This is a genomic window from Petrotoga mobilis SJ95 (genome assembly GCF_000018605.1).
GTDB classification, from domain to species: Bacteria; Thermotogota; Thermotogae; order Petrotogales; family Petrotogaceae; genus Petrotoga; species Petrotoga mobilis.
Genome location: NC_010003.1, coordinates 1,568,257 through 1,625,927, shown reverse-complemented (window position 1 = coordinate 1,625,927; position 57,671 = coordinate 1,568,257). Strand labels below are relative to the sequence as shown.

53 protein-coding genes, 1 tRNA gene and 1 other RNA gene (1 of these 55 running past the window's edge) are annotated in these 57,671 nt (G+C 34.3%); 21 read left to right on the top strand and 34 right to left on the bottom strand.

Annotation, left to right across the window (positions count from 1 at the left end; all coding sequences use genetic code 11):
* Positions 1 to 669 carry the end of a methyl-accepting chemotaxis protein gene (locus PMOB_RS07740; protein ID WP_012209309.1) on the top strand. The gene continues 1,620 nt to the left of window position 1, outside the view, so the window shows 669 of its 2,289 coding nt (coding positions 1,621-2,289); the start codon falls outside the window, past its left edge; the stop codon is at positions 667 to 669.
* A 108-nt stretch (positions 670 to 777) separates the two neighbouring features.
* Here PMOB_RS07740 and uvrB read toward each other — a convergent pair whose 3' ends face one another.
* The 14 genes from uvrB to PMOB_RS07675 all read right to left on the bottom strand — a co-directional run bounded on the left by uvrB (position 778) and on the right by PMOB_RS07675 (position 14,105).
* Positions 778 to 2,754 (bottom strand): excinuclease ABC subunit UvrB, encoded by a 1,977-nt coding sequence (gene uvrB, locus PMOB_RS07735; protein ID WP_012209308.1) that lies wholly within the window; start codon positions 2,752 to 2,754, stop codon positions 778 to 780.
* Positions 2,755 to 2,798: 44 nt separating this feature from the next.
* Complete coding sequence (locus tag PMOB_RS07730) at positions 2,799 to 4,022, bottom strand: hypothetical protein (RefSeq protein ID WP_041534119.1); 1,224 nt, start codon at positions 4,020 to 4,022, stop codon at positions 2,799 to 2,801.
* 24 nt (positions 4,023 to 4,046) lie between these two features.
* Positions 4,047 to 4,853 carry an ATP-binding cassette domain-containing protein gene (locus tag PMOB_RS07725; RefSeq protein ID WP_012209306.1) on the bottom strand — a complete coding sequence of 269 codons (807 nt, stop codon included), beginning with the start codon at positions 4,851 to 4,853 and terminating at the stop codon, positions 4,047 to 4,049.
* The gene (locus PMOB_RS07720; RefSeq protein ID WP_012209305.1) at positions 4,844 to 5,596 is read right to left on the bottom strand and encodes an energy-coupling factor ABC transporter ATP-binding protein; all 753 of its coding nucleotides are present in this window, start codon (positions 5,594 to 5,596) and stop codon (positions 4,844 to 4,846) included. The genes PMOB_RS07725 and PMOB_RS07720 overlap by 10 nt, the downstream gene beginning before the upstream one ends.
* Position 5,597: 1 nt before the next feature.
* Positions 5,598 to 6,275: a class I SAM-dependent methyltransferase gene (locus tag PMOB_RS07715; protein WP_012209304.1), complete on the bottom strand. Its 678-nt coding sequence runs from the start codon at positions 6,273 to 6,275 to the stop codon at positions 5,598 to 5,600.
* A 99-nt stretch (positions 6,276 to 6,374) separates the two neighbouring features.
* Positions 6,375 to 6,474: signal recognition particle sRNA small type (gene ffs, locus PMOB_RS10090), an RNA gene on the bottom strand.
* A gap of 76 nt (positions 6,475 to 6,550) precedes the next feature.
* Entirely contained in the window at positions 6,551 to 7,375 is an 825-nt protein-coding gene (locus PMOB_RS07710) for an aldo/keto reductase (RefSeq protein ID WP_012209303.1), read from the bottom strand.
* 3 nt (positions 7,376 to 7,378) lie between these two features.
* Positions 7,379 to 7,969, bottom strand: coding sequence for a thymidine kinase (locus tag PMOB_RS07705; RefSeq protein WP_012209302.1), 591 nt, complete (start codon positions 7,967 to 7,969; stop codon positions 7,379 to 7,381).
* Between the two features lie 31 nt (positions 7,970 to 8,000).
* Complete coding sequence (locus PMOB_RS07700) at positions 8,001 to 8,696, bottom strand: hypothetical protein (RefSeq protein ID WP_012209301.1); 696 nt, start codon at positions 8,694 to 8,696, stop codon at positions 8,001 to 8,003.
* Between the two features lie 214 nt (positions 8,697 to 8,910).
* A complete protein-coding gene (locus tag PMOB_RS07695; protein WP_012209300.1) occupies positions 8,911 to 9,873 on the bottom strand; it encodes a hypothetical protein in 963 nt (320 codons plus the stop codon).
* Positions 9,874 to 10,093: 220 nt separating this feature from the next.
* Positions 10,094 to 11,815 (bottom strand): ATP-dependent nuclease, encoded by a 1,722-nt coding sequence (locus PMOB_RS07690; protein ID WP_012209299.1) that lies wholly within the window; start codon positions 11,813 to 11,815, stop codon positions 10,094 to 10,096.
* 126 nt (positions 11,816 to 11,941) lie between these two features.
* Complete coding sequence (locus PMOB_RS07685; RefSeq protein ID WP_049755301.1) at positions 11,942 to 12,268, bottom strand: hypothetical protein; 327 nt, start codon at positions 12,266 to 12,268, stop codon at positions 11,942 to 11,944.
* Positions 12,269 to 12,329: 61 nt separating this feature from the next.
* Positions 12,330 to 12,893 carry an HNH endonuclease gene (locus tag PMOB_RS07680; protein WP_012209297.1) on the bottom strand — a complete coding sequence of 188 codons (564 nt, stop codon included), beginning with the start codon at positions 12,891 to 12,893 and terminating at the stop codon, positions 12,330 to 12,332.
* Positions 12,894 to 13,058: 165 nt separating this feature from the next.
* Positions 13,059 to 14,105: a dipeptidase gene (locus PMOB_RS07675; protein ID WP_012209296.1), complete on the bottom strand. Its 1,047-nt coding sequence runs from the start codon at positions 14,103 to 14,105 to the stop codon at positions 13,059 to 13,061.
* Between the two features lie 179 nt (positions 14,106 to 14,284).
* Here PMOB_RS07675 and PMOB_RS07670 point away from each other — a divergent pair, with 179 nt between their 5' ends.
* The 6 genes from PMOB_RS07670 to PMOB_RS07645 all read left to right on the top strand — a co-directional run bounded on the left by PMOB_RS07670 (position 14,285) and on the right by PMOB_RS07645 (position 21,673).
* Positions 14,285 to 15,025 carry a LacI family DNA-binding transcriptional regulator gene (locus PMOB_RS07670; RefSeq protein ID WP_331270673.1) on the top strand — a complete coding sequence of 247 codons (741 nt, stop codon included), beginning with the start codon at positions 14,285 to 14,287 and terminating at the stop codon, positions 15,023 to 15,025.
* Positions 15,026 to 15,037: 12 nt separating this feature from the next.
* Positions 15,038 to 16,303 carry an ABC transporter substrate-binding protein gene (locus PMOB_RS07665; protein ID WP_012209294.1) on the top strand — a complete coding sequence of 422 codons (1,266 nt, stop codon included), beginning with the start codon at positions 15,038 to 15,040 and terminating at the stop codon, positions 16,301 to 16,303.
* A 92-nt stretch (positions 16,304 to 16,395) separates the two neighbouring features.
* Positions 16,396 to 17,265, top strand: a complete 870-nt coding sequence (locus PMOB_RS07660; protein ID WP_012209293.1) for a carbohydrate ABC transporter permease — start codon at positions 16,396 to 16,398, stop codon at positions 17,263 to 17,265.
* Positions 17,262 to 18,095 carry a carbohydrate ABC transporter permease gene (locus PMOB_RS07655; protein WP_012209292.1) on the top strand — a complete coding sequence of 278 codons (834 nt, stop codon included), beginning with the start codon at positions 17,262 to 17,264 and terminating at the stop codon, positions 18,093 to 18,095. The genes PMOB_RS07660 and PMOB_RS07655 overlap by 4 nt, the downstream gene beginning before the upstream one ends.
* Positions 18,096 to 18,109: 14 nt before the next feature.
* Positions 18,110 to 20,803: a glycoside hydrolase family 38 N-terminal domain-containing protein gene (locus PMOB_RS07650; RefSeq protein ID WP_012209291.1), complete on the top strand. Its 2,694-nt coding sequence runs from the start codon at positions 18,110 to 18,112 to the stop codon at positions 20,801 to 20,803.
* Between the two features lie 39 nt (positions 20,804 to 20,842).
* Entirely contained in the window at positions 20,843 to 21,673 is an 831-nt protein-coding gene (locus PMOB_RS07645) for a carbon-nitrogen hydrolase family protein (RefSeq protein WP_012209290.1), read from the top strand.
* A gap of 48 nt (positions 21,674 to 21,721) precedes the next feature.
* On the opposite strand, the gene fliS is transcribed toward PMOB_RS07645, so the two are convergent.
* The gene (fliS, locus tag PMOB_RS07640; protein WP_012209289.1) at positions 21,722 to 22,159 is read right to left on the bottom strand and encodes a flagellar export chaperone FliS; all 438 of its coding nucleotides are present in this window, start codon (positions 22,157 to 22,159) and stop codon (positions 21,722 to 21,724) included.
* A 5-nt stretch (positions 22,160 to 22,164) separates the two neighbouring features.
* The gene (locus PMOB_RS07635) at positions 22,165 to 22,779 is read right to left on the bottom strand and encodes a hypothetical protein (protein WP_012209288.1); all 615 of its coding nucleotides are present in this window, start codon (positions 22,777 to 22,779) and stop codon (positions 22,165 to 22,167) included.
* Between the two features lie 257 nt (positions 22,780 to 23,036).
* On the opposite strand from PMOB_RS07635, the gene PMOB_RS07630 reads away from it, so the two are divergent.
* The 9 genes from PMOB_RS07630 (at position 23,037) to PMOB_RS07590 (ending at position 34,210) form a co-directional block, all read left to right on the top strand.
* Positions 23,037 to 24,278, top strand: coding sequence for an aminopeptidase P family protein (locus tag PMOB_RS07630; protein WP_012209287.1), 1,242 nt, complete (start codon positions 23,037 to 23,039; stop codon positions 24,276 to 24,278).
* Positions 24,278 to 24,769 carry a crossover junction endodeoxyribonuclease RuvC gene (ruvC, locus tag PMOB_RS07625; RefSeq protein ID WP_012209286.1) on the top strand — a complete coding sequence of 164 codons (492 nt, stop codon included), beginning with the start codon at positions 24,278 to 24,280 and terminating at the stop codon, positions 24,767 to 24,769. The genes PMOB_RS07630 and ruvC overlap by 1 nt, the downstream gene beginning before the upstream one ends.
* On the top strand, positions 24,756 to 28,922 hold the full coding sequence (locus PMOB_RS07620; protein WP_012209285.1) for a PolC-type DNA polymerase III: 4,167 nt from the start codon (positions 24,756 to 24,758) through the stop codon (positions 28,920 to 28,922). The genes ruvC and PMOB_RS07620 overlap by 14 nt, the downstream gene beginning before the upstream one ends.
* 5 nt (positions 28,923 to 28,927) lie before the next feature.
* Positions 28,928 to 29,998 carry a hypothetical protein gene (locus tag PMOB_RS07615; RefSeq protein ID WP_012209284.1) on the top strand — a complete coding sequence of 357 codons (1,071 nt, stop codon included), beginning with the start codon at positions 28,928 to 28,930 and terminating at the stop codon, positions 29,996 to 29,998.
* A gap of 134 nt (positions 29,999 to 30,132) precedes the next feature.
* Positions 30,133 to 30,744, top strand: coding sequence for a serine O-acetyltransferase EpsC (epsC, locus tag PMOB_RS11050; protein ID WP_012209283.1), 612 nt, complete (start codon positions 30,133 to 30,135; stop codon positions 30,742 to 30,744).
* 86 nt (positions 30,745 to 30,830) lie between these two features.
* Positions 30,831 to 31,721, top strand: coding sequence for a cysteine synthase A (cysK, locus tag PMOB_RS07605; protein WP_012209282.1), 891 nt, complete (start codon positions 30,831 to 30,833; stop codon positions 31,719 to 31,721).
* A 79-nt stretch (positions 31,722 to 31,800) separates the two neighbouring features.
* Positions 31,801 to 33,030: an ATP-dependent Clp protease ATP-binding subunit ClpX gene (gene clpX / locus PMOB_RS07600; protein ID WP_012209281.1), complete on the top strand. Its 1,230-nt coding sequence runs from the start codon at positions 31,801 to 31,803 to the stop codon at positions 33,028 to 33,030.
* Positions 33,027 to 34,040 carry a tRNA (adenosine(37)-N6)-threonylcarbamoyltransferase complex transferase subunit TsaD gene (gene tsaD, locus PMOB_RS07595; RefSeq protein ID WP_012209280.1) on the top strand — a complete coding sequence of 338 codons (1,014 nt, stop codon included), beginning with the start codon at positions 33,027 to 33,029 and terminating at the stop codon, positions 34,038 to 34,040. The genes clpX and tsaD overlap by 4 nt, the downstream gene beginning before the upstream one ends.
* A gap of 79 nt (positions 34,041 to 34,119) precedes the next feature.
* Positions 34,120 to 34,210: transfer RNA gene (locus tag PMOB_RS07590), tRNA-Ser, on the top strand.
* A 50-nt stretch (positions 34,211 to 34,260) separates the two neighbouring features.
* Here the strand turns inward: PMOB_RS07590 and PMOB_RS07585 are convergent.
* The 9 genes from PMOB_RS07585 to PMOB_RS07545 all read right to left on the bottom strand — a co-directional run bounded on the left by PMOB_RS07585 (position 34,261) and on the right by PMOB_RS07545 (position 42,214).
* Positions 34,261 to 34,803 carry a 2-oxoacid:acceptor oxidoreductase family protein gene (locus PMOB_RS07585; protein ID WP_012209279.1) on the bottom strand — a complete coding sequence of 181 codons (543 nt, stop codon included), beginning with the start codon at positions 34,801 to 34,803 and terminating at the stop codon, positions 34,261 to 34,263.
* Between the two features lie 61 nt (positions 34,804 to 34,864).
* Positions 34,865 to 35,620 carry a thiamine pyrophosphate-dependent enzyme gene (locus tag PMOB_RS07580; RefSeq protein ID WP_012209278.1) on the bottom strand — a complete coding sequence of 252 codons (756 nt, stop codon included), beginning with the start codon at positions 35,618 to 35,620 and terminating at the stop codon, positions 34,865 to 34,867.
* 15 nt (positions 35,621 to 35,635) lie between these two features.
* Positions 35,636 to 36,700, bottom strand: a complete 1,065-nt coding sequence (locus PMOB_RS07575; protein WP_012209277.1) for a 3-methyl-2-oxobutanoate dehydrogenase subunit VorB — start codon at positions 36,698 to 36,700, stop codon at positions 35,636 to 35,638.
* 5 nt (positions 36,701 to 36,705) lie between these two features.
* Positions 36,706 to 36,939, bottom strand: coding sequence for a 4Fe-4S dicluster domain-containing protein (locus tag PMOB_RS07570; RefSeq protein ID WP_012209276.1), 234 nt, complete (start codon positions 36,937 to 36,939; stop codon positions 36,706 to 36,708).
* Between the two features lie 235 nt (positions 36,940 to 37,174).
* Entirely contained in the window at positions 37,175 to 37,855 is a 681-nt protein-coding gene (locus PMOB_RS07565) for a P-loop NTPase family protein (protein WP_012209275.1), read from the bottom strand.
* A 17-nt stretch (positions 37,856 to 37,872) separates the two neighbouring features.
* The gene (gene buk, locus PMOB_RS07560; protein WP_012209274.1) at positions 37,873 to 38,940 is read right to left on the bottom strand and encodes a butyrate kinase; all 1,068 of its coding nucleotides are present in this window, start codon (positions 38,938 to 38,940) and stop codon (positions 37,873 to 37,875) included.
* 20 nt (positions 38,941 to 38,960) lie between these two features.
* The gene (locus PMOB_RS07555) at positions 38,961 to 39,863 is read right to left on the bottom strand and encodes a bifunctional enoyl-CoA hydratase/phosphate acetyltransferase (RefSeq protein ID WP_012209273.1); all 903 of its coding nucleotides are present in this window, start codon (positions 39,861 to 39,863) and stop codon (positions 38,961 to 38,963) included.
* Entirely contained in the window at positions 39,860 to 40,948 is a 1,089-nt protein-coding gene (gene buk, locus PMOB_RS07550) for a butyrate kinase (protein ID WP_012209272.1), read from the bottom strand. Before buk (PMOB_RS07550) ends, PMOB_RS07555 begins: the two co-directional genes overlap by 4 nt.
* A gap of 24 nt (positions 40,949 to 40,972) precedes the next feature.
* Entirely contained in the window at positions 40,973 to 42,214 is a 1,242-nt protein-coding gene (locus PMOB_RS07545; RefSeq protein ID WP_012209271.1) for an aminotransferase-like domain-containing protein, read from the bottom strand.
* 282 nt (positions 42,215 to 42,496) lie between these two features.
* Between PMOB_RS07545 and glyA the strand changes: the two genes are divergently transcribed.
* Positions 42,497 to 43,768, top strand: a complete 1,272-nt coding sequence (gene glyA, locus PMOB_RS07540) for a serine hydroxymethyltransferase (RefSeq protein ID WP_012209270.1) — start codon at positions 42,497 to 42,499, stop codon at positions 43,766 to 43,768.
* A gap of 29 nt (positions 43,769 to 43,797) precedes the next feature.
* Here glyA and PMOB_RS07535 read toward each other — a convergent pair whose 3' ends face one another.
* The 9 genes from PMOB_RS07535 to amrA all read right to left on the bottom strand — a co-directional run bounded on the left by PMOB_RS07535 (position 43,798) and on the right by amrA (position 51,420).
* Positions 43,798 to 45,024, bottom strand: coding sequence for an adenosylhomocysteinase (locus PMOB_RS07535; RefSeq protein WP_012209269.1), 1,227 nt, complete (start codon positions 45,022 to 45,024; stop codon positions 43,798 to 43,800).
* A 457-nt stretch (positions 45,025 to 45,481) separates the two neighbouring features.
* Positions 45,482 to 46,708 (bottom strand): tetratricopeptide repeat protein, encoded by a 1,227-nt coding sequence (locus PMOB_RS07530; protein ID WP_012209268.1) that lies wholly within the window; start codon positions 46,706 to 46,708, stop codon positions 45,482 to 45,484.
* The gene (gene radC / locus PMOB_RS07525; protein ID WP_012209267.1) at positions 46,701 to 47,369 is read right to left on the bottom strand and encodes a RadC family protein; all 669 of its coding nucleotides are present in this window, start codon (positions 47,367 to 47,369) and stop codon (positions 46,701 to 46,703) included. Before radC ends, PMOB_RS07530 begins: the two co-directional genes overlap by 8 nt.
* A 52-nt stretch (positions 47,370 to 47,421) precedes the next feature.
* The gene (locus PMOB_RS07520; RefSeq protein ID WP_012209266.1) at positions 47,422 to 47,994 is read right to left on the bottom strand and encodes a Maf family protein; all 573 of its coding nucleotides are present in this window, start codon (positions 47,992 to 47,994) and stop codon (positions 47,422 to 47,424) included.
* Positions 47,975 to 48,496, bottom strand: coding sequence for a Gx transporter family protein (locus PMOB_RS07515; protein ID WP_012209265.1), 522 nt, complete (start codon positions 48,494 to 48,496; stop codon positions 47,975 to 47,977). Before PMOB_RS07515 ends, PMOB_RS07520 begins: the two co-directional genes overlap by 20 nt.
* A complete protein-coding gene (locus tag PMOB_RS07510; protein ID WP_012209264.1) occupies positions 48,490 to 48,864 on the bottom strand; it encodes a NusG domain II-containing protein in 375 nt (124 codons plus the stop codon). The genes PMOB_RS07515 and PMOB_RS07510 overlap by 7 nt, the downstream gene beginning before the upstream one ends.
* 6 nt (positions 48,865 to 48,870) lie before the next feature.
* A complete protein-coding gene (locus PMOB_RS07505; protein ID WP_012209263.1) occupies positions 48,871 to 49,908 on the bottom strand; it encodes an FAD:protein FMN transferase in 1,038 nt (345 codons plus the stop codon).
* Complete coding sequence (gene amrS, locus PMOB_RS07500; RefSeq protein ID WP_012209262.1) at positions 49,881 to 50,879, bottom strand: AmmeMemoRadiSam system radical SAM enzyme; 999 nt, start codon at positions 50,877 to 50,879, stop codon at positions 49,881 to 49,883. The genes PMOB_RS07505 and amrS overlap by 28 nt, the downstream gene beginning before the upstream one ends.
* A gap of 19 nt (positions 50,880 to 50,898) precedes the next feature.
* Positions 50,899 to 51,420 carry an AmmeMemoRadiSam system protein A gene (gene amrA, locus PMOB_RS07495; protein WP_012209261.1) on the bottom strand — a complete coding sequence of 174 codons (522 nt, stop codon included), beginning with the start codon at positions 51,418 to 51,420 and terminating at the stop codon, positions 50,899 to 50,901.
* Positions 51,421 to 51,580: 160 nt separating this feature from the next.
* Here amrA and PMOB_RS07490 point away from each other — a divergent pair, with 160 nt between their 5' ends.
* The 4 genes from PMOB_RS07490 to ruvA all read left to right on the top strand — a co-directional run bounded on the left by PMOB_RS07490 (position 51,581) and on the right by ruvA (position 57,632).
* Positions 51,581 to 53,023 (top strand): MFS transporter, encoded by a 1,443-nt coding sequence (locus tag PMOB_RS07490; protein WP_012209260.1) that lies wholly within the window; start codon positions 51,581 to 51,583, stop codon positions 53,021 to 53,023.
* Between the two features lie 70 nt (positions 53,024 to 53,093).
* On the top strand, positions 53,094 to 55,718 hold the full coding sequence (locus PMOB_RS07485) for a valine--tRNA ligase (RefSeq protein ID WP_012209259.1): 2,625 nt from the start codon (positions 53,094 to 53,096) through the stop codon (positions 55,716 to 55,718).
* Complete coding sequence (locus PMOB_RS07480; RefSeq protein ID WP_012209258.1) at positions 55,719 to 57,035, top strand: bifunctional folylpolyglutamate synthase/dihydrofolate synthase; 1,317 nt, start codon at positions 55,719 to 55,721, stop codon at positions 57,033 to 57,035.
* A gap of 24 nt (positions 57,036 to 57,059) precedes the next feature.
* A complete protein-coding gene (gene ruvA / locus PMOB_RS07475; protein WP_012209257.1) occupies positions 57,060 to 57,632 on the top strand; it encodes a Holliday junction branch migration protein RuvA in 573 nt (190 codons plus the stop codon).
* The last annotated feature ends 39 nt before the right edge of the window (positions 57,633 to 57,671 follow it).

Below are 57,671 nucleotides of genomic sequence, written 5' to 3'. Positions count from 1 at the left end.
TCGAATAAAGAAACATCAAATCTCATAGAAAAAACTGAGGATGAATCTCAAAATGTATTGGGACAGTTTGAAGAGATGAATTCAAGAATATCCGAAATGAACGAAATAATTGAAAATTTCTCTGCCAATACTGAAGAAACAACTGCTACAGCGGAAGAAATAAGTTCAAACATGAATTCTGTTTCAAAAATGGTCGATCAAATAAGAAATAGTGTTGAAGGTATTACTAAAGATACGGATATTCTATCCAAAGATAGTGAAAATTTAGTTAATGTTTCAGAGCATGTTTTTACTGGACTTAATGCACTTATAGAAACTGTATCAACTTTTAGTTTATACAATAACGAGGAGAAAATAAAAGAGTTTGAAAAAGCTATAAAAGCTCATCAAAATTGGGTTGATTTATTTGAAAAGAAGTTAAAGGATCCTAATATTGATTTAGAAATTAATCCAGATAGATGTAGTTTCGGTATTTTTTCAAAAACAATTCAGATCGAAAAAGAGCTAGCTGATGATTGGGCACAGGTCTTAAGATTACATGCACAATTGCACAAAAAAACTGAAGAACTTGGAACAAGAGAAGATAAACAAGCTTTGCTTTCTGAAGTAAAAAAGATTTCAAGTGAATTGAAAAAGGGTCTAAAAAATATGATAAATAAACTGCAATAAAAATAAAAAGGTAGCTGTATGTGAAATACCGAGCAGCGCATATTATACTATGGGAAGGAGAAAGATAATTAAGTTATCTATCTCCTTCCCATATTTTGTTTTTTATAGTCAATTTTGTTTGATGTTGTATTTTCTTTTTATCCTTTTGATCTCGTCTCGGTATCTTGCTGCTTCTTCGTATTTTAATTCGGAGGCTGCTTCGTACATTTTTTCTTCAAGCATAGCCAAGTAATCATCCGGAGAGAGGTTCTCCTCTACAGCGAATATATAATCTTCTTCTTTTACCTCGTTATCTTTGAATGGTGCAAACATGTCTTCTGGTAATTTTTTAATGATACTTTTTGGAGTGATGTTGTTATCTATATTGTATTGAATCTGTATTTCTCTTCTTCTGTTTGTTTCATCGATGGCAGTTTTCATCGCCTCCGTTATTCGGTCGGCGTACAGTAATACCTTACCTTGAACGTTTCTTGCAGCTCTACCAATCGTTTGAATCAACGTTGTTTCAGACCTTAAAAATCCTTCTCTATCTGCATCCATTATGGCAACAAGAGAAACTTCCGGTAAATCTAACCCTTCTCTAAGTAAGTTTACACCAACAACTACTTCAATTTCGCCGTTTCTTATTTTTTTTATTACCTCTGACCTTTCAATTGTATCGAGTTCAGAGTGTAGATACAATGATTTAATGCCCATTAGGTTTAAATGATCTGAGAGGATTTCGGCATCTTTCTTTGTTAAAACCACCGCTAGAGCTCTTTCTCCTCTTTCTACAACCTCTTTTACTTCGGATATGAAATCGTCCACTTGACCTTCCGTAGATTTTACTTCAACCTTTGGGTCCACAAGTCCTGTAGGTCTAATAATCTGTTCAACTATTTGGTCTGATACTTCCATTTCAAATGGCCCTGGGGTAGCTGATACAAAGATAATTTGATTGGTTTTTTCTAAAAATTCTTCGAATCTTAAAGGTCTGTTATCTAAGGCTGATGGTAATCTAAACCCGTAATCAACTAAATTTTTCTTCCTCGCGTAATCCCCTCTGAACATTGCCCTTAACTGTGGTACCGCTATGTGAGATTCGTCAATAAAAGTAACAAAATCTTCATCGAAGTAATCCAAAAGTGTCCATGGAGAGTCTCCAGGATTCCTACCATCGAAATACCTTGAATAATTTTCTATCCCTTTACAGTATCCCAATGTTTGAAGGAATTCTAAATCTTGTTTTACCCTTTGCTCTATTCGTTGAGCTTCTAAAAGTTTACCTTCCCTTTTGAAATATTCTATTTGGGTTTGCAGATCGGCATTTATTCTTTCAATAGCTGAAAAAATCTTTTCCTGACTGGTTACAAATTCTTTCGCTGGATAAATAGTAATTTTATCAAATTCTTCTATTATGGTTCTGTTGAATACGTCAAGTGCTTCGATCTTTTCGACTTCGTTATCGAAAAAAGTTACCCTTATTCCAAAATCTTCGTAAGGAGGGAATATCTCTAAAACATCACCCTTCCATCTGAACGTTCCACCGAGATAATCTTTTTCTTGCCTTGTGTATTGCATTTTACCAAGTTTAATTAAGATTTCTCTTCTAGAATACTCTTCATTCACTCTCAGATAAAGGTTTATGTTTGAAAAGTCATCGGGATTGCCCGAGGCATAGATAGCTGAGACGCTTGAAACTACAATTACGTCTCTCCTTGTTAAAACTGATTTTAACGTTGAGAGCCTCATTTTAACTAAAATATCGTTTATGTCTGCATTTTTTTCTATGTATATGTCTCGAGAGGGGATGTAGGCTTCTGGTTGATAGTAATCGTAATAACTTATAAAAAATTCGACTCTATTTTCCGGGAAGAACTCTTTGAATTCGTTGTATAGTTGAACGGCTAAGATTTTATTCGGAGAGAGAACTAAAGTTGGTCGATTCACGTTTGCAATAATATTAGCCATTGTATATGTTTTACCAGATCCAGTAACGCCCAGTAAAGTTTGGAACCTATAATTTTTATTGATCCCAGAAGAGAGTTCTTCTATTGCTTTTGGTTGATCGCCTTGAGGTTCGTATTCGGAACGAAGCTTAAACATGATAAACACACCTCCATCAAACCTCTGCTTTAAATTCTAATATATTAGAATCTAAAAGTGAATCCTGCACTGATTTTAAAATCATTTGTCGTTTCGATATTTCCTACTTCTTCTATGGGGAATAGGAAATTATATCCCGCTTCTATGTATAGTCCAGAGGTTTCGTTTATATAATAACTATAATCTATAACTGGTGATAGTTTAAAGTAAACAGCGGATGCATCATCCGAAGCTGTAACACTTTTCACCCCAACTAAGATCCCCAATAAAAGGGTTGCGTCCGTTTCTGATAGATAGTTAAGATAACCTAATTTGAAATCAAAATCTCCATCAAATGTGCTTTCATCGAACAAAAATACAAAAGAGAATCCAGTATATAAGTGTTCATAGTTATCGAATCCAGCTTCGAACCCGACACCGTTTTTTTCAAATCCTTCGTTCACGTAATATATTCCTGTGATGGTTCTTATTGGAGAGAGAGTTGGATTTTCTAATACGTAAACATTTTCATCTCGGTAGTTGAAATTTTTTGGGGCTTCGAGTATCTTTAACAAACTGTTGTTATCCCAGACTTCTTCGGCTATCAATTTCCCACCGTGAAGGTCATAGAACTCTCCATTCAATTCTTTAGTGATTACAAATTCAAACATCATACCTTCTCTTATTCCAACGTTTCTGCCAGCATCTATATGAACATATTTATTTTCTATAGATATAATATTGGCTTTTATTTTAAAAAGTTTGTTCAACTCCGTAGAAATAGAAGAGGCAAGATTATTGGTAGCGGATCTTCTTGAATAGTATATCGCTTCAAAATCACTTGTACTAGCATTTATGTATGAGGTGCCACTTGAAGTGAGAAGTTTGGAATAGATGTTTTCTCCTGTGGAAATTTTGACGACGTTGACCTTCGCTAGTATACGGTACTCCCACCATATTAATTCTTCGGTTTTCTCTAAGTTAGGGAAGCTTTCAAGTATTTGAATATGGACTAAAAAATCCGCATCTAGATTTTTCTTCATGTAATCTTCATTTTCGAGCATTTCTCTAAGATTTTCTAATAACAGATCATCTTTTGATAATACCTTATATTTGCCTTGTTCTTCGAGATCATTTTTTAAATATTGTTCTAACAAAGAACCAATACTGGAATCACCTTCTGTGTAAATCAAAAAACTTCTTCTTAGATCGATAACTTCACTAGACTGAGAAAATAACTGCAATAAAAAGATTGAAACAAAAATAGATAACATCAGAATCCTTTTCAATTTTCATCATCCCCTCAATTTTATTTAAATAGATGAAATCTTTTCAGCCAATTCCTTTTTCCCGGTTTTTATAGCACATTTATACAATTGCATCTTTTCATTGAATATTATACCAGCTTCCAAGAGAGTTTTTTCATCCAGTAAAACAAATTCGTCAAAATTGCCTTTAAAAGCTTCTTCTCCATTTTTTAACAGCAGTACGTTAGGTTTCAAACTGGCGAATTCGTCTATCCAATGGGTTGATATTATTATGGTCTTTCCCAAGTTGTGAAGTTCTTTTATAAGGTTGAATATAGAAGTTTTTGTTACGTAATCTAATCCAACAGTGGGTTCGTCAAAGATTATATAATCAGGGTTATATGAGAGAACAGAGATAATAGCTACCTTCCTCATTTCTCCACCTGAGAGTTCGAATGGATTTTTTTCGAGGTATGATTCCGGTAACTTTACCAACTCTAAATAATACTTTAGTAAATCATCACTTAGTTGAACCCCAAAATTTTTTGGTGCAAACATTATTTCTTCCTTTACAGTGGGAAGAAAAAATTGGGATTCAGGGTATTGAAAAACTATGCCTATCTTCTTTCTGATATCTTTTATGTTGACCTTTTTGTCTTTTGTGGATAATCCCTCAACTAAGACTTTTCCTTGTCGGGGTAGAAGTAATCCATTCATTAAACTTATCAATGTAGTTTTCCCAGATCCTGTATGTCCAACGAATAACCATAAGTCCCCTTTTTTAATTTCCAGATTAATATTTTTTAGGGCTGTCTTTTGAAAAGGTGTATTCAATGCGTAAGTAAAACTTACATCTTCAAACATTATCGACATATTTCATCAACCAACTCTTTTAAATCAGCATTAAATTGTCTTTTTATTTTTTCGTTGAAAGGTAGTTCAGATTGAATAACGTTACTTTTGTAAAATTGATCTTTCTCCCCTTCATAAACAATCTCTCCATCGTTGAGAGCGATTATTTTGTCTACATGCTCCAGGTCAGAATAATGATGAGAGGCAATTATGATCGTTTCTCCTATTTCTCTGAGATTGCGTATAACTTTATAGATTTCATTTCGACCTTTTGGATCTAACATTGAAGTAGGTTCATCCATGAGTATAATCTCAGGTTCCATTGCCAGAATAGAGGCTATTGCAAGCCTTTGTTTTTGCCCTCCAGATAATGCATTTGGGTCTGCGTGGTTCAACCCTTCTAACCCTACCGTTGAAAGTGCCCATTCGATTCTTTCTAGCATTTTTTCTCTTGGGACCCCTATGTTTTCTAACCCAAAAGCCACATCCTCTTCAACCGTTACCCCTATAATTTGATTTTCAGGGTTTTGAAAAATATAACCTACCTTTATTCTATTGTGTTCATCTAATTTTTGGTCTTTGATAATTACTTCTCCCTCTTGAGGAAATAAAATACCACATAGAAGCTTTAGAAGCGTAGATTTTCCACTTCCATTACTCCCAACTAAACCAACAAACTCGCCTTTTTTGACGTCTAAATTGATATTCGTTAGTACTTTTTTTTCATAATAACTGAAAGAAAGATTTTTGCATCCAAAAAACATCTTAGCCCCTCTTTATCGAAAGATAAACTCTAAAACCTCCGGATTTTTCCAACTCTTTTACGTTGCCAAAAATTTGTTCCATGTAACTTTCTAACGCTTTCCCACCCTTATTGTGGTAAGCAACTAAATATATCTTGCCATTTTCATTCAAATGGTGATAAGATTCTTCGATTAGTTCATGTAATACTTCTTTACCTGCAACTATTGGAGGGTTGCTAACAATAACATCGAAGTAGTCATCTTCCCATGGTTTGAATAGATTTCCTTGTTTGATCACAGCGTTCACGTTGTTATTTTTGGCATTTATCTTAGAAAAATCAACTGCTCTGTTGTTTACGTCACTCATATACAGATCTATGTCCGGAAACTCTCTTTTTAAGGATATACCTATTACACCATATCCGCATCCCATGTCCAAAACTTTTTCATTTGTTAATTCTACTTTTTCGATTAATAAAATGCTTGCCCTGTCTATCCTTTTCTTTCCATACACTCCAGAAGGGGCTTTAAAAAGATACTTATGCCCATTTTTTAATATTAAAACTAATTCTTTTACCGTTAGTTCTGAAGTTGGGTTTTCGGTGTAGTAATGCTCAAAAGAGGGTGTTCTTTTGATTTCTTTTTCTTTTACAGGGTTCAGATCGTTATTAACTTTTTTTATTACTTCGTCAACTTTCATGAAAGCAATATCTTCAGGACCGTATATTTGAACATCTTCATATTCGTTATTATTTTTCTTTTTTTGAGTCAATTTATTCGTACCTCCAAAATTATTAAAGATGGCTGGGTAACCCTGCTGCACATAGAAATCTCCGCTTATGGCTGCTCCCTTCCAGGCCTGACCAGTTTCGCGGGTTCCTATTGCGCAGGACCCAGCCTCCTGTAATGACGCTTTCATATTATATCATTTCATTGTTGAAAAATCAATTAATCTTGTTAAAAGCTATGTTAACCTTAAAAATCATCGGGATTTGCCCCAAATCTTTTACTTTGATCTAAATTGTCTATTATCTTCATTTCTTCCTCTGTTAGTTCAAAGTCGAAAATATCAGCATTTTCTTTTATCCTTTCCTTGTGCACAGATTTTGGAATGGTTACCACCCCATGTTGCAAGTCCCATCTCAATACTATTTGTGCGGGAGTTTTTTTATACTTATTTGCTATATCAACTATCTGAGGTATGTTTTGAACTCTTCCTCTCATTAATGGACTCCAAGCCTCTAGCTGTATCTTATTTCTTTGACAGAAATCCAAAAGATCTCTTTGCAGTAAGTATGGATGAAATTCTACTTGATTCACCATAGGGGTAATTTCACAGTTGTTTATTATATCTTGGAGATGATGAATTAAAAAGTTACTCACACCAATAGCCCTTACTCTACCTTCCTTATACAGCTTTTCAAGAGCTTTCCAGGTTTCTATATATCTTCCACTTACAGGCCAATGAATTAAGTATAAGTCTAAATAATCTGTTCCCAATCTTTTTAATGAATTTTCAAAAGAGTTTAAAGTACTTTCAAAACCTTGGTTCGTATTCCATACTTTGGAGGTTATAAAAATTTCATCTCTCGGTATTTTACTTTGCCTGATTGCTTTACCTATCTCTTCTTCGTTTTCGTACATTTCTGCAGTATCTATCAATCTGTATCCTATATTTAAAGCGTACTTTACACCCTCTATCAACTCATCTCCATGGGCTTTGTACGTCCCATAGCCCAACCAAGGGATTTTCACTTTATTGGCTAATTCTGTGTTATCATAGATGCTTGTAATTCTCATAGATCAACCCCCTTGTTTCAGTTTTTTATCTTGATTTTGTTTTTTTTCATTCAACTTCAAGTAGCAATCTCTACAGACGGCGATATATTTTTCAAATCCCCCAACATCTATTTCTCCACCATTTTCAACAATCTTGTAAGATATTGTACCTCTATACTCCCCACATTCATGGCAAACGGCTTTCTTTTTAATTACCGTGTCTGCATGAGCCATTAGAAGTGAAGTAACTTTGAATGGATTATTTTTATAACTCAAATCCAAGCCAGCACAATAAACATCCTTACCAGAGTTGATCATCTCGACAACAACTTCTCTAAGAGGCTCGTCTAGAAACTGAATTTCATCTATAAAAACCGCTTTTTCGTCTCCATCAAGTTTAGGCAAAATTTCAGCGGAGTTATTGATGGGAATGGCTTTAACAGATGTATTAGAGTGGGATACAATGTAAGTTTCATTGTATCGGTTATCTAACAAAGGTTTGAAGACTTTTATTTTCTTTTTACCAAGTGTGTAAATTTCAATGAAAGAGATTAATTCGGAAGTTTTGCCAGAATACATAGGTCCAACAATTACTACTAAATTACCTGTTGCCATATTAAAGTTTCACATCCCTTTTTCATTAGTTTTAATTAAATTTTTCGGATAGTAGTTGATCAATCTCATCCAAAGACTCTTTCCACAATGTTTCAATTCCAAAATCATTCAGAATATCCAAGGAAGGGGTTCTAAATATAAAATAGTCCTTGTAATTGAATCTTCCCACGGAAACAACGTAGAGCACATACGAAGCAACCGCCTTGATAGGATACCATTTGTATAAGAAGAAAAAGTTTTTCAAAAAAACATCATACAAGTTTTTAATATTCACATCTTCTATCTCGTAATGTTCATACAAAACTTCATCAAAGATCCTCATAAACCTGGCTGGTAATTTGTTGGGGAAAAAATGCTTGTCTAACCTGAAAACAGTGGTGTTCCACTCTTTTTTTAATAAAGCTGCATCGATCAAGGTTTCTATTTTAGTATGTGATTTGCCAGTGTTTCTTTCTATGATATGTATCCGTGGATGTATTTTCATATCAAGATAAGAATGTAGGTATAAACCTAAGGCATACTCTGGACTTTCCTTTTGAATCTCTCTTATTAACCTTGTCAAATCAACATTATGCAACGTTTCACCAATAATGTGATATTTGGGATCAGAAATATTGTAATAAAAAATATCTGGGCCCATCAGTCCAAGGTTAAACATCTTCACATTTTTCAAACTGTTTGGAAAAATCTTATGACCGAAGATAATGTGTGTTAAATATCCTGGCATCCCTTAACTCCCTAATATGGTTTTGTACTTTTTTATTTTATCATATTTTTGGAATGGTTTGATAATTCTTTTATCTGTGAATAATATAAATAAATTTAAGCTAGCCCAAAACAATTTCGCAGAACGTTTACAGAATAAAAGGAGTCTTTGCAAAGCAAAAATATGGATGAGTTTTTGGGGATACGAGCCTTTTATGCTGAGTTATCTGATGTCATCATGGTATTGAAAATGCTCTTTGTAATTTTCTATTCCAATCATATCCAATGGTTTTATTCTCAAAATATTTTATCATTGTATCTTTATCTGTTCCTGTGAAACCGCTATTTAGGATTTGTTGACAAATATCTTCCCAAGTAATACGAATGAATTTACTACTTGGGGTTTCATAGAGATGCCTTTTAAAAATCTCTTCAATGTCTTTCTCTCGTTCAAACAATACAAGATTGACAAGATAGAAATTTAAACCTTCTTGTTTTGCTATCCAAGTTCCAAGTAGCCAGAAACGTAATAACTCATATTTCTTCTGAACTATCGCAACTTTTTCGAAATCCGACTTAAAGACCTTTGAAAACCAGTCATTGCCACCGGTTTTATATTTCTTAGAATCATTAATATTTCCTGGAGTCTTTTCATTTCCAGCAGTCAATTTTGCCTCAATAAAGAACAGTGTAGAGTCAGTTTTGATTATAACATCTGGTTCTGAACTTCTTTTTATTTCTTCACCAAATTCTTCTCTGGCTTTGTTTAATTCAGACCAACTGGAATCCTCTTGTTGACTATATGACCAATATATTACTTCAGATGATCTTAAAGTGGTACCGATGATAGAACTTAGAGTACTTTCAACCAAATTATTTCTCTCCAAAAATCTGAAAACATTCCAAGTAACTGCATCTTCGCTATTGTCACGTGCGATTCGGCTTTCACGTTTCACTTTCTTTATTCTCTCAAACAAATCCAAATCAGCCTCGTCTTTCCAGAGTAGATTGTCCAACTCACTTTGATATTCAAAAGTTGATGGTGAGATATAGATATTGTGCTTTGGACATTTGAATCTCTCTTCCCTTTTGAAGAATTTTTCCTGTCTTTCTACTTTTTCACTGCAACCTTTAACCGGACATTCAACCGTTGTTTCGGTTACTTCGATGTTCGCTTTCAATTCTTTTATTCCGAACATTTTCAACCTCCTATCTTAAGGGTAATTTCAGATATCTTTTTGCGCACCTGCAAAGTGCGAGGCTAAGCCAAGCATTTGGGCACATTCTTAAACCCGCATATTATGTGGCATTTTGAAGGTATAAAGTGGGTATTAATCACTACTTTGCGTAATTCGTTGGCTAAATATGCCTTGCGAGAGCATCTAAGCTCTGGATGTAAAATATCATTCGGTTTGATTTTTATTCACCTATCAATTTTGTTATTTTTTCCTTTAATTCATCAACTTTCTTCTCATCAATTTCGTTATTAATATAATGCCACATCACATTTAGTGGTTTTCTGTCTCTTCGAGTGCTTTGTGGAATTCCGAGGAAAGATTCTATATCTTTATCAAAGAAATCTATAGATTTGGTAAACTCGTTTTTCTGTTTCTCAATAAATTGATTAATAAATTCGTGAGCATTTTTGTTCTCATCCTTGTCTGCTAAAACGGAATGATATATTCCTAATTCCCTAAATAAATTCATATATCGGTGAATGTTAAACTTTCCCATTGCGTCCAAAACATAAATTCTCTTTTTCCTTATATCATTCCATTTGTTTTTTATGAGATAGTCAATAAATGTCTTTTCTGTAGCTCCTTCACATATCAGCACAATATCCGCGAAAAATGCTGAACATCTTTCCGAATCAAGCCATAAAAGGTAACGAATTGCTTCCTGTTCCATTCTCTCGTCATCCTCTGTACTACCCATAATATTTTTAATGCTATTTTCCATTGCTTGATCAATTGATTTCTCAACTAATTTATTTTTTAGCATTTGTACCAGTTCATTATTTTGCTCAATAATTTTTCTTTGTTTATCCTTTGATACCTGAAAAATCTGCGTGATGCCTTTATCCCTTTTTAATTTTATTAATGCTGGAATATCCTCGATGTTTTTACTTATGAAAATTGGTGAATGAGTCGCTATAATAACCTGTTGGCCCTCTTCAGAGGATAAAGACTTTAAACTAGTGTTAAGAAATTCTTGTTGAGCCGGATGTAAAAACGCCTCAGGTTCATCAAACAGTATTAGATTAAGTTCTGGTAAGAATTCTTTTTTTTCGTAAGTTTTCTTTTCAGTATATTGTGAAGAAAGTTTTAGAAGAGTGTAAATCAAATGTCGTTGAAGTCCTTGACCAAGACATTTAACATCTATTCTTTCCTCTAAATTCTTATCTACTACATAGTGTGAAACTAAGTTTTTTATTATGTCTTCATGCCTTATAGGATTTATATTGAAATTAAATTCTACTTCCCACTCTTTTAAACTATCATTTATTTCTTCCATCATTTTGCCTAATGAAAAACCATCTTTTGAAGATTCTTCTTTAAATTTACTATTGAATTCTTCAAAGGCTGTATTTAATTTATCAAAAGATTCACTAGTTTTAACAACTTTCTTCATAACAAAGGTTATTACGTCTCTTAAAGGGGAAGGTCCAGTTAACTTTAGAGTTTCATCAGTTGTGGATAATTCTGGAATATAGATAACTGATCCTAATTTTGCCTCTGAAATGTTCTTTGCTCCATAAAATAAATTTTCTGAAAGGTGACCATTTTCGTAACCATATATGTTACTTTGGTTGTTTTTTACTTTATTTTTATCTTCCGATTTAAGATATTTTCTTACTTTCAGAATGTTATTCAAACTTTTATATTCGTTTTTCAAATTGGGAAATTCATCATCTTCCAGCGAATATTCTATTTCAATCCAGCTTTCATTGTCATCCGTTTGAAATTTTGGAAAGTCGAATTTTTCATTGTATTTTTCATTTTCATAGAAAATCCTTAATGCTGTTAGGACATTAGATTTTCCTACATTGTTAGCTCCAACTAGCACATTGTAATCATATAAATCAAACATAGCGTCTTTTAATGAACGAAAATTATGGATTGTTATTGATTTGATCTTCATTTCATTTTTCACCTCCGACACCTTATTCGTGCCATTCGCGAAAACATCCACCACCTTAACCATTATCTGGTATTCACCTGCTTCATCATCTTTATGTTTAGCTTCACAATCCCAATCAATTGCCCATTAATCCATGAGATCTCTTGGGTCTTTTACTTTACTGGAAATCTGTGCAAGTTCTCCTGTGGGTGGGATTTGAAAATCAGTGATTTTGAGTACAACTTCATTTTCCTTTGCTCGTGCTTTAGCGAGTTCGTTAACTTCATAACTCCACTCCCAGCCAAGAACATCTGCTTTGTTGAAATCATTAGCTCTACACTCAATAACCACCTTTTCCACTTCTTCCATCGTAACAGGAGCATTCAAAGGTCCAATATGAAACGCTTTGTCTCCTTTTCTGCCATGTAAATATTTAAAACCAGTTAAAGGTTGTGCCTGATAAAGTTTAGGCATAAAAGCAATGTTTATATTTTTATTAGCTCGTAAAAGGCACAAATACCGTTTTTAGAGAAGTTCAATGAAGTATGAAGTCAATATCCAGTACAGTTATTTTTCCGTCGCCATCTAGATCACCCAAGTTTAGAGTTCCAGCACATTTATGACAATTATAAATTGTCTTTAAGTATTTCTTCTCTAATAGTGGTGGAATTAAGTCGTAGAATTTCTTTTCATTTGGAAATTTTGCCTTGTAGAATTCATAAAGACCTTTCGTGCCTTTTGAATAATTACATTGTTTACACGCCCATACTTGGTTGTGAATGCCTTGGATTTTGTCACATGTTTTACACTTGGAGGTAATTTGCAAAGACCTCGGAACAATATGTTCTTTTTGAATATCGCTTTTCGCTCCGCAATATATACATTCCTTGGAAGATTCCACAAATTGCCAATCTTCACGAGTAATTTCTGACCAAGATTTAACACCGTTTTTTAATTCTAAAAATGTCTTTTTTATAAATCCATAATGCTCTTTCTTCGCAATATTTCCATTAGGGATGGAAAAAGCGCTTCTTGCTATAATTTTGGCATATTGATAATATATGAGATCTTGTATTGTTTTTACATCTCTATCTGGCATATTCCAAAACCTCTTTTATCTCTGATAAATCTTTCAATCAAGTTTTTCAGCAACTGCTAGGGTTGTATCAGAGTCACAAAAAATAACATCAATATCTACAGAGTTTGAAAGCTTTCCCCCTTTCTTATTTTACCAAATTTTTTCAAATTTACTAATTTAAAATTTCTAATGAATTAGTACCTTTTTATACACCCTTGAAAAATTTTCTCCTAATATCTTCTTTATATCTTGTTCACCATATCCCCTTTGTAGTAATTTCTCAACGAGTAATACAATATTTGAATGGTTATCTAAAACTTGAAAAGATGGGGATGGATTAAGTTCGTTCACAAACTGGGGGTTGAATTTTTTTAGGTGCTCACAGAAATCAAATCCTAAACCAACATACTCAATACCTACTAAATTTACAATATGATCTATATGTTTAACTAAATCATCAACATTGGCTTTTTCCGGATCATTCGATACGATTTTGTTATAGGCGTTTATTCCTATTACTCCATCGGTATCTGCTATCGCCTTTATCTGTGAATCAGAGAGGTTTCTTTCTAAGTTTACTATCTTTCTACAATCAGAATGGGAAGCTATTATAGGTCCTTTACTAAGCTCGATAACTTGCCAAAATCCTTTGTCGTTTAAATGGCTAACATCTATTACCATACCTAAGCTTTGAGCTTTTTTAACTAAATCAATTCCAAAATCAGATAAACCGTTCGAGTTTTTCTTGGGGTCTGGCGGTAGAAATTTGCTTCCATCACCAGCGTAGTTCCTTCTACTCCAAGTCAGCCCGACAAATCTCACACCTAAACGGTAAAAGATATCGAGTAAATCTAAATCGTTGTATAGAGGTTCAACTCCTTCAAAAGATAAAAATATTCCGATTTTATTACTTTCTTTTGCTTTAATTATATCTTCGTAGGATTTACATAACATTAAATAATCGCTTGATTCTTCTAATTCCTTGTAAAATGAACTGATTTGGTCTAAAGCCTCTCTTAATGAGATTTCGGGGGTTAAAAAACTTTCGATAAACAAAGAGGAAACTACGGCATTTAATCCACCTTTACGAAAATTGTCAAGATGATCGTTTTCTATAACTTTGTGAATCCCATATTTCCTTTGATTTGCCACATCCATTAGTAAATCAAAGTGTGCATCGATTACAAGACTTTCTTCTAAGATTTTATGAGCTTGTTCTTTGAAATTAGTCAAAATATTTCCTCCTCGATCTTTTGTTATTTTTTTGCGGTTGCAGTTGTAGGGATATCAGGTTTTTTAATTATACTATTATTTTTCTAATTTTTTCTAATTCTTTAAAAAATGGAGGAAAATCCATCTTATTACAAATAGTTACCTCTGAGATATTGGCGGGGATTGAGTAGGCTTATCACATCACAGAGTACGAACCTTTCGTTCAGTTTATAGATTCTAATTCCTCTATAACGAAATTAAAAATGAAATATATTCTCTCTTCTAACCCAAAAGGATATATAATCCTTCCTACAAAAGAATTGGTAGAAGATGAAATCTTCAAAAGGTTATTAAAAAAAGAGTTTCCTATGGTTTTTGTAGATAAAACGGTTAACGATATTAGAAAACCACTCGTTCAGTCTGATAATTACTTAGGTGCTTATAACTTAACAAAAGAACTTATTCACAATTCAACGGTTAAATCTATAATGTTTTTCACTGAAGAAGATTTTTCTATTAGTTCCGTGAAAGAAAGATATAACGGAATGTTTGACGCTTGTAAAGAGCATAATATTCCCGTTTATAGTGAAATAGTGGGGAAAAATGAGATGGACAGAGCTATAGACAAATGTTTGAAGAACCATGTAGATACTATTTTTTGTTGTAACGATATCGTAGCGGTAAGTACTTTGACGGCGTTGCAAGTAAGAGGTCTTTCAGTACCAGAAAAAATGAAATTATATGGATTTGATGATAGACCAATAGCCCAAAGTATCTTTCCAAATCTTACCACAGTAAGGCAACCTTTACGAAATATAGGTGAGGTAGCAGCAAAATATTTAGTTTCAATTATTCAGGGTGAAAATAATAGCGAGGATTTCAAAATTACTTTGCCCGTTGAAGTTGTATGGCGTGATTCAACAGGGCAAAAAATCAAGTGAGGAGGAATCAAGATGAGTAGGAAGTTTTTAGTGAGTTTTGTGTTATTTGTTATTATTTTTTCGAGTATGGCTTTAGCAGTGGAAAAAGTCGTTTTAACTGGAACATTTGCTGCTCCTGCGGATAGGTGGCACATGTTGATTTCAGTAGCTTTAGAAGAGTTGAACAAAAGACATCCAGATATGGAGATCACTATGGAGTACGAAGTACTTCCATACGATGATACGAGGTCTAAACTTATCACTTTGACTGCTGGAAAAACTCCAAGAGATTTAGTTTCAGTCGATCAAATATGGTTGGGAGAGTTTGCACAATCAGGTTTTCTAAAAGATATTACAAAGGAAGTTAACTCTTGGGGAAGGATTGATGAATTTTATCCTGCAAATGTAGACGGTTCAAAGTTTGATGGCAAGTTTTACAGCATCTGGACTTGGACAGACGCACGAGTAACTTGGTATTGGAAAGATTTGTTAGAAGAAGCAGGCGTAGATCCCGAAATGCTGAAAACTTGGGATGGATACATTGAGGCTTATAAGAAATTAGCTCCTGTTACTATGAAAAAGGGCATATTACCGATGCATTTGGTTGCTGCTAGTCATTCACCTGATATGTGGTTTCCATATCTATGGATGAATGGTGGAGAAATTCTCGAACAGAAAGATGGAGAGTATTACCCGGCTTTTTATGGCGAGGCAGGGGTAAAGGCACTAACTTTCTTGAGAGATCAAGTAGAGATAGGTATAAGGCCACAAGTTCAACATCAATGGGGCCAAGAATTTGCTGATAAGAGATTTGCCGTAATGATCGAAGGAAGTTGGTTGTTAGGGAAATTTCCTGAAGGATTTGATTTCAATCAAATTGGTATGATACCAGGATTTCCAGTTCCAGAAGAGGGTATGAAAAGTTCAACGATGATGGGTGGTTGGCTGTTAGCTATTCCTTCAACATCCCAGCATCCCGAGTTAGCATGGGAATTGATGACTATAATGCTTGATCCAGAAGTTTTAACTCCAGTTTTGGCTAAATACGTTTACTTGCCCACACAAAAAACCATAGCCGAAGAAGATCCCTATAAATCGACTCTTGAAAATGAGATACCTTTCTTCGAGGATCTTATGAAAGCGGTGGCAATTGGGAAAGGAAGACCAAATATTCCCGAATATCCTCAAATAGCTGAGTCACTGCGAATAGCAATAGAAGAAGTCTATTATGGCGTAAAAACTCCAGAGGATGCCCTGAAAAATGCTTCAAAAAAGGTTGAAGAAATTTTGATCTTCTAAGGGATTCCTGAAAAGTAAAAATTTTAACACAGCAGTCCTCCTTCTTTAAAGGAGGCTGCTTTTAGTGAAGAATAGACGGAGGTGGTGAATCAATGCAAAGGAAAAAGTGGATGCCTTTTTTATTGTTACTCCCTGCTTTGTCCATAATGTTTTTTTTGATGATTTTTCCTGTATTTTGGAATTTCAGCATTTCATTGCATAATGTCAAGACTACTAATATAAACAACGTTTGGCCCTTTGTTGGTTTCCAAAACTGGGTAAAAATTTTTCAAGATGAATATTTTTTACAATCTTTAAAAGTTACACTCTTTTTTGTATTAGGATCGGTATTTTTTCAAATTTTTATAGGCTTTTTAATAGCCAGAATTTTAATTGAAAGAGTTTGGGGAACTAAATTTTTTAGAGTTCTTTTTATACTTCCATGGCTTTTGTCAGCCACTATTGTTGGATTTTCTTGGCAATGGATGTACAACGATTATTTTGGATTGATAAATGGTTTGCTTATAAGAGTAGGAATGCAGCCTGTAAATTGGATATCAGATCCAAATATGGCCTTGATATCCTTATTGATAGCTAATATATGGTTCGGTACGCCGTTTTCTATACTTTTTCAAGAATCCTCGTTGTTGACAATCGATAGAAATTTGTATGAGGCAGCTAAAATTGATGGTGCTGGTCCACTTCAAAGTTTTTTCAATATAACGCTGCCTTTGTTGGCACCTTTTTTAGGGATAAATTTGATCCTTACTTCTATGTGGAGTGTAAATCTTTTTGATCTTCAGTTGGTATTGACAGGAGGAGGGCCTTTAATGTCTACTACAACGGCATCTTTGTATATGTATAAACAAGGTTTTGAGCAAGGTAATCTGTCTATTGGTGCGGCCATAGGAATAGTTCTACTCATTATAAATTTGACAGTTTCTTTCCTTTATCTACGAGCATTGAGAGGTGAGGAGGCATGACCAAAAAGAATAAAACAATTAGAGCCATATTATTTATCATTCTTGTTATATTTGCTGTTTATACGATAATGCCTATATTTTGGGTGTTTGTTACTTCACTGAAAACACCGGAGGAAGCAAGAGAATTTCCTCCTAGCTTAATTCCTAAAGAAGTGACCTTTCAAAATTATCAAATTCTTTTTCAAGATGACCAAATGATGAGAAGTTTTCTGAATAGTATTATAGTAGCGGTTCCAGCAACCTTACTATGTGTTATAATTTCAGCATTAGCAGCATTTTCCTTTTCAAGGTACCACTTCAAAGGAAAAAAGCAACTTTTAGCTGCAGTAATGGGAGTTTTTATGATTCCTATAACTATGAACACAATCCCGCTCTATTTGATATTTCAGAGGATGGGTTTATTAGACACATATGCGGGAGTAATTCTTGCTTATCAGGTTTTAATAATACCGTTGAATATTTTTATTCTCAAAAATCATTTTGATACCATCCCTATTTCTTTAGAAGAGGCAGCAGCGCTTGACGGTGCCTCAACCATGCAAAGATTTACTAAAGTAATAATGCCTTTATCTTGGCCTGGTTTAAGTATATCTTTCATATTCACTTTCAGATTTGCATGGAATGAATTTGTTTTACCTATGATCTTAATAAGTTCTCCTAGTAAGACTGTTTTCCAAGTTGCAATGTACAGATTTTTGGGACTTTACAGTATAGATTGGGGTTTACTTAGTGCAGCTATAGTAATTGGTATGATACCAATTTTGATAATAATAATATTCTTTCAGAGACAACTCTTACAAGGAATACAGGCTGGTTCAATTAAAGGATAATTGGAGGCGAAGAGATGTACTACATCATTTCACACACTCATTGGGATAGAGAATGGTTCGCTCCCACTGACGCAACAAAAAAAATGTTACCAAGTTTATTTCAAAAACTCTTCCAGTTAATTGATAATAATCCTGAATACAAATTCGTGTTAGATGGGCAAATGTTGCTGGTGAAAGATTATCTAAGCAATTTTCAAGGAGAAGAACGAAAAAAAGCAGAAGACGAATTGAAAAAATACTCTAAAAACATAGCTTTTGGGCCATACTACGGACAAATTGATTGGAGAGTCTCTGAAGAAAGCTCAATTAGAAATATTATATTGGGTAATCAGGAAGCTAAAAAGTTTGGAAATATTATGAAGATAGGTTGGTTATTGGATAATTTTGGCTTTTTGTCTCAAGTTGCACAAATTAATTCTCAATGTGAAATAGAAAGTTGTTTCCTCTGGAGAGGTTTAAAAATGAAATTTCCAAAAATTGGGTTTACTTGGAGCAGTCCTGATGGTAGCAAAATTCATGGAATATATTTACTAGATAGTTATAGGAATATCATGAGGTTGAAAGATTATCCAGAAGTTATGGAAAAAAGATTGGAGTTGGAAATTAACAAGCTAAAAAAATATTCAAAAACTAATTACCTTCCTTTACTAAATGGATACGACCTGGACCCTGTGCCAGAAGATCCCACTGATGGAGAATTAAAAACAGTTTTTCCAGATGAGTTTATAAAAGAGTATTTTAACCAAGAAGACCCATCTTTAATTGGAGAATACGTTGGTGAACTCATGGATGGAAGTATTGTTTCGGTATTTCCTGGTAGTTTATCAACAAGACAGTATTTAAAAATTATGAATTGGCATTCTGAATATATCCTCTCTAAAGTATTAGAGCCGTTAATTGCTATCGTAGATAATTCTGAATACGATAAAGAGATACAAAAGGCTTGGGAATATTTAGTGATGAACTTAGTCCACGACAGCATAGGCGGAGTAGGAGTAGATCAGATTCATGAAGACATGGAAGAAAGATACAATAAAATTAAAGAGATTTTTGAATCAACTTTAAATAAAGTTTTGGATAAGGTAGATCAGGTTTTACCTTTAGGTTACACTTGCCTAAATTTGAATCCTCAGGAATTGCCTGTATTATTTGAAAATAAAGAAACCCTTTATAGATTTTCTGCACCATCAGGTATTTTATCAAAAGTTGATTTAAAAAAGTATAAAGTAAGATATTGGGAAAAACCCATAAATAGTTTTCATTGGGAGAACAAACATTTCAAAGCCATCGTCGAAAATGGGAAACTTCATATTAAAAAGGAAAATAAGGATTATTTAATCAAACCAGTTTTGGTAGAAGACAAGGGTGATGAATACTCTTCTGCCTTTGATAAAGAACTGAACTTAACTTTCTCAGGAATGAGATTGAAAGCACGATCAGATAACTACTCCAAAATAGCTCTTGATTTTACCAGTAAAGAAGTTGATTTCACCCTTTCTTTGACATTTTCAGAATTGCCCTATATCAACATCGAAATTGAATCTTTGGGAAAAGGATCAGATTATGGATTACTTTTATCCTTAATCGGAGGTGGAGATATAAATGCCGGTGCTCCTTTTGATTCTGTAAAAAGACCATACGAAATAAAATATGAGGAACCTGAAGAAGAAATGAAAAAGTTTTTAGTTGCTGCAAGAGAAATCGCTTTTAATAACGTTTTTCCTATGAAGGACTACGTTGGTTTAGAAAAGGATGACTATTTTGCAGCCTTTATGGCAAAAGGGATTTATAGTTATACCACACATTCTACGACATCCTTGACCCCGTCTGGGGCGTTTTCTTCAAAAAAAGCTGTTTCTTTAATTTTATTAAGATCCGTAAGTTGGCTTTCTCTCGAAAACGTAAAAGGAAGAATTGGAGATGCCGGTCCCGTAATGTATACTCCTGGAGCAGAAGTAAAAAGAAAAATGAAAATCGAGACCGCCTTTTGTATATCACCAAAAAATGATTTTTTGAAATACAAAAATTCCTTTATCAATCCACCTTTATTGTTTTATAAACATATTAATAATTCAAGCTTAGAAAACCAGGCCAGGGTGGTTCATAAATTCTATTCTTCAGTGGACGAAAATATAGAATTTGTGAATATGAAACCCTCAATAGACAAAGAAGGGATGACTCTACGGTTTTTTAATCCTACTCACAAGAAAAAAGAGATAAGATTACCTCAAAAAGCAATAAAAACCGATTTGTTAGAGAACGAATTAGAAGAATTTGATGGGACGATCAAGCCAAAAGAGATATTAACGTTAAAAATACCTAAGCTATCTTTAAATACTTTTTCTGATGATCAAGGCTCAAAAGTTAACATCGTATATCCTAAATTTACGTGGGATATCTCTGAAGATCTTTCAAAACCGGATATAAGTATAATAAATAAAATGGAAAGAGAAGTCAGAGATCTTAAAGAACAAATAAAGGATGTAGATAAGAAAATAAAGGAAACTCAAGGTATTAGTAGATACGAATTGCATTTTGAAAAGTATAAATTAATGAGAAAAGCGTTAGAATTAGAGTTATCCTCGTTATATAACAGATCTAAAATTGAACGTGTGGATTCTTCAAAAATAGAACATATAATTGTAAAGTTGAACGATGTAAGAATAAAAAGAAGGGGAATAGAGTTTTTACTAGCCACTCTCAAATAGTTTCACATCCATACACATTATACAGTGGGGGACATCATTATGAAAAAAATATTTGGTTTAGTACAATTAAATTCAAAATTGAACGACAAAGGAACAAACCTTAAAAAGTTAGATTCATTGATTTCAAAAGAAGTAAAAAAGGCGGATTTATACATTCTACCAGAGTTTTTTAACATAGGATACGATCTTGAAAGTATTAACAATTACGCTGAAAATCTTGCCGAAATTATACCTGACGGAGAAACAACTCAAGAAGTTGTAAGAATAGCAAAAAAATACAACATCTCTATTGTTGCAAACATTTTAGAAAAAGACCCTTTAATAATTGGCAAGTATTACGATACCTCGATTTTAATAGATGAATCAGGTAAATTACTTGGTAAGTATAGAAAAATCTTTGTTTTTCCAAAAGAAAAGTTTAGACTTTCCGAAGGAACGTCTATTGAGATAATAGATTGGAAGGGTATAAAAATAGGTTTATCAATTTGTTATGATCATGCCTTTCCTGAATTATATAGGATAATGGCACTTAGAGGGGCACAAATACTAATAATTACATCTGCTGTTCCAAAAGGTTTTGAAAAATTAGTAGAAGTAAGAACATCCGCTCGAGCACAAGATAATCAATTGTTTGCAATCGGTGTAAACGCCGTTGGTAAGCCCTCTGAAGATTCGATCCCTTTCTGTGGAAATTCCATAGCTGTAGATCCGCACGGGGATACCCTAATTAAATTGGGAGACGAAGAAGACGTCATTGCAAAAGTAAGTATAGATACCGATAAAATTCTTGAAGAAAGGCTTTTGGAGCCATCACTTCACGAAATAAAGATGTTGAAGATCTACGATGGGATAGATTTCAGAATTGATTAAACAAAAACCCTCCAAACTCGCTTATGATTTTGGAGGGTTTTTGAATTTTTAATATTGAAGATCAAATTTAGGGTCGACGGATTTGGCATTTAACTCTCGAGAAGTTTTGACTTCTTTTTTCAAAATCTCTTTCCAAGTATCTAAGAGCTCTTGTAGAAAAGATCTTACTTCTTTTAAAATTTCAGTATCTTTTTTGGTATTTGATTCTAACAATCTTTGATACATGTAATTGTATAGTGCTCTGAGATTTTTAGCAATCTCTCCACCTTTTTCAAGATTCAAAGAAACGTTGAGTTCTGTGACTATGTCTTCAACTCTTATGATCTGTTTATTGGCCTCGGAAAAATTTTTGTTTTCAATAGCTTTTATTGCCTTATTTATTCTTTCGATCGAATTTTGATACAAAAGTTCGACTAACTTTGCAGGACTAGCTGTTTTTATACTGTTTTCAAAATAATAGTTAGCGTTTTGATTATTATTGTACATTCAAATTACACCCCTTTTTTCTCAAGAGTTTTTTGAGCATTTTTTAAAATTGTTTCAAAGGTAGACAAAACTTCACTGAAATCAAATTCAATGATGTCTGAAAGCTCCAAATAATCTTGTTCACCTTGAGATCTAATTATATCTTGGACAACATTTTGTACGTCGTCTAAGTCCCCTGGGTTGTAAAAATCTTCCTCGCTGAAAGCTCGTGTTTGTTCTATGACGTCTAATAGTGCTTGCAAACCTTCTGCAATACTGTTAAGCATTTTATGCCCTTCGTTCGTATTAAGCAAAACTTCTTTTGAAACCCTTTCTAAATTTTCCCTAACCTTACTAATATATTCAAGTGATTGGGAGATAAGATCGAACAAAACTTCTTTTTTTGATGTGAATTCCAACTCTACCTCTTCTCCACCTTCAAAGAAAGAATCCTTTATTTCATCGTAATAATTCAAAGGAATTTCTTTTTCATTGATGGTTATTTTAGTTAAAACGCCTTTCGTTTTGTTAATATAGTCTTGTACCATTTCTTCAAAAGTACTGTACTTATCTACTGGAATATCTAAATTATCAGTTTTTACACCACTTATTTTTAACTTTATATTCTCATCATCAAACATTGTACTCACTCCTTTTTTAGATTAACTTCTAGTATATAATCGTCTAAAAAAGTTATTTCTTTAAATAAAAGTATGATATTTTAATGATATAATAAAAAGAGTGGATTTAAAACTTTTGCAGCTTTGTGCAAAATGGTTCTTTATAATGATTTAGAAACAATTTCCAAATTCTCGTTTGCTACGCAAACGATGTTCTGCGAAATTAGGGGTTCTTAAGGGGGAATCCCCTTAACGCCCCCGGATTAGGAGGGGTCAATATGGCTGATGTGAAAAGTAGAAGAGAGAAAATAAGCAGCAGTTTGGAAGAAGGTTCGATGTTGATTCTTTACTCAGGAAAGAGTCCAGTAAAAAGCGCAGACGAAACCTATAGCTTTACTCCGGATCGAAACTTCTATTATTTTACTGATTTAGATATAGAAAACGCTTATTTAGTAATTCACAAAACCGAATCAAAAACAGTTGAAAAACTATTCATAGAAAGAAACGATCCAAAGTTAGCTAGGTGGGTTGGTGAAAAACCAAGCAAAGAACATTGTTCTAAGTTTAGTAAAATTCAAGAAGAAGATATATCTTTTTTGGATGAATTAAATGGATATATTGGAGACACCTTATCAAGGTTTAACATTAAGAGTCTATATTTGTATTTAAAATCTCCTCATTGGGAAAATTTGACAAAAGAAAAGCTAATTGCTCAAGAAATACAAAGATTATTTCCATATGTCAGTGTAAAAGATGTTTCAGCAAAAATCGCAGAATTGAGAACTATTAAAGATGAAGAAGAAATTAATAATATTAAGAAAGCTATTGAAATTACAAGAGAAGGGATTTTGAACATAATAAAAAATTCAAAACCTGGAATGTACGAGTACGAGCTCGAAGCATATTTCGATTTTTCTTTAAGAAAAAGTGGGGTAAAAGATTTTGCTTTTAAACCAATAGTAGCTTCAGGACCAAACTCTACGATTTTACATTACTCTGCCAACGAACGAAAAACACAAGAGGGCGATTTAGTATTGTTGGACTTGGGGGCACAATATAATTACTATAGTGGGGATATATCAAGAACTTTCCCCATAACTAGACAGTTTTCCCCAAGACAAGCAGAAATTTACCAAATTGTTTTAAATACCCAGAAAGAAGTTCAGTCACAAGTAAAACCAGGTTTGACCCTTTTTGAATTGAATGAAATTGCTAAGACATCGTTAGCAGAAAGTTGTAAAAAAATAGGATTGATTAAAACCGATGAAGAACTTTCAAAATATTATTTTCATTCTGTGAGTCACTTTTTAGGTTTGGATACCCATGACGTAGGAGGTAAGAATATTCCTTTAAAACCAGGAATGGTTATTACCAATGAACCAGGCCTTTATATAGAAGAAGAGGGTATCGGCGTTCGCATAGAAGATGATCTTCTAATAACTGAGAATGGATGCGAAAACTTGTCCAGAGAAATCCCCAAAGAAATAGAAGAAATTGAATGTATTTGGAGTGTACTTTAATGGTAATTTTGGGAATAGATCCCGGCTACGGGAGGATAGGATACGGCGTCCTTGAAAAAAAAGGTAACATGTTCAACTTAATTGATTATGGTGTAATATACACCAGCAAAGAAGACGAACTTCCCAAAAGGTTACTGAACATAGACGAACAGCTTAGAAACTTAATAGAAACCTATAAGCCTGATGAATCTGCTGTAGAAAAATTGTACTTCTTTAAAAACGTTGCAACCGCCATACAGGTAGGAGAGGCTAGAGGTGTTATTCTACTTTGTTTAGAAAAAGAAAATATACCAATTTATGAATACACACCTTTTCAGATAAAACAGGCTGTTACAGGATATGGAAGGGCTGAAAAAGGACAGATTCAAAGGACTTTAAAATTATTATTGAAGTTGGAAAAAACACCAACTCCTGATGATGCAGCAGACGCATTAGCCACGGCTTTTTGTCATGGAAATTTTAGGAGGAGTTTCAAAAATGCAGGATATTAGAAATTTCTTGATGGAAAATGTAGGTTTTGTTCCTTTTGAACTAAGTGGAGAAATCATTGTAAAAGACGAAGAGGCAGAAATCAATTTACAGGATATAGGTAAAGATATCGATGAAGCTTCATTGAAGCTTTTCTTTAGTAGACTTCTCAAGAGAGAAGTCAAAATCTCTTTTACAAATGATGAAGGACCTGAATTTATCGTAAGAAATTGGCAACAGTTGATAATGAATCATCGTTTAAAAGATTATCTAAGACTTTTAAAGCCAGAATATAACCAAAAAAACAAAATAGTATTTAAAACGTACTCACCGATAGTAATAAACAGGCTAACAAAAGAAAAAGAGGAATTGGATAATATTTTATTTAAATATCTCGGTGACAGAATCCCTTATCAAATCATGATAGATGAAAGTTTAAAACCCACTTTTATCGATGATAGTTATCACAGGTCTGATACCGAGGATAGTAACTTGATGTCTAATTCAGATATTTCCAAAAAATTAGATGATACAGAAAGAGTCGTAATTATGGGAAGGGATTTTAAAAAGGTACCACAACCGTTATCGTTACTTCCTTCAAATGAAGGAAGTAACGTGGTAGTTAACGGGAAAATATTTTACAAAGAGTACAATGAAAAAGGTCCTATATCTACTCTTTATATCACTGATAAAAAAAGTTCCGCGGTTGTAAAAACATTTTCTGAAACGGCTAATAATTTAAACAATGAATTAGATGAGGGAGATAACGTATTAATTGAAGGAAGCATTTTTTATGATTCTTTTAGTCATGAATTTGCAATTAGACCTACAAATATAGTTAAGTTAAAAGAAGAAACTCTCGAAAGGAAAGATAACTACCCCACAAAAAGGGTGGAGCTTCATTTGCATTCAAAACTAAGTGCTATGGAAGGTTTACTCGATGTGGGCGAAATAGTGAAGACCATAAAAAATTGGGGCCATAAGGCGGTAGCTATAACTGATTCTGGTGTTGTTCAAAGTATTCCAGAATTTTATGAAAAAGCGGTCGCAGTAGGTATTAAACCAATTTTTGGGATTCAAGCATATGTCGTTGATGAATTTGTAAATATTATAAGTTTGCTGACAAAAGATAAAAAAATAAGTGAAACTGAGTTTGTTGTTTTTGACTTGGAAACCACTGGATTAGAACCTGCCATGAACGAAATTATTGAGATTGGTGCCGTGAAAATAAAGAATATGAAAATCGTGTCTAAGTTTCATCGTTTGGTGAAGCCAAGAAAACCTGTCTCAAACTTTACAAGTAATTTCACAGGTATAACGAATCAGATGCTGGAAGTTGAAAAACCGATAGAGGAAGTCCTACCTCAATTTTTGAGTTTCATAGAAGGTGCGGTTTTAGTTGCACATAACGCAATTTTTGATTACCGTTTTATACGGGAATGGGTTAGAAGAGTTTATAATGAACACTTTGAGCAAACTTATATAGATACCGTAGCCCTTTCAAAATCCTTGTTAACTTTGAAAAGCTATGGCTTGGCTAAGGTAGTTGAGGAGCTAAAACTCGGTAGTTTTGAACACCATAGGGCTCATGAAGACGCTAATATAACCGCTTTGGTGTTTTTAAAACTTATAGAAATGGCAAAATCCCAGAATGTGGAAATGTTGTCTGATCTTGAAAAATTAAAAAAATTCATAGATTTTAAGAGAATCCAACCGAACGATACGACTATTTTGGTCAAAAACAAAACCGGTCTTAAAAACCTTTATAAACTTGTTTCAAATGCCCATGTAAAATATTTTTACAGAGTACCTAGGATTTTAAAAAGTGAACTATCCCGAATGAGAGAAGGTTTGCTTATAGGTAGTAGTGGAACCGAAGATGGAGAAATCTTTCAGACCTATCTCAGAGGTGGATCTCATGATGAAATTATCGAAATCGCCAAATTTTACGATTATCTGGAATTAACTCCATTGGATGCTTTATCAGATAAAACTATTTCAGAAGAACAATTAAAAAAGATCTATCAAGATATATATAACCTTGGTAACGAATTGAACATGCCAGTTGTAATGGTCTCAAACGCTCATTACTTAGATAAAGAAGACCAAATCTTTTACAACGCATTAAAAGTTGGGGAAAAGAGAAAGACTTCTTCTGCACACAGATATTTGCGTACAACTGATGAGATGATAGAAGAAGCTCAAAGAATTTTTGGGGATAAAGAAATTGCCGAGAAAATTGTCATAACCAATACTAATGAGATTGCAGATCAAATAGAAATAATAAAGCCTCTTAGTAACAAACTTCATCCTCCAAAAATAGAGAATGCAGAAGTAGAGATAGAAGAACTTGCGAAGAAAAAAGCGTATGAAATATATGGGAATCCTTTACCAGAAATTGTTGAAAGCCGATTGAATAGAGAACTAGAATCCATCGTAAAACATGGTTATGCGGTACTTTATCTAATTGCCCAAAAAATCGTACAAAAATCTTTAGAAGATGGGTACTTGGTTGGTTCCAGGGGTTCCGTTGGTTCTTCTTTGGTGGCTACTATGTTGGGAATAACTGAGATAAATCCTCTACCTCCTCATTATATATGTCCAAGTTGTAAAAATGTGGAGTTTTTTGATAAAGAGGAAATAGGTTCTGGGTATGATCTTGTCGATAAAAAATGTGAAAAATGTGGAGCAAAAATGAAAAAAGATGGCCAAGATATCCCATTTGAAACATTCATGGGATTTGAAGGTGACAAAATACCCGATATAGATTTGAATTTTTCTGGAGATTACCAAAACATGGCACATAAATACATAGAAAAAATGTTCGGAGAAGATCATGTTTTTCGAGCGGGTACTATATCAACAATTGCAGATAGAACTGCCTTTGGCTTCGCTAAAAAATATTGCGAAGAGCAGGGGATAGTAAAAAATAGTGAAATAATGAGAATAGTCAAGGCGATAACAGGGGTAAAACGAACGACAGGACAACATCCGGGTGGATTAATGATAGTTCCAAAAGAAGAGGAAGTTTACGATTACACACCGATTCAGTTCCCCGCCAATGATAATAAATCAAATGTTCAAACTACTCATTTTGATTACCACGTAATACATAACGATCTTGTAAAGTTAGATGCACTCGGGCACGATGACCCTACATTCATTAAAATGATGTCTGATTTAACTGGGGTAGACCCCATGACTATTCCCATGGACGATAAGAAAACCTTGAGTTTGTTCTCTTCTACAAAAGCATTGAAAATAGACTTAAAAAATGAATTGGGTACAACCGTTGGAACGTTAGGGGTCCCGGAGTTTGGTACTACTTTTGTCAGAATGATGTTGGAAGACACAAGGCCAAAGAGTTTTTCTGAATTGGTAAGAATATCTGGCTTATCACATGGCACCGATGTATGGGCTGGAATAGCTAAAAACTGGATAGACAGGAAGATTGCAACTTTAGACGAGGTAATTTCTTGTAGAGATGATATAATGAATTATTTACTATCCAAAGGCGCTCCACCCAAAAGTGCTTTTTCGATAATGGAAAAGGTGAGAAAAGGCAAAGGTATCGACGAAGAAGACATTGAACTAATGAAAGAATTAAAAGTGCCTGAATGGTTCATCATCTCTTGTCAAAAAATTAAATATCTCTTTCCAAAAGCTCATGCGGCTGCTTACGTTAGTATGGCCTTTAGAATCGCATGGTTTAAAGTTCATTATCCTTTAGCTTTTTATTCTACGTATTTTACCGTCAAAGGTGATGAATTCAACTTAAAAGTCATTTTCTCCGGTAGAGATGCCATCAAAAAAAGGATATTTGAACTGCGTAATATGGATTTGGATGTTCGCAAAAAAAATGAGATGGTCGTATTAGAGTTGGCATTGGAAATGATGCTCAGAGGTTATAATTTTAAAATGGTTGATTTGAACAAGTCTGATTCAAAAAAGTTTTTGATAGATGGAAATTCTCTTGTTGTGCCTTTTATCAAGGTACCTAATCTAGGCGAAAAAGCTGCAGAAAATATTATTAAATCAAGAGAGAGCGGGTTTAAATCCATAGAAGATTTTGCTGCAAAGAGTGGGTGTAACAGAACGAACGTTGAGACTTTAAGGGAATTAGGAGTATTGAAAGACTTGCCAGAAACAAATCAAATGTCACTATTTAAAGGATGAAATAAATGGAAGGTTGGTTGACTTATGGTGAATTAAAAAATATTACAAAACTTCTTGACGCATTCTGTGGTTCCGTTGAACCTTCCTTCAGAAATGCTTACTTTTATTATGACAGGGCTCTCAAAATTTATGCGACAGATGGATGTGCGAAGATATATCTGAATATTACCAAAGAATTCCTTCCGTTTGATGGGGTTGCCTCCGTTCCAATTCAATACTTAAAGGGAATTATAAGGGATACGAAGTTAAAAGATGATTCTTTGGTTAAATTAACTGTAGAAGATAAGCTCATATCCTTTGAAATTCAAGGGATCACATTGAATAGTAAAATCGAAAAGATGGATACCCAACAAATCGAGGTTAGTAGAGAATTTACTTTATTAAGCAAGAAAGAAATAGGATCTTTTCTTAATAAACTTGATTTTGTTTCTGCTTCTGCCAACGAAGGAGATGTCATTGACTTTTTTACGTTCAATGATAACTTAATTTTTGGTTATATGAGTAATTATTATAAATTGAACAGCATCTACGGAAATGTCCGGGAAGAGTTTCATAGAGAAATTCCGTTTATTTCCGCCCGGCATATAGTTAAATCTTTAAACCTTTTGAAAAAAAGTTCTATCCTCGATTTTGGTATAGACAAAAAAGATATTGTATTAAGAATGCCAGGAATATTCATTAAAATATGTTCGTCCATGCCTTCTTACAATAAAAATTTGTTGGTAACCCAAAAGAGCTTTGTCGAAGAAAAAGAGATCAACACAAGGGAATTAAAAAAGGTTTTGTCAAAACTATATGTAACATTTTCTGAAAGTAATATTGCCTATTTACTCTTAAATAAAGGAAACAGCTACATTTACAAAGAAAACAACAATTCAAAAATATCTTTTAAATTGCCCTATTCTTTTGAAAATCAATATTTAATAACGATACATATTAGAAAAATTCGCTCAATTTTATCGAGAATGTCAGAAAATATAATATTTTACTTATCCCCCAAAGAATTAGTTTTGGTAGAAAAGAAAAACGAAAAAAGGGCCAGTTTCTTAGTTCAAGAGTTCAGAAAGTTAACTTAACTAAATTATCTCCCCGAGATAAAGCGTTAACAGTAATTTAGAAAAACATCGTTCTCTTGAAAAGAAATTAGGATATAATTTTGTTGTAATAGCGACAATTTTAGTTATATTTAATTTAGTCGGGGAGGAAATGTATGAGAAGTATTTTAAGTTTCTTTCGGGATTTTGGAAGAATTTTCAAGTCTTTATCAAAAGATTTAGATATGTACGTCGAGAAAGATCCGGTTGCAAAAAACAAGTGGAAGGTATTTTTCACTTCCATCCCTTTTCACGGGTTGATGGCTTACCGTTTTGCTAATTTCTTTTATAGGTACAAGATATATCCTGTTTCTTACATTATATATGTGTTGAGTAAGATAGTACATTCTATGGATATACATCCCGCAGCCTATATTGAACCTGGAGTAGTCATTGACCACGGTTTTGGCGTTGTTATTGGAGAAACTGCGAGCGTTGGTAGCGGGACATTGATCTACCATGGGGTAACTCTGGGAGCTAAAACTGTTACCACCGGAAAAAGACACCCAATAGTTGGTAAAAATGTTATGATCGGTGCTGGAGCTAAAGTTCTTGGACATATATACATAGGAGATGAATCGGTCATTGGCGCTAACTCTGTCGTTTTAATGGATGTGCCGCCTAAATCATTGGCAGTTGGGGTACCGGCAAAAATTAAAAAAATCAATTGTCCCTCTTCTAATTACTATGACTTAAACAATACGATAAACTCGGATTTTGTAATTTAAATGATTCTATTTAAAAACTTTTAACAGTGAAAGATTTTTTGTTGAATCTAATCTGAAATAAAATTAAACATATGGAAGGTGATCTTTTGATTTACACGTCGATAGGGAACACTCCAATTATTACATTATCAAAGATTATTCAACCTGGAAGGGTTTTTGTTAAATTAGAAAAAAATAATCCCGCAGGTAGTGTAAAAGATAGGCCTGCATTTTTTATGATAAGAGATGGTGAAATTAAGAACAAACTTAATGAAAGCCAAAATATAATTGTAGAACCAACGAGTGGAAACACCGGCATAGCTTTGGCAGCAATTGGTAGAAGCAGAGGTTATCGAGTCATATTAACTATGCCTGAAAGTATGAGTGAAGAAAGAAAGAAAATTTTAAAGTTTTTTGGTGCCGAGTTGATACTTACTCCCGCCGATCAAGGAATGAAAGGAGCAATTAACAAAGCTTTAGAGATTGTGAACGAAACAAAAGGGTATATGCCCAATCAGTTCTCAAATCCTGCCAATCCATATTCACATGAAGTAACTACCGGACCTGAAATTATCAAACAGATGGACTATTCTTTGGAAGCTTTTGTTGCAGGAGTAGGAACCGGTGGTACAATAACTGGGGTAGCGAGGGCGTTAAAAAAAGCATTTTCAGAATGTGTTAGAATAGTGGCAGTAGAACCAACCAGTTCACCTGTTATATCTGGAGGTAACCCTGGTAAACATAAGATTCAAGGTATAGGAGCAGGATTCATTCCAGATAATTTGGATCAGAATCTAATCGATGAAGTAATCCAGATAAATGACGAAGAAGCTATTGAAATGACTAAACAACTTGCAAAAGACGAAGGATTGTTTGTAGGGATATCTTCAGGCGCAAATATACTGGCAGCCATCAAATTAGCCGATAGAATGGAAAAAGGCAGAAGAATTGTTACCATTGCCCCCGATAGTGGGGATAAATATATGAGTTTATTGTGAATTTATGTTAACATATACATGGTATAATTAGTCTCGATCTTAAACAGAGTAAAGAAACACAGAACAGGAGGAATTATTGATGTCAGAAAAGTATTGCTCTTTTTGTGGGAAACCAGCAAGCCAAGCAGGGGCTTTAATTGCCGGTCCTAACGGTATTTATATTTGTGACGAGTGTATTAATCTTTTTCAAGAGTTAGTTGAAGAGAATAAAACAAAAAACGGGGAAAAGACTGAAACAAAAGTTAAACCCCTTCCAACTCCACGACAGATAAAATCAGAACTTGATAAATATGTAATTGGTCAAGAAACAGCTAAGAAAATAATTTCTGTTGCTGTTTACAATCATTATAAGAGAATATATTCTTCAAAGAATATCAATGATGTTGAGTTAGATAAATCTAACGTTTTATTGATCGGTCCCACAGGTACTGGAAAGACTTTGATCGCTCAAACTTTGGCTCGGATATTAGATGTTCCCTTTGCCATTGCAGATGCTACCACTTTGACTGAAGCTGGATACGTTGGAGAAGATGTTGAAAACGTTATACTGAGGCTTTTGCAAGCTTGTGATTATGATGTAAAAAAAGCTGAAAAAGGGATAATTTATATCGATGAAATTGATAAAATATCAAGGAAATCGCCAAACCCATCAATCACCAGGGACGTTTCTGGTGAAGGAGTGCAACAGGCACTACTTAAAATTGTTGAAGGGACTTTAGCAAACGTTCCCCCTCAAGGAGGAAGAAAACATCCTTACCAAGAATTTATCCAAATAGATACCTCAAAGATTCTTTTTATTGCAGGAGGGGCGTTTGACGGTTTGACAGACATAATAAAACACAGGGTAAAGGATTCTTCTTTAGGATTTGGAGCCGACATAAAAAGTAACAACAAACAGAGAGATGGTGAGGTCTTAAAAAATATTGTCCAAGATGATCTTATTAAGTATGGGTTAATTCCAGAATTTGTTGGTAGGTTCCCTGTCGTTGCAACCCTCAACGATTTGGATGAAGAAGACCTCATTAAGATCGCCATGGAGCCAAAGAATGCTTTATTCAAACAATATCAAAAGATGTTGGAAATAGAAGGTATAAAGCTAGAAATTACTGCTGAAGCTATGAAAGAGATATGTTCGCAAGCCTTGAAACGAGGCACGGGTGCAAGGGCTTTAAAAACAATATTTGAAGAGATAATGCTCGATGTAATGTATGAAGCTCCGGAGATAAAAAATAAAATTAATAAAATTGTTATAGATGAAGAGGTAGTAACTAAGAAAAAACCAGCCGTGAAAAGGAAAGAAAGCGCTTGAACATATTAGAAAGTGAAAAAGATCCAATCATTTTTGGAATAGAAACATCTTGTGATGAAACGGCTGTGGCGATATTAAAAGGTAAAGATCAACTGCTTTCTAATTTAGTTAATTCACAGATCGATGTTCATAAGGTATTTGGAGGAGTTGTACCAGAAGTTGCCGCTCGAAAACATGTCGAAGTTTTGTACAAACTAAGTTTGAAAGCCTTCGAAGAGGCACAAATTACCCCAAACGACATAGATGCAGTTAGTGTATCTTTCGGCCCTGGATTAATCGGGGCTTTACTTATCGGGGTGAGTTTTGCTAAGGGGATGTCTTTGTCCTTGGGGAAACCGTTAATTGGTGTAAATCATTTAATGGGGCATATATACGCTAACTTTCTCGATTTCCCAAATCTGAAACCTCCTTTTGTCACATTATTAGTTTCCGGTGGACATACAGCAATTTTGCTGGTTAAAGATTATTTAGACTTTGAAATAATAGGGGAAACACGTGATGATGCGGCAGGAGAAGCCTTTGATAAAGTCGCCAGGATTTTGGATTTGGGTTATCCAGGAGGACCAGTTATAGATGAAATTTCAAAAAAGGCTCAAAAATTGTACGATTTTCCTAGACCCTTGTACGATAAAGAATACGACTTTTCTTTTTCTGGCTTAAAAACATCTGTTTTGTATTTTGTAAGAGATTATCCGCAGGCAAAAAAAGAAGATATAGCCGCTTCATTTCAAGAAGCGATAATAGACACCCTTGTTCATAAAGTTACTAAATTTGCGATTAAAGAAAATATAAAAGATATTGTAATAGCAGGGGGAGTTGCTGCAAACTCCCTGTTGAGAGAAAAATTGAATGCTTTTAAAGACAAATTGAATATCTATTATCCAAGACAATCGTTATGTACTGATAATGCAGCAATGATATGCCGGGCTGGATACGAAAAATATGTAAGAAACATGTTTGATACGTTAGAGTTGGATGTTGTTCCTAATTTGGGATTATCTAAAATATAACGACATTTAGTTTTGTGGATGGTTGACGGTAAGGGATTATTATGATATAATAACTTTCGGAAAAGTTAATAACTATTATGGAGAGATGGCCGAGTGGTCGAAGGCGCACGCCTGGAGAGCGTGTGACGGTTAAAAGCTGTCCGTGGGTTCAAATCCCACTCTCTCCGCCATTAAAAATAATAAATGCTGGAAAATTCCCAGCATTTATTATATTATTTTCTTATTTTACAGTTTCTTTCATTCCTGCTTTTATTGCTTTTAAATTTATTTCTAGCAATTTTCCCTTTTTCCCTGTCAACTTTTCTTTCAACGCTTCTTCTACGGCTTCAAAGCTTACCGCTTGAGTTGCTTTTAAGTAAGCTCCAAGCATAACCATATTTAAAACTTTTAAATTCCCAAGCTCGTCTGCTATTTCATTGGCTGGTACTTTTACTAACTGTATGTCTTTTCTTTCTGGTTTCCTATCGATCACAGAAGAGTTGATCAACAATAGCCCATTCTCTTTCAATGTTTTTTCAAACTTTATCATAGACGGAATATTGAAGGCAGCAACTTCATTTGGTTCGTCTAAAACTGGCGAGGCAATGTATTCATCAGAGATTATTACCGTACAGTTAGCTGTTCCACCTCGCATTTCAGGTCCGTAGGATGGAAGCCATGTGGTATATTTTCCATCAATCATAGCCGCTAAAGAAATTATCTGACCGAAAAGCATGACACCTTGTCCACCAAAGCCGGCGGCTATTAATCCATGGTATGACATAAAAACACCTCCATTTATTTATTCCCTTTGATATTTGTAAGAACAAGGGAATATAAGATGATTAGCGAACTTCTCCAACTTTATCAACATATACACCTAAAGGGAACTCTTTTACCATATTATCTTCCAACCACTTCATAGATTCTATGGGTGTTAATCCCCAATTAGTGGGACATGTTGATAAAACTTCAACTAAACCAAAACCTATATTATTGAGTTGAGCATAAAAAGCCTTTTTTAAATACTTTTTTGTTTTTATTACGTCTTGTGGAGTTGTAACTTTTGTACGAGCTAGAAACGCCACTCCTGACAATTCTTTTAGAACTTCTGAAACATGAATGGGATACCCTTCAATATTTTCTCTTCTTCCATATGGGGTAGTTGTAGTTTTCATTCCTAAAAGGGTAGTTGGTGCCATTTGCCCTCCTGTCATACCGTATATAGCATTGTTTATAAAAATGGTTGTAATACGTTCTCCTCTGTTTGCTGCATGTATTATTTCTGCGGTTCCAATAGCTGCTAAATCACCGTCTCCTTGGTATGTAAAAACAACATTATCTGGGCTGGCTCTTTTAATACCAGTAGCTACGGCAGGTGCCCTTCCGTGAGCTGCTACAGTGCCATCTACATCAAAAAATTCGTAAGCAAATACGGAACATCCAACAGGTGCAACCATTATAGTTTTCCCTTGTATGTCAAGTTCGTCTATTACTTCAGCGATCAATCTATGAACAATTCCGTGAGAACATCCTGGGCAATATGTAAACTCTTTTCCACTTAATGATGTTGGTGCTTTAAACCTTTCTGCATAGGCCATTAACTTCACCTTCTTTTAAATTATTTCCATTAATTTTGCCAATACTTCTCCCGGGGTTGGAATTATACCGCCTGTTCTTCCATAAAATTCTACAGGCTTTTTTCCGTTGACTGCCAGTCTTACATCTTCCACCATCTGACCAAAACTCATTTCTACTGTGAAGAACAATTTAGCGTTTTCAGCGTATCTTCCTAATTCTTCATATGGAAAGGGCCATAAACTTATTGGGCGAAATACCCCCGCTTTTACGCCTTTTTCTCTGGCACTATCTGCAACTGATTTTACTATTCTTCCCATCGTCCCATAGGCAACCAACACAATTTCCGCATCGTTTAATTTGTATTCTTCAAATAGTTTTTCTTCTTTTACTATTGTTTTGTATTTTTCATGTCTTTGAATATTCATTTTTTCTAATTTCACAGGGTCCAAATCAAAAGATGTAACTCTGTGTACTTCTCGCTGCATTTTTGTTCCAGTCAATGCCCAATCCGAATGATCGGGTAAAGTGTTTAGATTTTTAAAGCTAGGAAATGAAACTGGCTCCATCATTTGACCAAGTAATCCATCTGTTAACACTAACACTGGGATTCTGTACTTATCGGCTACATCGAAAGCACGAATGGTCAATTCAACAGCTTCTTGAAGGGATTCAGGACCATATACGATCAATTTATAATCGCCATGTCCGCCCCCTTTTGTGGCTTGAAAATAGTCTGATTGCGCTGGTTGAATATCTCCTAAGCCAGGTCCTCCTCTCATCACGTTTACAAAAACGCATGGGAGTTCAGCCCCTGCTATGTAAGAAACCCCTTCTTGCATTAAAGAGAATCCAGGAGAAGAAGTGGAGGTCATAACCCTTTTTCCGGTGCTAGCTGCTCCATATATCATATTTGCCACGGCAACTTCACTTTCAGCTTGTAAAAAAGTCCCATTTACTTCAGGTAATCTTCTTGCCATGTATTCTGTTAATTCACTTTGAGGAGTAATTGGGTAACCAAAATATAATCTACATCCTGCTCTTATTGCAGCTTCACCTATTGCTTCTGTACCCTTAACCATAACTTTTTCGGTTTTTTCCATAAAAATCAACTCCTTGCCTTTTCTAGTACTTTTACAGTTATACATACATCGGGACACATTTGATAGCAAAAACCGCATCCTATACAATTTTCGATGTTTTTAACTTGTGCTGGATGATACCCTTTGTTGTTGTACCCTTTAGAAAATTCAAGGACATCTTTGGGACAAGCTTGAATACAGAGACCGCACCCTTTGCACCTTTCTTTATCGATATCAATTGCAAACTTTGTCTCTTTCATCGTTTTCCCTCCAATCATTTATTGGCATTAAGGGGGGTACCCCCTTAAGAACCCCCAAATTTAAATTTATCCCAAAAAAACTTTTTGCACAGAGCTGCAAAAGGGGATACCCCCTTAAGAACCCCCAAATTTAAATTTATCCCAAAAAAACTTTTTGCACAGAGCTGCAAAAGCGTAGCAAACGAGATTTTGGGAGACATTTCTAAAGCATTGCAAACAAACTATTTTGCACAGATCAGCAAAAACCATAGTTCCCAAAAAATCTTTGAATCACAAATTTTTCAAACTTAGTGTTTATCTTATCCTCTAAATCTCTAGTTACTACTGTAAATTTGATGGGAATATTTGTTATGTTGGATACTTCTCCTATTATGTTTTCTCCTTCTTCTATGATTTCTTTAGTTGTTTCATTTTGAATGTTTGAATTTACAACTAAATAATTTATTTTTAATCGTGAACTATTTTCTAGAGATTGCAAATTTTTTATTATATATTCCTTAGTATCCATAAAAGGTCTTCTCGTGTTGATTACAAAATACAGAGCACATTTTGCATTATCTATATAATTTTTTAAAGATCCTAAAACTTTTACACCATCTTCGTTTCCCCCGACGTCTATTACCGTTTTATAATCTTGGTTTGTTATGTATCCTCCTATCTCACCAGGTACAATGGGAACGTCTGCATGCATGTATTTTTCTGGGGGAGCGATTACCTTAATATCTTTTCGATTCAATTCTTCAATTTTATCTCTTACCCGAAAATACGGGCTTATTATATCCAAATCCGCAATTGCTACATTCTTGTTCTCTTTTTTTAATTCCAAGGCTACGTTCATAGAAACTTCCGTTTTTCCAGAACCAAACATCCCAACAAAAATATGAACTTGATAATCTTTTAATAAATTTTTCAACATGTATTTAGAGCTCCTTATTAGTACGTTTTTGCTTGTTCTTCTTTTTTTAATACTCTAAGCGCCGCTAAGGCTAAGGCTTTTTCTTCGTCTCCTCCAGGAAACACATACACTGGGGCGATGAAACTTACTTTTTCTTTTATTTGAGGAACAAGAAACTCATTTTCGTATGCCATTCCGCCAGTTAAAGCTATGGCATCAACGTCAAAATTCAAAACTGCTGACATTTTACCTATCCATTTAACGATTTGATGTATCAACCCAGAATATACTAATTCGGCTTTTTTATCCCCGTTTTTTATTCTTTTTACGACCTCTCTCACATCGTTAGTACCTAAATAAGCAATTAACCCTCCATTACCTTTTATGAACTTTCTTATTTCACCTTCAGAATACTTTCCTGAGTAGCAAAGGTCTATAAACCCAACAAGGGGCAACGTCCCAGATCTTTCGGGGGTGAAAGGGCCATCTCCATCAAGGGCATTGTTCACATCAATTACCCTGCCTTTTTTGTGTGCTCCGATGGATATCCCCCCGCCCATATGAACAACGATGAGATTCAAGTCATAATAATCACGGCCTAATTTTTCACTGAGCGATCTTGCTACTGCTTTTTGATTTAAAGCATGAAAAATCGATTTTCTTTGAAAGAAAGGGTGACCTGAAACTCTTGCTATATCTTCCATCTCATCCACCACAACGGGATCGGCTATGTAAGCTTTTACACCAATCTGTTCAGCTAGTTCGTTTGCTATAAGAGCCCCTAAATTTGATTCGTGTTCTCCGTATTTGGCTTTTTGTAACTCTTCTAACATCTGATCAGTTATTTCATAAGTTCCACTTGGTATAGGTCTTAAGAGTCCTCCGCGCCCAATGATGGCTGAAAAACTGTGTAAGTTTATTCCTTCTTCATTCAAAAACTGTAAAATCGTATTCTTCCTCAATTCGTATTGATCGGCAACAGTCTTGTATTTTTTCAATTCGTTCACATCGTGATCTATGACTTTTTTTAGCCTTTGATTTTCATCTTCATAAACAGCAATTTTAGTCGATGTGGACCCTGGATTTATAACGAGAATTTTATACATATGAATTCTCCTTTTTAAATTTAAGACATCAAGATTGAAAACGCCATGGCGTTGAGTTTGGATTCATCACTATCGGCTCTAGAGGTTAAAACTACCGGTTTTTTGCCCCCTACAATTGAACTCGCCAGCTTTGCATCGGCGAAATATACTAAGGTCTTATACAATATGTTTCCCGCTTCTATATCGGGCATGATTAATATATCCGCATCTCCAGCGACTTCACTGTTTATTCCTTTGTGTGTAGCAGCTTCTTTAGAAATGGCATTGTCCATAGCAAAAGGTCCGTCTACTATGCATCCTTTTATCTGGCCTCTTCTGTTCATTTGTGCTAATATTGCCGCTTCTACTGTTGCAGGCATCTTGGGGTTAACCTGCTCTAATGCCCCTACAACGGCAACTTTTGGTGTTTCTATACCTAACTTATGGGCTACTGACACAGCGTTGTTTATAATATCAACTTTTTGTTCAAGAGTTGGAGCAATCACCATACCAGCATCAGAGATTATCAACAACTTGTGGTATCTGGGTATTTCAAAGACACAGACTAAATTCATCGTTTTTCCTGTTTTTAAACCATATTCATCCTTTAAATATACCGATAAAATCTCAGAGGTGTTAAGTTTTCCTTTCATAGGAAGATCGGCTTCTCCATTGGCAACGGCTTGTATTGCTCCTTTTGCTGCTTCAAGAGGGGTTGAAGCATCTCTGATTTCTATGTTGGTGGTATCAAGTCCAATTTCTTCTGATATATGTTGGATCTTTGTTTTATCTCCGTACAAGATAAAGTTACATAAATCAATTTCCTTAGCTTTTTGAACAGCTTTCAAGACAACATCATCTTCGGCAGCTGCCACCGCAATCGTTTTTGATCTGTGCTCATTTTTTACTAATTCGATAATCTGTCTAATGTTCTCAATTTTCATAAAATATTTTCACCCTCCCATATCTTTGTATCTTCCAACTGTTCGAGTGCTCTCAAGGCTCCTAAGGCGAGTCCTTCCATCTCGTAAGCTCCAGGGTAAACCATTACCACCCCTAACTTATCGATCCTTCTTTTGATCAATTCAACAAAGTAGTCACTGTGAGCCATTCCACCAGTTAAGATAATTGCATCGAGATCTCCACCCAGAATTGCTGCCATCCCACCTATTTCCTTTGAGACTTGATAAGCCATGGCTTCTACAATTAATTTTGCATATTCATCTTTTTCGGCAAGTTTTAAAGCATCTTTTAAACTTGCTGTTTTTAAATATGCAAACAAACCTCCTTTTCCTACAAATGTTGATTTGACATCATTTTTGGAGTATGAATGCATATTTTTAAAAATCCATTTTGCAAGGTCCCCCATTGGTAATTCTCCCGTTCTTTGTGAGCTAAAAGGTCCTTCATCTGTTGCGTTGTTAACGTCGATCATAAGGCCTTTTCTCTGCGCACCAACAGAGATTCCACCGCCCAAGTGAGCTATGACAAAATTGCATTTTTCATATTCTTTATTCAATTCTTTAGCAGCGAATCTTGCAACTATTTTCATGTTCAAAGCGTGGAATAAACTGTGTCTTTCAAGTTGTGGTATTCCAGAAATTCTCGCCTCGGGGATAAACTCATCAACAGAAATAGGATCAGTAATGAAAACAGGTAAGCCTTTCGAGGAATTCTTTGATAGTTCAAAGGCTATTACAGCAGCTAGGTTCGATGCGTGTTCAACTCTTGTTTTGGTTTTTAGGTAATTAACCATATCCTCATTCACCTGGTAAGTTCCACTTTTCATAGGAGGAAGTATCCCCCCTCTAGCAGCTATCGCATCTAATTCATTGATAGATATGTTGTATCTTTTTAGAAAATCTTCTACGCACTTTTTACGAAAAGGAAGTTGGTCCATAATCGTTTTACAATTTTCTATCTCGCTAACGGAATGCTCTATACTTTCTGAGATTACTTCTTTCTCATCCTCAAAAAGTGAGAGCTTTGTAGACGTTGCACCTGGATTTATGACCAATATTTTATACATAAAGCTCCTCCCATAATCAGTTTTTTAGGATTTGCTACGGATAGAATTCGCATTTACATAATTTTCTGCAACTTTTCTCAATCTTCTTATACCCTCTTTTATTTCTTCGTGTGAAGGAAGGCAGAAAGATAATCGCATGTGATTTTTTTCCACCTCGTTTACATAAAATGCCTCTCCCGGAACGTACAATACTTTGTTCTTCTTTGCTTCTTCAAACATTTCCATAGTATCTACCCATTCTGGAAAAGTTAACCATATGAAGAGCCCACCCTCCGGGCGAGTCCAACTTACCCCTTGCATATCACCGAATTCCTCTTCTAACGCCTTCAACATCGTATCTTTTTTTGATTTATAAAGTTCTAATGTGGGTTTTAACTGTTCGATCCTATCGTGAGCTTGGAGGTATCTAGCGGCTAGTCTCTGGGTCAAAGATGGTGTACATAGATCTACACCTTGTTTAAGTATTGTTAGCTTTCTTAATAAGTCTTTTGATGCAACAATTATCCCAATTCTCAGACCTGGACACAAAATTTTAGAAAATGTGTTTAATAAGACCGTTCTTTCTGGATCAAGAGAGTAAATTGACGGAATTGGTTCTCCCTCAAATCTCAACGAACCATAAGGATCATCCTCGAGAATTAAAAAATCATATTTATGTGCTAAGTTAATTAATTTCTTTCTTTTTTCTAACGACATAGTTACCCCAGCAGGATTTTGAAATGTAGGCACCACGTAAACGAATTTAAACTTATCTATTTCTCCCTTAGTTACTAACTCTTCTAATTTTTCTTCAAGGATATCAACATTCATTCCATCATCTTCTAAAGGTATTTCCATAAATTTAGGAAACATTTGTCTAAAAGCGCTGACTGCACCCAAATAAACTGGTTTTCCTACAGCACAGTAAGAATCTTCATCGAGCAGTGCTAGACCTATCAATTGTAGGGCTTGCTGGGAACCAACAGTTATCAACATATTCTCCGGAGATACCCCTTCTATTCCTTCGTGTTTTTTTAGTAGATTTATATAAGCGTTTTTTAATTCGTTATCTCCCTCGGTAGGACCATACTGTAGTGTTATTTTGTATTCTTCTTTAACAATTTTTGCCGCAATTTCTCCTAATTCTTCTCGAGGAAAAGTCTCTGGATCAGGTACACCCCCACCAAACGATATCGTTTCAGGCTCAGAAGCTACCTTCAATAATTCCCTTATAATGCTTGCTTTCGCCGTTTTTGCAACTTTTGAAAACTTTTTTTCGTAGTTCATAATTTGCCCCCCTTTTCATTATTTATCCTACAACTCAATTATAATCAAATAATCGAGATAAGTCAAAGTCAGTTACAGACGATTACAGACGTTTATTGACGATTAGAAGCATTTATTGGGCATATGAAAAAAATTTCATGAAATATATTTCATAATAAAATTTTAACATTGATATATGATAGCTGATCTTAATTAATTTCGAAAATTAAATAGTGTGTTAAAATATTAAAAACATGATTTTTTAATGAGCAATCTTATAATTTTAAAAAAGAGGTGTTGACAGTGTGGGAAGATTTAAAGAGTTCTGATAACGAAGTTTACGAGATTCTTCAAAAAGAGCTTAAAAGGCAAGAGTATGGTTTAGAATTGATTGCATCAGAGAATTATGCGTCAAAATCTGTTATGGAAGCCGCAGGAAGTATTTTTACGAATAAATATGCCGAAGGTTACCCAAAAAGAAGATATTATGGAGGATGTGAATATATAGACGAGGTTGAGACGCTTGCTCGGGATAGAGCAAAAGAACTTTTCAATGCAAAGTTTGCGAACGTTCAACCCCATTCAGGGTCCCAAGCGAATATGGGCGCTTATCTAGCGCTTATGAAACCTGGGGATACATTAATGGGAATGTCGTTGAGCCATGGTGGCCATCTAACCCATGGCGCTCCAGTAAATTTCTCAGGTATGTTGTTCAATGTTGTTTCTTATGGTGTCGATGAAGAAACGGAAACAATCAATTATGATGAGGTTGAAAGAATAGCGAAGGATGCAAAACCTAAAGTTATTGTGGCAGGTGGGAGTGCATACTCTAGGATAATAGATTTTAAAAGATTTAGAGAGATAGCCGATGAAGTTGGTGCGTATTTAATGGTTGATATGGCCCATTTTGCAGGATTAGTTGCCGCTGGTATTCATCCAAACCCAGTTGAGTACGCGCATGTCGTTACTTCGACAACGCATAAAACTTTAAGAGGGCCAAGAGGTGGGATTATTCTCACAAACGATAGTGATATTTACAAATCAATCAATAAAATTATTTTTCCAGGGATACAAGGCGGTCCCTTAGAACATATAATAGCGGCAAAGGCTGTTGCTTTTAAAGAAGCTATGAGTGGAGAGTTCAAAGAATATCAGAAACAAGTTGTTAGAAATTCTAAAGCTTTAAGCAATGAACTTGCTAGTAAAAATTTGAGAATCGTCTCAGGTGGAACGGATACGCATTTGTTCTTGGTGGATCTATCTGAGCTTAATATAACAGGGAAAGCCTTGGAAAAGGCTTTAGGGCAATGCGATATTACAGTTAATAAGAATACTGTTCCCAAAGAAACGTTGTCGCCTTTTGTGACTAGTGGAATAAGGATTGGTACCCCTGCGGTTACCACACGTGGTATGAAAGAAGAAGAAATGAAAGAAATCGCTTCAATGATAGCAAAAGTTGCAAACAATGTTCTTGATGAAGAAGGGAATATAGATAAAGATTTAGCACAAGAAATTAAAAAAGATGTTGTTTCTCTCTGTCAACGTTTTCCAATGTATGCAGATTTGATTGAGTGAAAGGGGCGCCTACTGGTGCCCCTTTTATATTATTTCCAACTATTCAAATAATCTTTTTGCTCTTCAGATAGGGTGTCTATCTCAATTCCTAATGTTTTTAGGTTAATTTGTGCTATTTTTTCGTCTATTTCATAAGGTACTGGGGAAAGATTTACTTTCATATTTTGGTGGTTTTCTTTTATATATTTTGCACCCTCTAACTGTAAACTAAAGGAGAGATCCATTATTTCTGCGGGATGACCATCGCCGTTAACAAGATTAACCAGTCTTCCTTGTCCTAATAAAAATACGCTTTTCCCGTTTGGTAATTTGTATTCTTCTACTCCGTTTCTTACGTTGATTTTGTCTACCGCAACTTCTTCCAAATCTTTTACCTTTACTTCAACGTCAAAATGTCCGGCATTGGAAAGAATCGCACCTTCTTTCATTTCTAAAAAGTGCCTCTTCGTTATTACATCGATGTCACCTGTTACCGTTACAAAAAAATCCCCGTATTTTACTGCTTCATCCATTTTCATAACTCTAAATCCATCCATTATCGCTTCGTTAGCTTTTATTGGATCAACTTCGGTTATTATAACGTTGGCGCCTAATCCCTTTGCTCTCATGGCAACACCTTTACCACACCAACCGTACCCTGCTACAACTACTATTTTACCAGAAACAGAAAGGTTAGTTGATCTCATAATCCCGTCCCACGTTGATTGGCCTGTACCGTATCTGTTGTCGAACAAATATTTCATGTAAGAGTCGTTTATTAAAATCACAGGTACAGGTAATTTATTTTCTTTGAAGAGGGATTTGTATCTTTTTACACCTGTGGTGGTTTCTTCACAGATTCCCCAGAGATTGCTTACTTTTTCAGGGTGTTTCTCTATCAAGGTTATTCCCAAATCTGCTCCGTCGTCTAAAATTATGTTAGGATTAGTTTCTAATATTTTATCGATATTTTTCCAGTAGACTGATTCATCTAAAGTTCTTTCTGCATGTACATTGAGTCCATATTCTTTCAGAGCTTCTACGACATCTTCTTGTGTGGATAAGGGGTTACTCCCTGTTATAGCAACGTTGGCACCTAATTCGTGTAATACTATTCCTAAATAGGCTGTTTTCGCCTCTAAATGGATGCTTACAGCTACATTTACCCCTTCAAAGGGTTTTTCTGTTTGGTATAGATCTTTTAAATAGTTTAAAACTTTCATGTGCTTTTTTACCCATTCTATTTTCTTTTTGCCGCTTTCTGCTAGTGAAGTCATAGTAGTCCTCCCCTTATTTTTAAAAATTATACTCTAAAACATTGTATATAGCGCCCATTCCCCGCTCCCCACCCTTCTATGGAAGGGACCTGCGGTCCCTCTCAGACTCTGGGGGGGGAGGGCTTCGCCCTGTGACCCTTTTAAAATCAAATTCTTAATTTTTGAAAATGATTTTTAAATTTTTTATGTAAAGTGCGCTTATTCTTTATTTTAACCTCTTCGCCCCGCTCCCCACCCTTCTATGGAAGGGACCTGTGGTCCCTTAGACTCTGGTGGAAGGAGGGCTTCGCCCTGTGACCCTTTTAAAATCAAATTCTTAATTTTTGAAAATGATTTTTAAATTTTTTATGTAAAGTGCGCTTATTCTTTATTTTAACCTCTTCGCCCCGCTCCCTACCCTTCTATGGAAGGGACCTGCGGTCCCTTAGACTCTGGGGGGGAGGGCTTCGCCATGCCGTTACTTGTATAGATATTGGCAGATCCTCCATCCAAATAATAATCTCAATGCTTCATAAAAAGGTAAATCTAAAAAGAATGTAAAGTTCTTTTGGTACTTAGTTTTAAGATCTATTATCGCTTTGTTTAGGTTGTCATAATAGTTAGGCCCTTTTAAATTGACTTTGACTCCTGTTTTGTATTGTGTAAATAGATCTCCTATTACTTTTTTAGAAGTGGTTTCTGTTGATGATAAAAATATTAGTGGAACATTGTTGAAAAACTGTTCAATTTTTTTAGCATACGAATTGAATTGCTGTATATCTTTTTCTTGGTAGTATTTGTAGAATAATATTTCGTAAAGTTCAGAGTCTTCGGCTTTGTAAGGTTTAGGATTACCAGTATGAAATAGTATTCTTTCATAAAATGGGCAATAACTCGGAGGTTCTACTTTTTCAGAGCTCGATAAGGTTTTGATACAGTTTACACATGGAGTTTTATCTTCTTTCAATAGAGCAAAGGTGGAGAAAGCTTTTTCGGAATCGGAAATAAATAGACTTACGTAATAGTTAATCAGATTTACAACCTTTTTTGCTTTCCCTTCAAGGTAAGCTTTTGATAAAAAGGATAAAGATTTTTGAAAATCTTTCTCATAAGTGCTCAGTCCCATGTTTATAAAAGAATAATCTAATAGGGAATTAGCCACTTTGATCATTTTGTAGGCGTTAAAAAAATCTTTTCTTTTTAGAAATAATAGACTGAGAGTTAAATATACTAAACCATTTTTTGGGTGTGTATTGATTAGTTCAGTAAAATATTTATTTGAGTCCTCGTCATCACGTATGATTTTCAAAAAACCCATGTTTATCTTAGAGTCTAAGTCACTTTTTCTTTCAAAAAATTTTTCGGCCTTTTGAAAATCGTTTCTGAATAGGTGCATCATGCCAAATTGATTTGAATATTCTTGAAGAGATTTGTGACTTAACCTGATTTCAAAAAAATTCGACAATTTCTCGTTCGATAGATCTATATCGTAAATTATCAAATCTAACCAATTATTTATATTGTTTATTGAGACACTTAATTTTTCTATTTCGTAATCAGCCTCATATATGGTTTTAGTTGTTTTCTTTTTTTGCTGTGTGTCAGGTTTTCTTATGCCTTTTTTTTCTAATTCTTTTTCGATTTCTTCTTTTATTTTGTATAAATTTCGCAATTTATCTTCTGCATTATTATTTTCATTAGTCAATTTTTTCACTCCTATCCAAAGTAAAACTGAAATAAGAATCCTTTCCAATAATTATATGATCGTTCATGTTGATACCTAAGATCTCACCAGAATCCATAATTTTTTTGGTAATGTCCCTATCGTGCATGCTCGGTGTGGGATCCCCTGATGGGTGATTATGTACTAAAATAAAAGATACTGCATTATACATTATAGCTTCTCTAAAAATATCTCGCGGGTGAGCAATTGACATATTTACCGTTCCGTTGGAAATATCTTTGATAGTAATGATGTGGAGTTTAGAATCTAAAAAAATAGCTCTTACAGTTTCTGTGCTGAGATATATCATGTCCTCACAAACATGGTATGCTTCTTCTGGAGAGGTTACCTTTTGATACTTTTGACGCAATTTTTGAAGGTGATATCTTTTGCCTATTTCTAACGCAGCTTTTAGATTTATTGCTCCAACTTTTCCTACTCCTTTTTCTTTTGATATTTCTTCAAGTGATATATCGACCAATTCACTCAATGTTTTATACTTTTTTAATATTTGTTCGGAAACATCAAATACGTTATAATTTCTAACTCCATGTCTTAAAATGATGGCTATAAGTTCCTGGTCTGTGAGAGATTGGGGCCCATATTTTTCTAGTTTCTCTCTTGGTTTTAGTTGATCTTCCATTACTCTCTCCTTTTCGGCTTTTGATAGGAATTTTGGAATATTTGAAATGTTTTTATGAGGTTGCTAACATATGTCTCAATTGCCAGTATAATTTTGCAATAGGTAGACCCATTATGTTGTAGTAATCACCTTCAATTTTTTTGACAAAAACAGCGGCAAAATCTTGAATAGCATAGGCTCCCGCTTTGTCATATACGTTGTTATTTTTTATATAAAAATCTATCACTTCTTCATCCAATTTGTAAAAAGTTACTTTCGAAACTTCATAAAAGGAAGAGAATTTTTCCATTGATCTTAAAGTTACTCCTGTGTAAACACAATGAGTTTTATTCGATAATGTTTGAAGCATTTCGAAAGCTTCATCGTAATTGTGAGGCTTTCCAAATATTTTTCCATCCAAAGTTACTATAGTATCAGCCGTTATGAGAAGCTCTCGAGGTGAAATTTCTATATTTTTACTTTTTTTATATGAAATTTCTTGTACAATTTCAGAAGGTGTCGTAGAGTTATAAGTTTCATCAGTATTAGCTGTTCTGATCGTAAAATTTTTTGTTATTAATTTTAAAAGTTCTTGTCTTCGTGGGGATGAGGATCCTAAAACCAATTCAACTTTTGAATCTATCAAGGTTCACACTCCTTAAAATATAACTCACAATTGCTCCGTTTATGAATGCCGTTATTATACCGAAAAAAAGCATGTAAGGGTAATACCAAAAAATATTAGGTGATTTAACAATAAAAAGACTGGCGATTATTAATTGTACAGTGTTGCTGAAAAAGGCTCCAATTTCACTAATTCCTAAAATACCAAATTTGTTGGTAATTTTGAAGGATAAGGACATAAATAAAGCACTGGCGAGTGATCCTCCCAATCCCATCCAAAATACGGGAGATAAAAACCTTCCACTTAGTATTGAACCAAGCAAAGTTTTTAACAAAGCTATGTACAAGGTATTAGTAATGCTAATTCCACTCACTACAGACAACAACAAAGGGAAGTTAGAAAACCCCCATCTCGCACCAGGCACTGAAACAGGCATGGGTAAAAAGGATTCAACATAGTAAATTGCGGAAGCTAATGCGGTTAAAATAGATATATATGATATTGTTTTTGTTCTTTTTACCATGTATAGATGTCAATCCCCGTGTCATCTGCGTTACCTAATGGTTTTACAACTATTTCATTTGGAATACAAATAATGGGTTGATTAGGATTTTCTACCCATCCTGTATTTTCACAGACTTTCAAGGGACATGATGAATCGGTAACTCTAATTCTTTGATCTATGTATTCTACATTCATCAATAACTCACCTTCATCATTTGTTATGCTGTAAGTTCCTTCTTTTGTTATTTGTAAAATTTGCTCCCCTTTTAAGTAAACTTCTGCACCGTTTATGCCCTTTTTAGGAAAAGCGTTCATAAAAATCATTACTAAAACTAACAATATTACAACTAAAAGTAGGTACAGATCATTTTTCTTAGTGAATTTCATAAACTCTCACATTTTCTCCCGAAAATAGTCAAAACCACTTGTCTCAGTACTTTCCCCTGTTGGAGATATAATCAAAGCTTGAATGCCAAAATCTGTGAAATAATCTAAGGCAGGGTTATCGTATCCTAAAACGAAAAGAGCCGTAGAAAAGACGTCCGCTATCATCGCTTTTTCTGCTATAACAGTTACACTGGATGCGTTTCCTGCAGGATAACCATCTTCTGGATCTAATATATGATGATATTTTTTACCGTCTTCGATAAAAAATCTTTCGTAATCTCCAGATGTGGCAACAGCACCGCTTGTTAAATAAATTGTATCTATCGATTTTAAGGCATCTTGTGAAAAAGGATCCCTTATCCCTATAACCCAGGCAAGTTCTCCAAACTTTGGACCTATTATTCCAATATCTCCCCCCGCATCGACAAAACCTGTAGCTCCAGGATCTATTTCCTTAATTTTTTGTATAACTAAATCAATTGCATATCCTTTAGCTATTCCTCCTAAGTCTACTTCGACACCATCTTTTAGTAAAGAAATTTCTCTCTTTTCTTCATCAATTTTTATGAATCTATAATCAACGTTTTCTAATGTTCTATTGATTTCTTCTTGGATTGGAACTTTTTTTGGAGAATTTATGTCATCAAATCCCCACAATTTAAGTAAAGGTCTCACTGTAGGGTCGAAAGCCCCACCTGTTATTACTGCATAATTGTAGGTAGCTTGAAATAAAAATAATCCCTCTTCGTCGACTTCAACCTTTCTGTCAGTATTTAATTTTTGGATTATACTACCTTCGACGTTGGGACTAAATTTGTTGTGTAATCTGTACAACTCTTGTTCTGCTGTATTCAACAAAACATTTGAAGATACTTTATCCCCTGCTACTTTTACCCTTACAATAGTGCCAAGTACTGGGAACTCTTTTTCTTCGTAAACTGGGGTCGGCTTAGAAAATAACAACAAAGATAACAAAAGTACTCCTACACCAAGTGCAGCTATATAAAGATATACTCTTAAACTATGCATATTTTTCTGCCGCAATTTTTACACTCTCCGTTTTCATTCAGATTTTCAATTTTTATGTCGTATCCTTTTCTTTGAATAAGGAGTGTTCCACAATCTGGACAATAAGTATTTTCGTATGTTGAAGACAAAATGTTTCCAAGATATACAAAATTGAGATATTTTTTTGCAAGCTCATAGGTTCTTTCTAAAAAGTTGATATCTGTCGGTGATTCGTTATATTTATATGCAGGAAAATATCTAGATAAATGAAGAGGAATATCTTTAGAAATGTTTGCCAACCATGAAAACTCTTCTTCTAATTCATCTAAATTATCGTTTACTTTGGGAACTACCAATGTAGTTACTTCAATGTGAATTCCTTCTTCATAGGCTATTTTTATCGTGTTTTTAACAGGTTCTAATCCCCCTTTTAATAGTTTCATATAATTCTTATCATTGTATACTTTTAGGTCTATATTCATCGCGTCTATATATTGTAGCATAAGTCTCAAGGGTTTTTCATTTATGAATCCGTTTGTTACTAAAACATTGTAGTTGTCAGGATTAGCGTACTTCACCTGCCTTGATGAATCTAAAACGAATTCATACCAAACTATCGGTTCCGAATATGTATACGCAACACCCCGAACGCCATAATTATCAATCAAAGATGGAATAGCGCTGGGATATATTTTCTTTTGATATTCAGGTTTCATATGTGCAATTTCGTAATTTTGACAAAAAGGGCATTTTAAATTACAGCCCCAGGTCCCCAGAGAAAGGATTTTTTCACCCGGATGAAAATGAAAAAGTGGTTTTTTCTCCATCGGATCAAGAGCCATACTGGTAACGTCCCCATAATTCAATGAATACATCTCACCTTTTACATTTTGCCTAACCCTACATATCCCTGTTTTGCCAGGATATAATATACATTGGTGAGGACATAAGGTACATTTCAAAATATCATCTTTAAATTCCTCATAAAACAAGGAATTAATTTTCATTTACTTCACCTCGATAATTTTAAAAGAACCTTTCCACAGTGAATTTATATATTTCTATTGGTTCATTTTTATAAATTCCCGCTTTTAATTTTACTATTCTCAATTGTTCTTCTACGGTATCAACTCCTTCTAGGTCAGGTAGAAGAACACCTCTTTTGTAACCACTTTTAACAACTATTCCGAAGATTTTGGGATCTAGCTCAAGAATATCGTTAACTTTTTCTAAATCGGATAGAACATCAACAGAAATAACTAGATCGTCTAATTCTTTTGGCGAAAGAGGAGGGAACCGCGGATCACTTGTGGCAGCAGAGATCGCATTTTCTCTTATTTCCATGATTAAATTATCGTAAACGGGCATAATGGTACCAATACAACCTCTCAATTCTCCAGAGCTTTTGTGAAGGCTCACAAAGCAACCTCTTTTTTTGTTAAATAAATCTTTTGGAAGAGTTTCATTAAAATCTATTTTTCTCTTTTCTTTTACATATGCTTCTATCACTTCTCTTGCCCAAATCACATAAGGATGATGTTCATTCAATATTATCACCTCTTTAAATTTCAAAACATTCAAGGCAAATTTTATTCATAACATTTATTAAATTATAAAGTAAACTTTATTTTTCATTGGTGCATTATAATATATTTTCAAGCGAACACATTAAAAAAATAATTATAGAGTAGCAAGGAGAAAAATAAATATGACAAAATATGCAAAAACAAGGTTTCTCTCAATTTTAGAGGCTGGTTCATACAATGCGTTCTTTATAGGTACACAAGGGTTTATTTTTACATCTATTGCTCTATACTTTAACGCATCTCCTCTTTTTATATCAATTATGACCTCTTTTCCTATTATAGCACAGATGTTTCAGATTTTCTCTTCACGAATCAACCAATTCATTGGTTCTAAGAAGAAAAGCCTTGTAATAAACGCCTTTATATCGAGGACTTTATTCGTTTTATTGCCCATTTTCATATTTTTTGATGTGAGATCTGAGTATATTATGTTAATTATTATTCTTTTATTTTCTTTTTTTGGAACATTCGTGGGCAACACTTGGACGGTTTTAATTAGAAGCGTAGTTCCTTTTGAACAAAGAGGTAAATATTTCGGACTTCGTAATATATTCGCTTCCATAACTGGTATAATTATGTTGTATCTTTATTCAATATTTTTAGAATTTCCAAATTTTAAAACAGGGTTGTTGCTGGTTACAAGTTTTATGGCAATTTTCTCTGTTCTTTCAGCTTTTTTGTTAGTGAAACATGAGTTTCCTGAAGAAAGCGAAAAGAATCACACCGTTAACTTAAACATTTTTACTCCCTTTAAAGATAGAAACTTTAAAAATTTTCTCTTATTTATGTTTGTTTGGAGTTTTGCCATAGAATTTGTAAGGCCTTATTTTGCCTATTATGAAGTCGCGATTTTGAATATAAATTATCAATTCCTTGGGAATATGGGAATAATAACAAGCGTTATCTCTGTTTTTTTGTATTTGTTTTATGGTATAGTGGCAGACAGGTTTGGCAGCAAAAACGTTCTAAGCTTGGGAATTTTGTTGTCAACTTTTAGCCCAATGATGTACTTTTTAATGAATGAAAGTAATTATAGGAGTATTTTATTATTAAATGCAATATTTGCGGCGTTCGCTTGGTCGGCGATAAATTTAGCCATTTTCAACTTACTCTTAGAAATATCCAAAGAACCATCCGAAAATTATATCGCAGCCAACTCTTTCGTTGCCGGTATTGCCGCTATTTTCGGCTCGTTGAGTGGGGGTTTCTTGGCAAATCATCTCGAAAATATAGAAATCAATTTTATGGGGGACCCTTATCATGGGATTCAATTGATTTTTATTATAGGGTTCATATTAAGGATTGTTTCTGTTATTCTATTAACTGAAGTTGAGGCAATGGAAAAGCCCATTAGATATAAAGGTATATTCTCTCCCGAGGCAGCATTGTTTAAAAGAAGAGAAATCAATTTTCCCTTTGATTTTTTCCGAAGGAATGGTAAGAAAGTCAAAAAAAATGAACTTCCCCTTTCAGCTGATTTAGAAAAGGAAGAAAAGAGTCAAGTGATTCAAGAAGTTCCAGAAGAGGAAAAAAGTCAAGTAGTTCCAAATAAAAATAAAGAATAAAATGAACCTTCGGTCTTTTCCTTAAATGGGGGGAGTTACTATTTCATCAAAAATTTAGGAGGTTGCCTTAATGGATATTGGAAAAAGATATATGCCGCACGAACTTGAAAATAAATGGTATAAGCTTTGGGAAGAAAACCATTCCTTTGAACCAAAGCCAGGGAATGGTAAGTTTAGTATAGTCATTCCTCCTCCAAATATTACAGGAAGAATACACATTGGTCATGCTTTGAATATCGTTCTTCAAGATATCTCCGTGAGATATAATAGAATGAAAGGTAAAGAAACAGTTTGGATACCCGGAGAAGATCATGCGGGTATAGCCACACAACATGTTGTTGAAAAATATCTTTTAAAAGAAGAAGGTAAAAGAAGAGAAGATTATACTAGAGAAGAATTTTTAAAAATTACTTGGGATTGGGCAAACAAATATCGTAATCACATACGTGAACAGATAAAAGCATTGGCAGCCTCTGTCGATTGGAGTAGAGAAAGGTTCACTTTAGATGAAGGGCTCAACCAAGCAGTAAGAAAGGTTTTTGTGTCTCTGTACAACGAAGGTTTAATATACAAAGGAAAGTATATAGTAAATTGGTGTCCTTCCTGCGGAACCGTTCTTGCAGACGACGAAGTTGAGCACAGTGAAGAAAAAGGCAAGCTTTGGTATATAAAATATCCTTTGGAAAATACTCAAAACTATGTAACTGTCGCAACTACCAGACCTGAAACTATGTTAGGAGATACAGCACTGGCTGTTAATCCTTCAGATGAAAGGTATAAAAATTTAATCGGTGAAACGGCTATTTTACCAATTGTTGGTAGGAAATTGAAAATTATAGCCGATCCTTACGTAGATACAAACTTTGGTACAGGTGTCGTCAAGGTTACCCCCGCCCATGATCCAAATGATTACCAAATTGGTTTAAGGCATGACTTGGAAAGAATACAAATTATAGATGAAAATGCAAGGATAAACGAAAATGGTGGAAAGTACGCAGGATTAGACAGGTATATAGCCAGAGAAAGAATAGTCGAGGACTTGAAGAAAGAGGGATTATTAGAAAAAGAGGAAGATTATACTCATTCTGTAGGTCATTGTTACAGATGTGATACCGTTATAGAACCTCTCCTTTTAGATCAATGGTTTGTTAAAATGAAACCCTTAGCAGAAAAAGCTATACAAGTGGTTGAAAATGATGAAATAAAATTTTACCCTGAAAGATGGAAGAAAGTGTATCTCAACTGGATGTATGAAATAAGGGATTGGTGTATATCAAGACAACTATGGTGGGGTCATAGAATCCCCGTTTGGTATTGCCAAAATTGTGGACATGTCAACGTATCCGTGGAAGACGTTAAAAAGTGTGAAAAATGCGGATCCACGGATTTAAAACAAGATGAGGATGTACTAGATACCTGGTTTTCTTCTGCTCTTTGGCCCTTTTCTACACTAGGGTGGCCTGAAGAAACGGAAGATCTGAAAAAATATTATCCAACAGATTTGTTAGTAACTGGATTTGATATAATCTTTTTTTGGGTTGCAAGAATGATAATGATGGGAGAAAAATTCATGGGTGAGAAGCCCTTTCATGATGTTTACTTGCATCAATTGGTAAGAGACAAATATGGAAGAAAGATGTCTAAATCGTTAGGTAACGGTGTAGATCCCCTCGAAGTAATTAACGAATACGGAACGGATCCTGTTAGATTTACTTTATCAGTCTTAGCTGCTCAAGGAAGAGATATTAAATTAGATGTTGGGTCCTTTGATGCTTACAGAAAGTTTGCAAATAAAATATGGAACGCTGCTAGATTTGTACTTTTAAATATGGAAGACTATGAAAAAACCGTACTTAAGGACGAAGATTTAAAAATTGAAGACAAATGGATTTTAACTAGATTGAATTCTACAATATTAGAAATTAGCAAAGATTTAGAAGTTTATAACTATGATCAAGCTGCAAGAAAACTGTACGATTTTTTCTGGAACGAATTATGTGATTGGTATATAGAAGCCTCAAAAAATAGGTTAAATTCGATTGGTAAAGATAAATTGGTAGTACAAAACGTTATCTTGCAGGTTTTTGATTCTTCATTACGTTTATTACATCCTTTTATGCCTTATATATCAGAAGAACTATGGCAAAAACTGCCTATTGAAAAAGATTCTGAGTTACTGATAAGCGCCAAATGGCCAGAGTATAACGAGAGTAATATTTATCCTGAAGCAGAAAAGGTATTTTCAAAGGTTATGGAGTTAGTAAGTGGTATAAGGAACGTTAAAGCTGAAATGGATATACCCCAAACTCAAGAGGTTGACGTGAAATACAAAATTGTAGCAAAAAACGACGATTTTATAGAAAAAAACAAAAATTTAATTGAACATTTGGCTTTTTTGATCAATATAACTCAAACTGAAGTGAAACCGGCTAAATCCGCCACTGCCTATGTAGATGAAAGTGTAGAAGTTTACATACCTTTAGGTGATTACATAGATATTGATACAGAAAAACAGAGATTAACAAAAAAATTGGAAAAGTTATCAAAAGATATAGAATTATATAATAAGAAATTATCGAATAAAAATTTTGTTGAAAAGGCAGATCCAGATGTAGTAGAAAAAACTAAAGAAGATTTGATAGAAAGTGAGAAAAAATATCAAAAATTACAAGCGCTCTTAAAGGAGATTAGTTAAATGGAATTAGCCAATTTAGTTGATTATCTTTATCAAAGAGGAGCAGCTAATTTCAAGGTAAAGTTGGGTCTAGAAAGGATAGATGAATTAAGTAAACGCATTGGAAGTCCACAGAATACGTTCAAAAGTATACACATCACAGGTACCAATGGAAAAGGAAGTGTTACCACTGCGATTTCACGAATTTTAAGATTTAACGGAATGAAAGTTGGGACCTATATATCCCCACATTTGGTTTCAATAACTGAGAGGATAAAAGTAAACGGAGAAAACATTTCTGAAAAAGAATTTGTTGAGATATACAATGAGATTGAAGAAGAAATAAAAACAATGGATCTGAAAGGTGAAGAATATGCCCCGTCATTCTTTGAAATCACAACAGCTATGGCTTTTAAGTATTTTGAAAAGCAAAAAGTTGATGTAGGCGTTTTTGAAGTTGGGTTAGGTGGAAGATTGGATGCTACTAATATTATTAATTCCGACGTTTCAGTCATAACCTCTATATCTAAAGACCATATCAAAACCTTAGGTGATACTCTTGAAGCGATAGCTTACGAGAAAGCCGGTATTATAAAGAAAAACAATTTTTTGATATTGGGAAATATCGACGAAAGCCCAAAAAAGGTGATCCTAAATAAAGCTAAAGAAGTCAATGCAGAAAAAATTTATGAACATGGGAAAGATTTTTATTCTATCAACCATAGATATTTTATTAACAATAATATGTTAGATTATCATGGACTCAATTATGAAATTAAAGATCTGATTTTTGGTGCAAACGGGACGTTTCAAATTGAAAATGTTACTACATCTTTGGCAGCAACAGAGGCGTTCATGCAAAAATTCGGGAAAACTTTGTCTATCGAAAAAGTCCGAGAAGCCATGGCAAACTTTTATTGGGAAGGCAGATTTGAGTACACAGAAATAAACGGTAAAAAGATGGTTTTCGACGGTGCACACAATCTTGCCGCTGCCCAGCAATTAGAAAAAAGTGTCAATCTTTACTTTCCTACTCAGAAAAAAATTGCCCTGATTGGGATATTGGACGATAAAGACTACGAAAAAATGTCTCAAATTTTTGCTTCGGTATTTGATAAAATTATTGTAACATCGGTTCCTTCTGAAAGGGGAAGACATCCTGAATTAATATATGAAGAATTTAAAAAGCATACTAAAAATGTTGAGTTTATAAAAGACCCTTCAGAAGGCTTCAATAAACTTTTATCAGAAAAAAGCGATATTTATTTTGTCACGGGTTCTTTGTATCTACTTGGAAAAATGAAAGAATTAATGTCCACTAATCTAGTGGCATTGTAGATATCTTTTATTGAGGTATATAATATGATAAGAAAAATTAACGCAACAATTGAAGATTTTGAGGACGAAAAAGTTCTAATCAAAATTGGAGTTTTAACTTTGGAAGCTTATCCTTCGTTGAACGTTATAAGATACTTTAAAAAAGGTGATCAATACGAATTCTTCGCTTCCCTAGAAATAAGCGAATGGAACACATCACTTTATATTTTTAAAGATAAAATAGAAAGAGATGTTTTTGAAAGTTTAAAGAAAGTTTCAAAAATTGGACCAAGAATTGCATCAAAAATCCTTAGAAAAACGGATGCAGAAGAATTTATACAGATGATAAACTCACAGGACACTGCTCTTCTTTCAAGCTTACCTGGCATAGGTAAGAAAACAGCAGAAAGACTAATATCTGAACTTTCCAACTCTTTCAGTGCCTATTCAACTGGGGCAGATACTCAATCGTATGGAAATAATAATCTAAAAGAAGCTATAGAGGCCTTAGAAACACTCGGATTTCAAAGATATGAAATTATGAAAGTCATAGGTCAACTTGATTTAGAAGATCTGAAAACAGAAGAGATCATTAAAGAATGTCTTACAAGGCTGTAGGTATTTTTTGCTGCCTTGTGCAAAAAGTTTTTTCATGGT

Bases quoted from the DNA above. Each gene is read 5' to 3' on its own strand.
- PMOB_RS07555 (WP_012209273.1), bottom strand. From the start codon at position 39,863: ATGAAAATTGAGAACATTAGACAGATTATCGAATTAGTAAAAAATGAG.
- buk (WP_012209272.1), bottom strand. From the start codon at position 40,948: ATGTATAAAATATTGGTCATAAATCCAGGTGCAACGTCTACAAAGCTC.
- PMOB_RS07685 (WP_049755301.1), bottom strand. From the start codon at position 12,268: ATGCCTAAACTTTATCAGGCACAACCTTTAACTGGTTTTAAATATTTA.
- PMOB_RS07585 (WP_012209279.1), bottom strand. From the start codon at position 34,803: ATGTCATACCATGGATTAATAGCCGCCGGCTTTGGTGGACAAGGTGTC.
- PMOB_RS07510 (WP_012209264.1), bottom strand. From the start codon at position 48,864: ATGAAATTCACTAAGAAAAATGATCTGTACCTACTTTTAGTTGTAATA.
- PMOB_RS07570 (WP_012209276.1), bottom strand. From the start codon at position 36,939: ATGAAAGAGACAAAGTTTGCAATTGATATCGATAAAGAAAGGTGCAAA.
- PMOB_RS07575 (WP_012209277.1), bottom strand. From the start codon at position 36,700: ATGGAAAAAACCGAAAAAGTTATGGTTAAGGGTACAGAAGCAATAGGT.
- PMOB_RS07680 (WP_012209297.1), bottom strand. From the start codon at position 12,893: ATGCCAGATAGAGATGTAAAAACAATACAAGATCTCATATATTATCAA.
- PMOB_RS07565 (WP_012209275.1), bottom strand. From the start codon at position 37,855: ATGTTGAAAAATTTATTAAAAGATTATCAAGTTCATATTTTTGTTGGG.
- PMOB_RS07690 (WP_012209299.1), bottom strand. From the start codon at position 11,815: ATGAAGATCAAATCAATAACAATCCATAATTTTCGTTCATTAAAAGAC.
- PMOB_RS07715 (WP_012209304.1), bottom strand. From the start codon at position 6,275: ATGAAAGTTGACGAAGTAATAAAAAAAGTTAATAACGATCTGAACCCT.
- PMOB_RS07635 (WP_012209288.1), bottom strand. From the start codon at position 22,779: ATGTTTGATGATGAGAATATAAAGTTAAAAATAAGTGGTGTAAAAACT.
- PMOB_RS07535 (WP_012209269.1), bottom strand. From the start codon at position 45,024: ATGACTTCACTAGCAGAAAGCGGCAAAAAGAAAATAGAATGGGTAAAA.
- PMOB_RS07515 (WP_012209265.1), bottom strand. From the start codon at position 48,496: ATGGTAAAAAGAACAAAAACAATATCATATATATCTATTTTAACCGCA.
- PMOB_RS07720 (WP_012209305.1), bottom strand. From the start codon at position 5,596: ATGTTTTTTGGATGCAAAAATCTTTCTTTCAGTTATTATGAAAAAAAA.
- uvrB (WP_012209308.1), bottom strand. From the start codon at position 2,754: ATGTTTAAGCTTCGTTCCGAATACGAACCTCAAGGCGATCAACCAAAA.
- PMOB_RS07490 (WP_012209260.1), top strand. From the start codon at position 51,581: ATGACAAAATATGCAAAAACAAGGTTTCTCTCAATTTTAGAGGCTGGT.
- PMOB_RS07655 (WP_012209292.1), top strand. From the start codon at position 17,262: ATGACCAAAAAGAATAAAACAATTAGAGCCATATTATTTATCATTCTT.
- ruvA (WP_012209257.1), top strand. From the start codon at position 57,060: ATGATAAGAAAAATTAACGCAACAATTGAAGATTTTGAGGACGAAAAA.
- PMOB_RS07620 (WP_012209285.1), top strand. From the start codon at position 24,756: ATGCAGGATATTAGAAATTTCTTGATGGAAAATGTAGGTTTTGTTCCT.
- PMOB_RS07630 (WP_012209287.1), top strand. From the start codon at position 23,037: ATGGCTGATGTGAAAAGTAGAAGAGAGAAAATAAGCAGCAGTTTGGAA.
- radC (WP_012209267.1), bottom strand. From the start codon at position 47,369: ATGGAAGATCAACTAAAACCAAGAGAGAAACTAGAAAAATATGGGCCC.
- ruvC (WP_012209286.1), top strand. From the start codon at position 24,278: ATGGTAATTTTGGGAATAGATCCCGGCTACGGGAGGATAGGATACGGC.
- PMOB_RS07695 (WP_012209300.1), bottom strand. From the start codon at position 9,873: ATGTTCGGAATAAAAGAATTGAAAGCGAACATCGAAGTAACCGAAACA.
- clpX (WP_012209281.1), top strand. From the start codon at position 31,801: ATGTCAGAAAAGTATTGCTCTTTTTGTGGGAAACCAGCAAGCCAAGCA.
- PMOB_RS07700 (WP_012209301.1), bottom strand. From the start codon at position 8,696: ATGCCAGGATATTTAACACACATTATCTTCGGTCATAAGATTTTTCCA.
- PMOB_RS07710 (WP_012209303.1), bottom strand. From the start codon at position 7,375: ATGAGAATTACAAGCATCTATGATAACACAGAATTAGCCAATAAAGTG.
- fliS (WP_012209289.1), bottom strand. From the start codon at position 22,159: ATGTACAATAATAATCAAAACGCTAACTATTATTTTGAAAACAGTATA.
- PMOB_RS07665 (WP_012209294.1), top strand. From the start codon at position 15,038: ATGAGTAGGAAGTTTTTAGTGAGTTTTGTGTTATTTGTTATTATTTTT.
- PMOB_RS07480 (WP_012209258.1), top strand. From the start codon at position 55,719: ATGGAATTAGCCAATTTAGTTGATTATCTTTATCAAAGAGGAGCAGCT.
- PMOB_RS07705 (WP_012209302.1), bottom strand. From the start codon at position 7,969: ATGGCAACAGGTAATTTAGTAGTAATTGTTGGACCTATGTATTCTGGC.
- PMOB_RS07725 (WP_012209306.1), bottom strand. From the start codon at position 4,853: ATGTCGATAATGTTTGAAGATGTAAGTTTTACTTACGCATTGAATACA.
- PMOB_RS07545 (WP_012209271.1), bottom strand. From the start codon at position 42,214: ATGAACTACGAAAAAAAGTTTTCAAAAGTTGCAAAAACGGCGAAAGCA.
- amrS (WP_012209262.1), bottom strand. From the start codon at position 50,879: ATGAAAATTAATTCCTTGTTTTATGAGGAATTTAAAGATGATATTTTG.
- PMOB_RS07645 (WP_012209290.1), top strand. From the start codon at position 20,843: ATGAAAAAAATATTTGGTTTAGTACAATTAAATTCAAAATTGAACGAC.
- PMOB_RS07615 (WP_012209284.1), top strand. From the start codon at position 28,928: ATGGAAGGTTGGTTGACTTATGGTGAATTAAAAAATATTACAAAACTT.
- epsC (WP_012209283.1), top strand. From the start codon at position 30,133: ATGAGAAGTATTTTAAGTTTCTTTCGGGATTTTGGAAGAATTTTCAAG.
- PMOB_RS07485 (WP_012209259.1), top strand. From the start codon at position 53,094: ATGGATATTGGAAAAAGATATATGCCGCACGAACTTGAAAATAAATGG.
- PMOB_RS07650 (WP_012209291.1), top strand. From the start codon at position 18,110: ATGTACTACATCATTTCACACACTCATTGGGATAGAGAATGGTTCGCT.
- buk (WP_012209274.1), bottom strand. From the start codon at position 38,940: ATGTATAAAATTCTCGTTATAAATCCAGGGTCCACATCGACTAAAATT.
- PMOB_RS07580 (WP_012209278.1), bottom strand. From the start codon at position 35,620: ATGGCCTATGCAGAAAGGTTTAAAGCACCAACATCATTAAGTGGAAAA.
- PMOB_RS07660 (WP_012209293.1), top strand. From the start codon at position 16,396: ATGCAAAGGAAAAAGTGGATGCCTTTTTTATTGTTACTCCCTGCTTTG.